Origin of the sequence: Halobellus rufus, from assembly GCF_000739575.1 — an archaeon.
GTDB classification, from domain to species: Archaea; Halobacteriota; Halobacteria; order Halobacteriales; family Haloferacaceae; genus Haloquadratum; species Haloquadratum rufum.
In genome coordinates this window covers 1-42,849 of the sequence record NZ_BBJO01000038.1, presented here as the reverse complement: position 1 = coordinate 42,849, position 42,849 = coordinate 1, and the positions used below count along the sequence as shown (strand labels likewise).

At 55.4% G+C, this 42,849-nt stretch carries 36 protein-coding genes and 6 pseudogenes; 30 read left to right on the top strand and 12 right to left on the bottom strand.

Features of this window, described 5'->3' with window-relative positions:
• Window positions 1–376: transposase (locus tag ACP99_RS14665; RefSeq protein WP_331280783.1), on the top strand; the 376-nt coding region annotated here is incomplete at its 5' end.
• Window positions 377–775: 399 nt separating this feature from the next.
• Here the strand turns inward: ACP99_RS14665 and ACP99_RS14660 are convergent.
• Both ACP99_RS14660 and ACP99_RS14655 read right to left on the bottom strand, forming a co-directional pair.
• A complete protein-coding gene (locus ACP99_RS14660) occupies window positions 776–1,135 on the bottom strand; it encodes a hypothetical protein (protein WP_049987315.1) in 360 nt (119 codons plus the stop codon).
• Window positions 1,132–1,998 carry a ParA family protein gene (locus ACP99_RS14655; RefSeq protein WP_049987314.1) on the bottom strand — a complete coding sequence of 289 codons (867 nt, stop codon included), beginning with the start codon at window positions 1,996–1,998 and terminating at the stop codon, window positions 1,132–1,134. The genes ACP99_RS14660 and ACP99_RS14655 overlap by 4 nt, the downstream gene beginning before the upstream one ends.
• Before the next feature lie 410 nt (window positions 1,999–2,408).
• Between ACP99_RS14655 and ACP99_RS14650 the strand changes: the two genes are divergently transcribed.
• From ACP99_RS14650 to ACP99_RS14620, 8 genes and pseudogenes are all read left to right on the top strand, one after another.
• Window positions 2,409–4,355 (top strand): archaea-specific SMC-related protein, encoded by a 1,947-nt coding sequence (locus tag ACP99_RS14650; RefSeq protein WP_049987313.1) that lies wholly within the window; start codon window positions 2,409–2,411, stop codon window positions 4,353–4,355.
• A 345-nt stretch (window positions 4,356–4,700) separates the two neighbouring features.
• A pseudogene (locus tag ACP99_RS14645) lies at window positions 4,701–5,394 on the top strand (IS6 family transposase).
• A gap of 56 nt (window positions 5,395–5,450) precedes the next feature.
• Window positions 5,451–6,440, top strand: coding sequence for an amidohydrolase family protein (locus tag ACP99_RS14640; protein ID WP_081927493.1), 990 nt, complete (start codon window positions 5,451–5,453; stop codon window positions 6,438–6,440).
• A gap of 142 nt (window positions 6,441–6,582) precedes the next feature.
• On the top strand, window positions 6,583–7,926 hold the full coding sequence (locus tag ACP99_RS14635; RefSeq protein WP_081927492.1) for an aminomethyltransferase family protein: 1,344 nt from the start codon (window positions 6,583–6,585) through the stop codon (window positions 7,924–7,926).
• Window positions 7,927–8,608: 682 nt separating this feature from the next.
• Window positions 8,609–9,367, top strand: coding sequence for an IclR family transcriptional regulator (locus ACP99_RS19425; protein ID WP_081927491.1), 759 nt, complete (start codon window positions 8,609–8,611; stop codon window positions 9,365–9,367).
• Between the two features lie 105 nt (window positions 9,368–9,472).
• Window positions 9,473–10,236: pseudogene (locus tag ACP99_RS14630) on the top strand (4-hydroxyphenylacetate 3-hydroxylase N-terminal domain-containing protein); the annotation flags it as partial.
• Between the two features lie 3 nt (window positions 10,237–10,239).
• The gene (locus tag ACP99_RS14625; RefSeq protein ID WP_049987309.1) at window positions 10,240–10,953 is read left to right on the top strand and encodes a 4-hydroxyphenylacetate 3-hydroxylase C-terminal domain-containing protein; all 714 of its coding nucleotides are present in this window, start codon (window positions 10,240–10,242) and stop codon (window positions 10,951–10,953) included.
• Window positions 10,954–11,037: 84 nt separating this feature from the next.
• Window positions 11,038–12,492 carry an aldehyde dehydrogenase family protein gene (locus ACP99_RS14620; protein WP_049987308.1) on the top strand — a complete coding sequence of 485 codons (1,455 nt, stop codon included), beginning with the start codon at window positions 11,038–11,040 and terminating at the stop codon, window positions 12,490–12,492.
• A 58-nt stretch (window positions 12,493–12,550) separates the two neighbouring features.
• Here ACP99_RS14620 and ACP99_RS14615 read toward each other — a convergent pair whose 3' ends face one another.
• Window positions 12,551–13,489: a VOC family protein gene (locus ACP99_RS14615; RefSeq protein ID WP_049987307.1), complete on the bottom strand. Its 939-nt coding sequence runs from the start codon at window positions 13,487–13,489 to the stop codon at window positions 12,551–12,553.
• 162 nt (window positions 13,490–13,651) lie between these two features.
• Here ACP99_RS14615 and ACP99_RS14610 point away from each other — a divergent pair, with 162 nt between their 5' ends.
• Window positions 13,652–15,010 carry an aminomethyltransferase family protein gene (locus ACP99_RS14610; RefSeq protein WP_049987306.1) on the top strand — a complete coding sequence of 453 codons (1,359 nt, stop codon included), beginning with the start codon at window positions 13,652–13,654 and terminating at the stop codon, window positions 15,008–15,010.
• A 101-nt stretch (window positions 15,011–15,111) separates the two neighbouring features.
• On the opposite strand, the gene ACP99_RS14605 is transcribed toward ACP99_RS14610, so the two are convergent.
• On the bottom strand, window positions 15,112–16,623 hold the full coding sequence (locus ACP99_RS14605) for a UbiD family decarboxylase (RefSeq protein ID WP_081927490.1): 1,512 nt from the start codon (window positions 16,621–16,623) through the stop codon (window positions 15,112–15,114).
• A gap of 129 nt (window positions 16,624–16,752) precedes the next feature.
• Between ACP99_RS14605 and ACP99_RS14600 the strand changes: the two genes are divergently transcribed.
• Window positions 16,753–17,619 carry an alpha/beta fold hydrolase gene (locus ACP99_RS14600; protein WP_049987304.1) on the top strand — a complete coding sequence of 289 codons (867 nt, stop codon included), beginning with the start codon at window positions 16,753–16,755 and terminating at the stop codon, window positions 17,617–17,619.
• Between the two features lie 42 nt (window positions 17,620–17,661).
• Here the strand turns inward: ACP99_RS14600 and ACP99_RS19420 are convergent, their stop codons facing one another.
• Window positions 17,662–18,255: a cysteine hydrolase family protein gene (locus ACP99_RS19420; RefSeq protein WP_081927489.1), complete on the bottom strand. Its 594-nt coding sequence runs from the start codon at window positions 18,253–18,255 to the stop codon at window positions 17,662–17,664.
• Between the two features lie 134 nt (window positions 18,256–18,389).
• Here ACP99_RS19420 and ACP99_RS14590 point away from each other — a divergent pair, with 134 nt between their 5' ends.
• Both ACP99_RS14590 and ACP99_RS14585 read left to right on the top strand, forming a co-directional pair.
• Window positions 18,390–20,150, top strand: a complete 1,761-nt coding sequence (locus ACP99_RS14590) for a CocE/NonD family hydrolase (protein ID WP_049987302.1) — start codon at window positions 18,390–18,392, stop codon at window positions 20,148–20,150.
• Between the two features lie 202 nt (window positions 20,151–20,352).
• Complete coding sequence (locus ACP99_RS14585; protein WP_081927488.1) at window positions 20,353–22,107, top strand: thiamine pyrophosphate-requiring protein; 1,755 nt, start codon at window positions 20,353–20,355, stop codon at window positions 22,105–22,107.
• An 85-nt stretch (window positions 22,108–22,192) separates the two neighbouring features.
• Here ACP99_RS14585 and ACP99_RS14580 read toward each other — a convergent pair whose 3' ends face one another.
• Window positions 22,193–22,573 carry a VOC family protein gene (locus ACP99_RS14580; protein WP_081927487.1) on the bottom strand — a complete coding sequence of 127 codons (381 nt, stop codon included), beginning with the start codon at window positions 22,571–22,573 and terminating at the stop codon, window positions 22,193–22,195.
• A gap of 119 nt (window positions 22,574–22,692) precedes the next feature.
• Here ACP99_RS14580 and ACP99_RS14575 point away from each other — a divergent pair, with 119 nt between their 5' ends.
• From ACP99_RS14575 to ACP99_RS19410, 4 genes are all read left to right on the top strand, one after another.
• Window positions 22,693–23,259 carry a UbiX family flavin prenyltransferase gene (locus ACP99_RS14575; protein ID WP_049987300.1) on the top strand — a complete coding sequence of 189 codons (567 nt, stop codon included), beginning with the start codon at window positions 22,693–22,695 and terminating at the stop codon, window positions 23,257–23,259.
• A gap of 212 nt (window positions 23,260–23,471) precedes the next feature.
• Window positions 23,472–24,608, top strand: a complete 1,137-nt coding sequence (locus ACP99_RS19415) for an extracellular solute-binding protein (RefSeq protein WP_081927486.1) — start codon at window positions 23,472–23,474, stop codon at window positions 24,606–24,608.
• A gap of 44 nt (window positions 24,609–24,652) precedes the next feature.
• Window positions 24,653–26,362 (top strand): ABC transporter permease, encoded by a 1,710-nt coding sequence (locus tag ACP99_RS14570; protein WP_081927485.1) that lies wholly within the window; start codon window positions 24,653–24,655, stop codon window positions 26,360–26,362.
• 126 nt (window positions 26,363–26,488) lie between these two features.
• Window positions 26,489–27,676 carry an ABC transporter ATP-binding protein gene (locus tag ACP99_RS19410; protein WP_081927484.1) on the top strand — a complete coding sequence of 396 codons (1,188 nt, stop codon included), beginning with the start codon at window positions 26,489–26,491 and terminating at the stop codon, window positions 27,674–27,676.
• A gap of 94 nt (window positions 27,677–27,770) precedes the next feature.
• Here the strand turns inward: ACP99_RS19410 and ACP99_RS19405 are convergent, their stop codons facing one another.
• A complete protein-coding gene (locus ACP99_RS19405) occupies window positions 27,771–29,060 on the bottom strand; it encodes a tyrosine-type recombinase/integrase (RefSeq protein ID WP_081927483.1) in 1,290 nt (429 codons plus the stop codon).
• A 534-nt stretch (window positions 29,061–29,594) separates the two neighbouring features.
• Here ACP99_RS19405 and ACP99_RS21000 point away from each other — a divergent pair.
• From ACP99_RS21000 to ACP99_RS14545, 5 genes and pseudogenes are all read left to right on the top strand, one after another.
• Window positions 29,595–29,825, top strand: a pseudogene (locus tag ACP99_RS21000) (RNA-guided endonuclease TnpB family protein); the annotation flags it as partial.
• A gap of 298 nt (window positions 29,826–30,123) precedes the next feature.
• Entirely contained in the window at window positions 30,124–30,810 is a 687-nt protein-coding gene (locus ACP99_RS14555) for a DUF6166 domain-containing protein (RefSeq protein ID WP_049987296.1), read from the top strand.
• Window positions 30,810–30,965 (top strand): hypothetical protein, encoded by a 156-nt coding sequence (locus ACP99_RS20605; protein ID WP_197052475.1) that lies wholly within the window; start codon window positions 30,810–30,812, stop codon window positions 30,963–30,965. The genes ACP99_RS14555 and ACP99_RS20605 overlap by 1 nt, the downstream gene beginning before the upstream one ends.
• A complete protein-coding gene (locus ACP99_RS14550) occupies window positions 30,962–31,498 on the top strand; it encodes a hypothetical protein (RefSeq protein WP_049987295.1) in 537 nt (178 codons plus the stop codon). The genes ACP99_RS20605 and ACP99_RS14550 overlap by 4 nt, the downstream gene beginning before the upstream one ends.
• 170 nt (window positions 31,499–31,668) lie before the next feature.
• Window positions 31,669–32,828 (top strand): annotated as a pseudogene (locus tag ACP99_RS14545) (hypothetical protein).
• Between the two features lie 42 nt (window positions 32,829–32,870).
• On the opposite strand, the gene ACP99_RS14540 reads toward ACP99_RS14545, so the two are convergent.
• A complete protein-coding gene (locus ACP99_RS14540) occupies window positions 32,871–33,425 on the bottom strand; it encodes a peroxiredoxin (protein WP_049987294.1) in 555 nt (184 codons plus the stop codon).
• A 101-nt stretch (window positions 33,426–33,526) separates the two neighbouring features.
• Window positions 33,527–33,871, bottom strand: coding sequence for a winged helix-turn-helix transcriptional regulator (locus ACP99_RS14535; RefSeq protein ID WP_081927482.1), 345 nt, complete (start codon window positions 33,869–33,871; stop codon window positions 33,527–33,529).
• Window positions 33,872–33,949: 78 nt separating this feature from the next.
• On the opposite strand from ACP99_RS14535, the pseudogene merA reads away from it, so the two are divergent.
• The 5 genes and pseudogenes from merA (at window position 33,950) to ACP99_RS14510 (ending at window position 38,362) form a co-directional block, all read left to right on the top strand.
• A pseudogene (merA, locus tag ACP99_RS21340) lies at window positions 33,950–35,403 on the top strand (mercury(II) reductase).
• Between the two features lie 177 nt (window positions 35,404–35,580).
• Entirely contained in the window at window positions 35,581–35,796 is a 216-nt protein-coding gene (locus ACP99_RS14525) for a hypothetical protein (RefSeq protein ID WP_049987316.1), read from the top strand.
• 124 nt (window positions 35,797–35,920) lie between these two features.
• On the top strand, window positions 35,921–36,922 hold the full coding sequence (locus tag ACP99_RS14520; RefSeq protein ID WP_049987292.1) for a DUF6610 family protein: 1,002 nt from the start codon (window positions 35,921–35,923) through the stop codon (window positions 36,920–36,922).
• A gap of 75 nt (window positions 36,923–36,997) precedes the next feature.
• A complete protein-coding gene (locus ACP99_RS14515) occupies window positions 36,998–37,345 on the top strand; it encodes a hypothetical protein (RefSeq protein ID WP_049987291.1) in 348 nt (115 codons plus the stop codon).
• A gap of 87 nt (window positions 37,346–37,432) precedes the next feature.
• Window positions 37,433–38,362 carry an ArdC-like ssDNA-binding domain-containing protein gene (locus tag ACP99_RS14510; protein WP_049987290.1) on the top strand — a complete coding sequence of 310 codons (930 nt, stop codon included), beginning with the start codon at window positions 37,433–37,435 and terminating at the stop codon, window positions 38,360–38,362.
• Between the two features lie 124 nt (window positions 38,363–38,486).
• Here ACP99_RS14510 and ACP99_RS14505 read toward each other — a convergent pair whose 3' ends face one another.
• Both ACP99_RS14505 and ACP99_RS14500 read right to left on the bottom strand, forming a co-directional pair.
• The gene (locus ACP99_RS14505) at window positions 38,487–39,182 is read right to left on the bottom strand and encodes a nucleotidyltransferase domain-containing protein (protein ID WP_049987289.1); all 696 of its coding nucleotides are present in this window, start codon (window positions 39,180–39,182) and stop codon (window positions 38,487–38,489) included.
• A complete protein-coding gene (locus ACP99_RS14500) occupies window positions 39,179–39,850 on the bottom strand; it encodes a helix-turn-helix domain-containing protein (RefSeq protein WP_049987288.1) in 672 nt (223 codons plus the stop codon). The genes ACP99_RS14505 and ACP99_RS14500 overlap by 4 nt, the downstream gene beginning before the upstream one ends.
• Before the next feature lie 228 nt (window positions 39,851–40,078).
• Here ACP99_RS14500 and ACP99_RS14495 point away from each other — a divergent pair, with 228 nt between their 5' ends.
• From ACP99_RS14495 to ACP99_RS14485, 3 genes and pseudogenes are all read left to right on the top strand, one after another.
• Window positions 40,079–40,900, top strand: a complete 822-nt coding sequence (locus ACP99_RS14495; RefSeq protein ID WP_049987287.1) for a hypothetical protein — start codon at window positions 40,079–40,081, stop codon at window positions 40,898–40,900.
• Window positions 40,901–40,991: 91 nt separating this feature from the next.
• Window positions 40,992–41,234: pseudogene (locus tag ACP99_RS14490) on the top strand (AbrB/MazE/SpoVT family DNA-binding domain-containing protein); the annotation flags it as partial.
• A gap of 66 nt (window positions 41,235–41,300) precedes the next feature.
• Window positions 41,301–41,735, top strand: a complete 435-nt coding sequence (locus ACP99_RS14485) for a PIN domain-containing protein (protein ID WP_049987286.1) — start codon at window positions 41,301–41,303, stop codon at window positions 41,733–41,735.
• A gap of 37 nt (window positions 41,736–41,772) precedes the next feature.
• Here ACP99_RS14485 and ACP99_RS14480 read toward each other — a convergent pair whose 3' ends face one another.
• A complete protein-coding gene (locus tag ACP99_RS14480; protein ID WP_049987285.1) occupies window positions 41,773–42,696 on the bottom strand; it encodes a MarR family transcriptional regulator in 924 nt (307 codons plus the stop codon).
• Window positions 42,697–42,849: the final 153 nt, after the last annotated feature.

Here is a 42,849-nt window from a genome sequence, read left to right as displayed (position 1 = left end):
TGTGCTGCCGATGGACGCGAAACTGCGCGTGAGTACGTCTCAATTCGACACGTCTACCTCGACCGTGGATTCTACCGTCCACGTCGTTGCGGAATTAGAGCAGCTGGGTGTTGACTACATCGTTCGTGCGCGACCGAGTAGCGGAATGAAAGACCGTCTCAGCGCCGGCGCTGAGACGGTTACAGACGAGTATACGATGCAACGAAAACGAAAACCAACTGCATCGATAGACGTCACAGTCTTCGCAGTTCCGCACCGCACAATCGAAGACGAGTACGTCTGGTTCGTAACAAGCTTAGATATAGATCCGGCGACAGCGAAGGCGTACGCGGCGGCGTTCCGCCGCCGCTGGGGCATCGAAACCTCGTATCGGTAGATCGGTGACTTCCTCCCGAGAACGTCGTCGCCGACGTTCTCGGTGTGATTGTTCTACTTTCTGTTCGCGGTTTCCCTGTACAATCTCTGGGTGCTCACCAACGTGTTAGCTTCAGCTGACACAGTTCCAAAGACACCGCAGACCTCAACACGAATCTTCCGTATATTCGTTCTCTCAACAGATTGCGGCTGAATACGCATTCGAGTCCGACCGGGATGACCGGTGAGTGTGTCCTGTTGTGGAGAGGCATCGCTCCCTCGATCCTTCAGAGAATCTGTCATAGCGCAATTCGACACGACGGCAAGATCTCCGATCTCAACCGCTTGCTCAGCGCGGAATAGAATCTGATTCGGCAACTACTGTGAAGCGCGGGTTTTAGCCTTGAAACTTCCATACCTGTTAATGTCGTCGCTGATCTGCGACTTCCTCTGCCACTTCTTCAGGATGGTCCATCGCGACACGGAGCACGGCTTCGTGGAGTTCACGACCGGCTTCGTTCCGGATATCGCGATCACGAAGCAACCGCTTTAGGTCGATATCGAGGAAATCCTGGAATTCCTCGTGCGTTGTTTGTCTGGGGTAAATCTGTGCCTGTACCGAATCATCAAACGGAAAAGCCGGCTCGGAGAGGTCCGGCTCCGTCTCAGAATCATCCTCTGTCGGCTGATCCCCACTATCAACGGAACCCGCAGCCGACTCGTCGCTCGAAACTTTCGTTTGTTCTTTTCCTGCCTCGTTGAGATCATCGAACCCAGTCATTGCTGGATCCCTCCTTGCTCGACAATATGGGCCAGCTCAGCATAGTTCTCGAGTTGGTCACAGTCCGGATCATAATCTCGAACAGGCAACCCAGCGTCGTGGGCACTGTCAATAGATCCACGGAACCGAATGCCTGGTAACTCACCATCGTATTCACCGGCATCGATCGCAGCCCACTCATCATCCATAATTCGAGCGTACTTCGGGATGATATCGTCGGCAATATCTAGAGAATTGAGCTGTTCGAGCAGGCCACGGTCGCGTGTATCTTGGTCAATCCGACTATTCAGCGCTGTCGGCGTGACTGCAAGGATGTTGAGCTCAAAGTATTCTCGTGCGTCTTCGACAAGTCGTTGAATCGTGTTTGAGAGCCCGGAGTCATACCCGCTTTCAGGCTTCAGTGGGATGATGATATTCTGCGTTGCATACATTGCATTGTCGTTGAGTTTGCCGCGATTCGCCGGGCAATCGACGACGATGTACTCATACTGTTCACCGAGCAGTGGGTCGACAAGGTGTTTCTTCAGGCGAGCACTACCCATCGTCGCGTTGCGGAGTTCATTCTCAACGGATTCGAGTTCCGTGTGCGCTGGGAAGAGGTCAAGTCCCTCAACGACAGTCACTGTGTATTGCGTGGGGTCATCTCCCTCCACCAGGACTTGCTTCGTATGGTTGGTCTCGCTGGTAAATTCGCCTTCAAACCCAAGTTGGCGAGTCATATGCCCGTTGTCGTCAAGATCGACAACGAGCGCACGGCCATTCCGGTGAGCTAATTCACGGGCGATATTGATCGCAGTAGTCGTCTTGCCGAATCCCCCTTTCAGTACCCCAACACTGACAGCGCGTGGTTCGTTAGTGGACATTGTTATCTAGAGTAGCTACGGTAGCTGCGGCACCTTAGGTGCCTGTTGTTGGTGAGGTGCATTAGGCATCTTAGTAGCTACCTGTTCAGTACAACCCACCAGCGGAGCATACTTCAAGGTAACTACTGTAGCTAACTTAGCCATCACAGTCAAAGTAGTTACCTTAGGTGGCTCAGTTGAAGTAGCTAGCTTAACTAAAAAAAGCTAGCTCAGAAAGTGTTTTCAAAACAGTAACACCGGCCCCGTTAAAATCGGTCAGCGTTAACATTGAGGAGAGAATCCTAACCAAATAACACGGATCCGGTGAAAATTACCCACCACCAAACCGCAAGACAAAAAGAGGATTCCAACGAGACCAATTTCCGGAATTGGTCCTAATTATTTTGTAGTCGTGAGTTAAACACAAGACAATGGCGACTTCCGAACAACTGACTGACTCCGCTCATTTCTCTGCCGAGAACATCGGCGGTATCGACGACACTGAAGTAGACATTCCGCCCGGCGTAACCGTCCTCACAGGCAAGAACGCGACCAACCGGACCTCGTTCCTCCGATCGATTATGGGTGCGATGGGAAGCCAGCGCGTCTCGCTGAAGGGCGACGCCGACACCGGTCGGATCGAACTCACGCTCGGCGGGACAACGTACGAGCGCACCCTCACCCGCGCGGGCGACAGCATCAGCTTCGAGGGCGACGCCTACCTCGACGACCCCGAGGTCGCGGATCTCTTCGCGTTCCTCTTAGAGACCAACGACGCCCGCCAAGCGGCCGCCCGCGGCGAACAGCTCCGAGACGTCATTATGCGTCCCGTCGACGTCGACGCCATCCGCTCGGAGATCCGCCGCCTCGAAGAAGAAAAAGGCGACATCAACGACGAACTCGCGCGCATCGAATCGAAGAAACGCGAACTCCCCGAACTCGAACAGCGCCGGACACAACTCCGCGAGAAGATCGAGGACAAGCGCGAGGAACTCGCAGACCTCGAAGCGGACATCGACGACAGCAGCCGCGACGTCGAGGAGGGCCGCAAAGAGCAAGCGGAACTCGAAGAGAAACTCCAAGAACTGCGCGAGACCCGCTCGGAGCTGGAATCCGTCCGCCGAAAGATCGAGCGCCAGGAGGAGAGCATCTCCTCGCTGAAGCGCGAGCAGAACGAACTCGAAGCCGACCTCGAAGAGCTTCCGGACGCTCCGATGGGCGAACACCGCGATCTCGAATCGGAGATCGAGCGCCTCCGCGGCGAACGACAGGACCTGAACTCCGAGATCAACGAGCTCCGCAGCCTCATCCAGTACAACGAGGAACGGCTCGAAGCCGAAGACTACGAGCTCCTCGAGGACGGCGGCGCGGTCACCGAGAGCAGTGGCAATTCGGTAACCGACCAACTCGTCGACTCGGACGCGGAGACCGTGGTCTGTTGGACCTGCGGCTCCTCAGTCGAGCGCGAACAGATCGAGTCGACGATCGAGCGGCTGAAGTCGATCCGTACGGAGAAAGTCGAGGAGCTGAACGAGGTCAAAAGCGCCCTCGAAGAAAAGAAACAGGAGCAACAAGCGGCGAGAAAGAAACAACAGCGGCGCTCCGAAATCGAACGGAAGCTCGAGGATATCGATGCGGAACTCGACCGCCGCGACGAGCAGATCGACGCGCTGAAAGCGAACCGCGAATCGCTCACTGCGGACGTCGAGTCGCTGGAGTCGGAAGTCGAAAGCCTCGAATCGGCGGACTTCGACGAAATCCTCTCGCTGCACAAGGAAGCGAATCAACTGGAGTTCGAGATCGACAGCCTCGAATCCGACCTCGACGAGGTCACCGCGGAGATCGAGGAGATCGAGGACGACGTCGAACGCGCCGAGGAACTCCGCGAGAAGCGCGCGGAACTGGTCGACGAACTCACGGATCAACGGACGAAGATCGATCAAATCGAGGCCGAGGCCGTCGACTCCTTTAATGACCATATGGAGTCGATCCTGGACCTCCTCGGCTACGAGAATATCGAGCGGATCTGGATCGAGCGGATCGAGGGCACCGGCGCAAGCGAGGGCCAGACGCGCTTCGAGCTCCACATCGTGCGGACGACCGAAAACGGCGCGGCCTACGAGGACACGATCGACCACCTTTCGGAAAGCGAACGAGAGGTCACGGGACTGATCTTCGCGCTGGCCGGCTACCTCGTCCACGACCTCCACGAGACGGTTCCGTTCATGCTGTTGGACTCGCTGGAAGCGATCGACTCCGACCGAATCGCCGCGTTGGTCGAGTACTTCGCCGACTACGCCGACTTCCTCGTCGTCGCGTTGCTGCCCGAAGACGCGCAGGCGCTCGACGACGACTTCGCTCGTGTGACGTCTATCTGATCGATTGACTCGATCATTTCAGGGAATGTTCGGATTAGCGATGGCTGACCTGTCAGACACGGTGAATGAATGAATGTAAAAGGGCTGTATTCTCGGCAAAACCCAATGATGCAAGGATCGCAGGACGGAATCTAAGAACCACAGCAAGCCGCAGGAGTTGATATCTCCTAGGCTATCTGGGTGCTGACCGTTGCTGTCTCATTACTCCCAGTCGGCTCTGTTGAAGTCCTATTGTATCGACACTTTCCCGCTAAAGCAGTTGTTGGGTAGAACTGCGAACCAATCGCCGACTGGTCGTGTTTAGTTAAGTATGAAGAGTGAGGCGGGAGAATTTCTTGCTGATCTATGGCAGAAATCGGCCGCCTCAGCGGATGTACAGACTTGATTGATTTGGATTTTGTGGAGCGACAGTGGACACCCGAGCGTGCGATGAAGCTCGGTATTCAACTGCAGTTAGCGGGCTTGTCGCTGTCGAATACCGTCTCTATTCTCGAAGAGTGGGGTGTCGAGCGATCTCGCAAGGCAATCCACGATTGGGTGCAGTAGGCCGATCTACAGCCTGCAGACGGCCGAAGCCCGAATTATGTTGCGCTCTATGAAACCGTGATTCGAATCAATGACGAGCAATGCTGGCTGTACGCCGTCCTCAGAACGGCGTCGCCGTTCTGATGGGCTGCGCAAGAGCTTTGCTCTTGCGAAGGCCCGCTGATCCCGACACAAACGATCTGCTACATCTCCGGCTGTTTTCGACGACAACGACCGCGTTAAACGAGATTTTTTGCGAGAACTCCGCCAGAAACACGATGTCGAATCTGTAATGTTTCTGGTCGATGGCGCTCAACACCTCCAAACCGCGCTGGCCAGAGCTTCGCTCTGATTTCAAACTGAACGGACTGGAAATCGGAATGCCATCGAGCGAATTTTCCGAGAAGTCAAACGCCGAACATCCTCGTTCTCAAACTGTTTCAGCCACGTTAAGCCGCAAACCGCCGAAAATTGGCCCCAAGCATTTGCTGCTTGGCTCAATGCTCCTAACTAAACACTACCACACCTTTCCAGCATAATTTTAAGTTGTCTCACAGAAATCTGATAGCGATGCACGAAATTATAGACGCGACCTCGCACATTATGTCGTACGAGGCGCTCGACGAACTGGAGAAAGTGTATCCGAGCTCCGAACTGGATAGCCTCCGGAACGCACCACGGATGTTCGAGATAGACGGGCGACTCGAGTACCTCGACAAGAATGGGATCGATAAACAGGTGATCAATCTCGCCGCACCGATGCTGTGGCAGGGGGCCGATCCAGACGACGTCCTAGAAGCCACCCGTGTCGCGAATAATGAAATCCGACGGATCGCCGACGAGAACCCCGATCGGTTCATCGCGACCGGCACAGTCCCGTTTCTCACCGACGAATACGTCGACGAAGCCCGCCGCTGCGTCGAAGACCTCGGTATGCACGGCATTCAAATTTTCTCGAATATTGACGGTAAAATGCTCGATGACGACGATTTCGAGGAGTTCTACGCCACCGTCGACGACCTCGACGTCCCCATTTGGATTCACCCGCAGTTGACTGATTGGCACGACTACGACCAGTCTCACACGTGGATATATAAGATGCTAGCGTGGCCGTTCGACACCAACATAGCGCTAGCACGGCTCATTTTTTCCGGCGTGCTCGACCGTCACGAGAACCTAGAGATCATCTCACACCACCTCGGTGGATCGTTTCCCTACCTCGTCGGTCGGATCCGATCGTGGTACCAGTCGCGGAGCGAAGAGCCGGAACTGTATCAGAATCCCGCGATCGCCGACCTTTCCGAGCCGCTTGACGCATACTTCGATCGAATCTACGGAGACACGGCTGTCAGCAGCCAAGGGGAGTCCTACCCGCTGGAGTGCGGTCTGGAGTTCTTCGGCGCGGAGAACGTCGTCTACAGCGCCGATTACCCGTTCGGCCCTGACAAGGGACAGTACTGGGCGACCGAAATCACCCCGTTGATCGAGGACCTAGACATCTCGGAGGCTGACAAGGAGAAAATTTTCTCCGGGAATATGAAACGTCTTCTCGACCTGTAGCGCCCCGCCGAATCGATCATCTCCTGATTGCGGTGTCTACCATCGGATTCACACCGCGTCAGCGAACTTGAGTCTTCCGAGAATTTTTTCAGCTATTTCCGCGTAGGGTATATTTAAGTATATGGGATGACCCTCTCGGTGTATGGACCCCGAAGCCATTCAGGCGTCAGGCGATCCTGTCGAAGTACTGCGCCAGAAAGGTGGCGACTACACAGATAATTTCCCAGTCGTCCCGAACGAGATAACGAACTGGTTAGACGAACAGCGGGCGGTCACAGAGTCGGTGTCCTTGGCTAATCTCTCACACCATATGACGGCTCTGCGTGTCACCGGTCCGGATGCAGAGGATTTACTGCACGACCTCAGCATCAACAGCTTTGAGAACTATGACATCGGCCGCGCCAAGCAACTCGTGATGTGTAATCAGAATGGGCACATCATCGGTGACGGCCCGATGCTTCGGCTCGACGACGAGGAGTACTACAGCGCAGGGATGCTCTCGGCAAACTGGGTTCGATACAACCTCGAAATTGGAGATTACGATGCCACTGTCGAGACCGAACCCCGAACATCGGCCCACAAGGGTGATCCCGAGAACTTCGTGTTCCAAGTCCAAGGCCCGAACGCGCGACCGGTTCTCGAACAGGTCACAGACGCGGATTTGGATTCAATCCCCTTCTATCACTTCGAGACGGTCGATCTCGCGGGCGTCGAGACCATTGCGCTCGGACACGGGATGTCGACGGAGTTCGGATTCGAGTTCATCGGCCCATTCGAGCACGCCGATCAGGTCCGCGATGCCATCGTCGAAGCAGGCAAAGAGCACGGTATCAAGCAGCTCGGGTCAAAAGCCTACCACACCCTCTCGGTAAAACTCGGCTGGGTCCCCCCCGGCGTCCCGCCAATCTACGACGTCAACGAGATGAGCAGTTACCGCGAGTGGCTCGACGCCGACAGCCGCGAAGCGACGTACTCGATCGACGGTAGCTTCGTTGCTGACGACATCTCCGCGTACTACATGGATCCGTTCGAGCTTGGCTACGGGAAGCTCATCAGCTTCGATCACGAGTTCGTCGGTCGCCAGGCGCTCGAAAAGATGGCAGATGATCCAGACCGGACACTGGTCTCGCTGGCGTGGGACGAAGATGACGTGATCGACGTCTACGCCTCGCTGTTCCGTGCCGGTGAGACGAAGAAGTTTATCGATCTTCCACGCATCGGGTGGGGACGAGCGAATTACGACGAAGTACGTATCGATGGCGAACGGGTCGGGCTGTCGCACTCGCGCTCGTACGAGTACGACGCCGGCACCGTTATTTCGCTGTGTAGTCTCGACACCGAATATGCCGAACCAGGGACCGAGGTCACGTTAATCTGGGGAGAAGACGACTCGCCGAACCCGAAGGTCGAACGGCACGAACAGTGCGAAATTACTGCCACAGTCGGTGAGGTTCCGTACTCCCCCGACCGACGCAAGAAGGAGTAACCGTAATCTGATGCTCAAGGACCTTTTACTACCATACGGGTATTGTTCGGATAAGGGGGTAGTTGCTTAGTAGTGTTTCGGTAGAAGTGTTCTGCCGAATCCACAAAACGCGACGGAATAGCGTTACTCTGGTAGAAGCAAAGCGGAGAGAGTGAATGTACCTAAGACACTCTTCCATTTCTCCGAACAATCCACGTCGTAGGCTCGGAAAGGCTGTGCCGCCGGTCCAACGGCGGTAGGTGATCTGACTGGCAACAGAGTTCCTGACTGGAAGCAGATTATCATCATTTTTTGCAGGTTCACATAGATGCGACGTCCACGAAATTGTATTGACCGCCGCAATCTACAGTTTCAAACGGGCTCTGAAGCAGTGACCCCGACGGCATTAGCAGATTCGACAAAACAACCCGTAGGATAAACTACTGTTCTGCATAGAAGAACATTGGTGGGTGTTGACCTTTCACTTCTGAAACTCCTGTATAGGCTAATAGTTTAGATAGTCGATTCAGAATTACAAACGTAGTATTGTAATTTTAGGCCAACGTTCATATTGGACCAGAGTAGTCATACTGACGATCTTGTCATCTAATTGCCGCCGAGTAGAATGAGGCTCAATAAGATTCTCAAAGGTGTTCATCAATAAAGAACAAGAACTAATACAAAGTAAGTGAAAGTCCAAGGTATGCCAAAGGAAGCTAATTACCCAATCCGGTCCGTTGAGAACTCCCTCGACATAATTCAGGTACTCCAAGAATCGAACGGGGCGCGAATACGGGACCTCGAACGCGAACTAGATATGAGTAAAAGTGCGATTCATAATCACTTGAGCACATTGAGAGCAAATGAATACGTGAACAAAGAGGGCGAAACATATCGTCTCGGTCTGAAATTCCTCGATCACGGCGGATACGTCAGAGATAATCTGAAATTGTACACAGCCGGGAAATCAGAGGTAGACCGATTAGCAGAGGAAACAGGTGCCTCGGCTAGCCTACTTACTGAGGAATACGGCAAAGGAGTAACACTATACAATTCGAGCGGCGAGAATGCTGTGAATCTTCCAATTCGGACTGGACGTCGAATCCACTTGCATAATATCGGACTCGGTAAAGCAGTCCTTGCCCATCTTCCTGAGTCCCGGATCTGGGAGATTATTGAAAGACATGGTCTCCCGAAGACGACAGAGAATACAATTACTACTCCTGAGGAACTATTTGAGGAAGTTAAGAGAATCCGTGAACAAGGTTATTCACTAGACATTGAAGAGCGTGAAATGGGATTACAGTGTATCGCTGCTCCCATCCGCCAAGAGGAAAAAGTCGTTGGGGCAATTAGTGCTTCCTTCCCTGCCGGAAAGATTGATAATGGGTTTAACGAAGAGACCAAAGAGGCTGTTCAACGTGCATCAAATCAAGTTGGTCTCGAAATAAAGTACTCCTGAAGAGCGTTCATTATTACAGAACAATCTCTAGGCCATAATTCAAAGAATGACCTGACATCAATTCACGTATAAGATTTAAATACGTTATGTGCTTTGTTATGAATTATGCCTGCGATCACAGGTGGCGAGTTCATAGAACGCCTTCGTGACGACAGAACAGTTTACTACAAAGGAGAGGTGATTGATGACGTAACGGTTCATCCTGCCACCCGGGAAATGATAGCTACGCAGGCTGAACTCTTTGATCTCCAGCACGATGAAGAGTCTAGGGAGCAGCTCACGTACGAGTCCCCCTCGACGAGCGATCGAGTTTCGATATTTTACAAAAGGCCACAGTCGAGGGAGGACCTCAAAGCGAGACGAAGGGCATCAACGATATGGCAACAGTACACTTCCGGTGTAGGGGGGAGATCAAGCGACTTCCTCGCCGCCGGCATTACTGGACTCGCAATCACCCACGATGTGTTCGACAAGGCGGATCAAGAGCGTGGCTCGACTATTACAGACTACTACGAATACTGCCGGGAAAATGATATGTGTCTCTCCCACGCCCTAATCGACCCACAAATCGATCGATCCGAGACCTCATCGTTCAGAACAGACGATGGGGATTCCGAACGGCCAGGATCCATCAGAATGGTCGAAGATCGCAGCGACGGGATGGTCGTCAGCGGTGCACGTATGTTAGCGACTCTCGGCCCACAAGCGGATGAATTGCTTGTATTCCCTTCGGCTTCTACGGGGAGGATGAGAGCGAACAGGCCGTCGCATTTGCCATCCCCGTCGAGGCTGACGGCCTACGACTAATCTGTCGTCCGTCGTTATCCCACAATGATCAGCGAAACCATCCGCTTACAAGTCGATTTGACGAGATGGACGTGTTTGTAGTCTTCGACAACGTATTCGTTCCAGAAGATCGCATCTTCGTCAAGGGGAATGTGGAAGCGGCGAACGTATGGCGCCAGACTGCCCAGCCGAGTTTTGCGATGCACCAGACGCTCACGAAGGACATCGCCAAGTCGGAGTTCGTCTTCGGCGTCGCACTGCTCCTTGCGGAGAGCACCGGCATCAACGAGCACTTCCACGTGCAATCGAAGCTTGGAGAAATCGGAGAGATTGTTCAACTGCTCCGTAACTCCGTAGAGAGTATGGAACGCCACGCCGAAGAATACAAAAATACGGGCTATCTTATTCCGGATTACACAGCTGGATCAAGTGCTGTCAGCCACTTCGCAGACCTCTACCAGCGGGCGATGGAGATACTTATGGATCTCGGAGGAAGCGGCTTGGTTGGCGTGCCTGCCTATGAAGATCTTGAGGCAGACGACCCCCTCGGTGGCGACGTCAAAACGTACTTCCGCGGAAAAGAGATGAATGCACGTGAGCGGATCGGTGTCCAGAAACTTGCACGCGATCTCACTATCTCTGGATTCGGTCGCCGAGAAGAACTCTACGAACGATTTCACGTCGGGGGCCCAATGCGAGTTAAGTCAAACCTGTATAAAGGATTCCCCGACAAAGACGGCCTAAAGGAGCGAGCCCGAGAACACGGATTAAGAACTATCGACAAATTGGAGTCAGATTAAAGTCCTCAGACCGGTCGTTCGGCGTCATTTACCGTGTATGTCTGGAGAAGGATTCATTATCGTAAAGACGAATTACCCTACACAATGTTTACCGTTGACGCGGAGTGGCCGGGACCATATATTGACGGGGAATGGCGAACGGATGGCCGCAAGACAGTAACAGTTGAGAATCCAGCGACACGTGAACAAGTCACAGAGGTCACCTTCGCAACGGCAGGGGACGTTGACGATGCCTATGAGGCAATCGAACGAGCGCAGTCATCGTGGGCTGACTCGCCGACTCAGCGCGTTCAGGTGTTTGAGAACGCAATGGACCTCTTGGCAGAACACCGGGATAACATCGTCGAGCTTCTCGCGGTCGAGTCTGGTAGTGCAGCGAGCAAAGGCCACCAAGAAGTTACCAAATCGATCGATCTCCTCGATACAGCGACGCAGTTGCCGTTCAGGACGACCAATACGGTTGCGGCCTCTCGGGTTCCGGGTAAGCGAAATGAGGTGCACCGGGATCCAGTCGGGTCAGTAGGAGTTATCACGCCATGGAACGTCCCGTTGAAGCTGGCAGTACAGTCGATTGCACCAGCGCTCGCACTTGGAAACGGTGTCGTATTGAAGCCTGCTCCTGACACACCCATTTCTGGTGGACTCGTACTCGCACGGCTCTTTGAGGAGGCCGGGGTGCCAGATGGTATCTTCAACGTCGTGCCGGGGTACGGGGAGGATATTGGAGCGCGCGTAGTCGAACATCCATCCCCCAAAGCCGTCTCTTTCACCGGGTCGACAACCGTTGGACAACAGGTCGGACACGCCGCGGTTGACGGATTCAAATCAGCGATGTTGGAACTAGGTGGCAACAATCCACATATTGTGACTGAGGACGCGGATCTCGACCGGGCAATTGACGGGGGACTGTTCGCTACATTCTCTCATCAGGGGCAAGCGTGTATTTCGATCAACCGTCACCTCGTCCACGAGTCGGTGTACGACGAGTATGTGGACCGGTTCGCAGCCCGAGCGGCTGATTTGCCTATCGGCGATCCTCGCGACGTGGACACGGTCATCGGGCCAATCATCAACGAGACGCAGCGAGACAAGATTGTCGGTTACATTCAAGAGACCGTCGAGCAAGGAGCGACGGTAGAACTCGGAGGAGAGTACGACGATCTGTTCGTGGAACCAACTGTGATTTCTGGCGTAACAAACGATATGGCGGCGGCTTGCAACGAACACTTCGGTCCTATCGCCCCAGTTATCCCCTTTTCAACAGACGAGGAGGCGGTCAAAATCGCTAACGATACAGAGTATGGGCTCACAGCATCAGTCCACGCCGGTACAGAAGACCGCGCACGTCGAATCGTCGCCAAACTCGAAACGGGGATGGCCCACATCAATGATCAAACGGTAAATAGTGAACCAGATATGCCATTTGGCGGCGTGGGAGCTTCCGGCATCGGTCGTCATAACGGAGAGTGGATAATCGAGAAATTCACAACCACACGGTGGGTTTCTGTGCAGGAAGAATCACGAGACTATCCATTGTAGTCCGTCCGTTAGTGTTAGACCATTAGAAATTGTATACGCCGTAGACGATTCAGTAGAGCTACTTAGACGGCGTCGATTCCTGGCCAGGGGTGTTGCCGAACCAAGTCAGACCGACCTCTGCCTCATCTGCGTCCCACTCTATCGGTTCCCAGTCGGGATTGAAAATCTGGTAGCCACCGTTGAACAGTTCGATTCGGTGGCCGCTTCCGGGGTCTCGAATATACAGAAAGTTTGCCTGGGTGATTCCATGCTTACCCGGTCCTCCTTCGATTTCTACGCCGTGTTCTCGAACCACGTCAGCCGCGTTCATCAGATCACCAAGACTATCGAGGTAATACGATAGGTGATGGAGAGTTGCATCCTCATCGCCCTTTTCCCCGCCATATGCCAGAGTGTGGACAAGCGAATTCGTACTCAACCAACCACCACGTACGTTACCCTCCTCGTCTAGGACGTACTCATTCATTTGGAAGCCGAGGACGTCCTGAAGCCAATTATGCACCTCTTCGATATTACTACCGTGGAGGTTGACGTGATCGACCCGACGCGGAATAGATGCAGTGGCATCGGCCAAACTGTGAACGCGGTTTTTGAGTCGAGAACGTTTCTCGCTCGGGGGGACCGGCTTGTCGACCTCGTAGTATAACTCGAAGCGGTGGCCGTTGGGTGTCCGGAATCTGACTGTGTCGCCATGACCGACCATCTCATCGTCGTCAATGTATTCAACGTTGGTGCCACTGTCTTCGAGTCGATCGGCGAAGGCTTGTACGTGCGCGGGGTCCCTGACCTGCCAGCCGATGTGATCGAGTTCGGCCCGTTCGCCTGCTGTCAAAGATAGCGTGTGGTGTTCCCAGTCGCGTTGAGCCCGTAGGTAGACGGTATTGTCGACACGTTCGGTTTCCTTGAGTCCGATTACGTCCCGGAAAAACCAGGTTGATTCTTCTAAATCAGGGGTAACAAGCGCTACGTGACCGAGCTTCGCAATATTCGGCGTCATACAAATAGGAGCAGGAAATACGCTCGCATAAAGGTTAGGAGTAGCCAGAAACTGTTGAATCGTGGTTCCCCAACGCAGGCGACGGCACCACCACAAGAGAGAGACTGTCACGCATACGATCGAAAACTTAAAGCAGGATCCTGCTCCAGAGAGTGCTGTACTATGAGTAGCCGAAGCCTCCAGCAGGCTCTACAAGAGACGGATAACGTAGTGAAACGGTTCCGCAAGGAGAGCGGTATCGTCGCATTCCCGAATCTGGCAAGCGAATACACAAACTGGATCAACGAGCAACGGGCGTGGCGTGAGACGTGCTGCCTAGCAGATCTCACCCACCACCAGATGGACCAAGTCATTGAGGGTCCAGATGCGATTGAACTATTCTCCAAGCTCTGCGTGAACAGTTTCGAGGATTTCGAGGTCGGCGATGCGAAGCAGGCCGTGATGTGCAATCCGGACGGAAAGCTCATCGGGGATGGCATCCTCCAGTACATCGACAATGAAAAATTCGTGCTGAGCGGTTCACCGTCGCCAGCGAATTGGTTGGCATATCACGCTGAAACGGGCGATTACGACGTCGATCAGAAGATCTATCCAATGTCGGTGATGACCGACGACGATCCCCACTACTACACATATCAGGTCCAAGGTCCTAATGCCCTAGACGTGATGGAGGACGTCACTGACGAGCCACTACCCGACATTCCTTTTTTCAAGTGGGATACTCTTTCCATCAACGGCCACGAGGTCCGCGCCCTGCGGCACGGGATGGCTGGAGAGGTTGGCTTCGAGATGCAAGGGCCGTTCGAGCACGGAGAAGAGATCAAGAACGCCCTTATGGACGCGGGTGAGAACCACGGCATTCGACACCTCGGAACCCGAGCGTACAAATCCACTCCCGTCATCGTCGGCTGGGTCGACGTCTACGCGAAGGCACTCTACGAACATCCGGAACTCGAGGACTACCGCGAATGGCTGCCCGTGGACGGCTTCGAGGGGACGCTCTCGATCTTCGGAAGTTTCAATTCGGACGACATCACCGATTACTACCTGAGCCCTGTCGAGGCCGGCCTCAAGAACGTCATCAACTTCGACCATGACTTTATCGGCCGCGAGGCACTTGAAGAAGAGGTAGCAAATCCGGATCGAACTCTCGTCACGCTGGTCTGGAACAGCCTTGACGCCTCCGACATCTATGATTCCCTCTTTCAAGAAGGAGAGACCCTCAAGTTCGCCGACTTACCGCGCGCGAGAATGCGCGCGCACTACGACAGGGTACTCAACAAGGACGGCGACCTGATCGGCCTTTCGCGCCATCCCGCGTACACGTACAACGAGCGTCAGATGCTCTCACTGTGTACAGTCGACGTTGAGTACGCTGAACCCGGTACGGAAGTCGCACTGGTCTGGGGCGAGGAGGGCGATCAGAGCAGTCCAGCGATCGAACCCCACCGACAGACGAAGATTCGAGCGACAGTCCAGCCCGCGCCATACGTCACCGACCGTCGGAAATCGGACTGGTAATCCGACGCGCCAGCACGCGGTTTTTTCGCTGAAGGATGATGAATCGGTTGTAACTTTCGGCTGTAAAGGGAACCGTGACGAAAACTTGCAGATCGCTCTTGCTACTGGTCGACAGACCGTGAGACTCCACCTTCGTCAGACTCCTCCTCGTAGAAAGTTGGAAGGTCCGGGAGATCAATATCGAAGTCGAACTCGTCCCACCGATCCGCAACGCGTTCATATGTTTCTCGTCGGAGTGCCAACCGTTCCGGAAACTCCCCCTCATCGTAGTGCTTGTAGTTCTTCGTGGCGTCGAGCCAGAGTTTCGCTCCGTACATCCGTTCGTCTTCGGGCAGAGAGGGATCCAGCGGATATCCCCACGTGTCCTCAATGACTTCGATGTCTTCTCTCGGGTGGAAGCGTGTCGAAATCGCCCACAGTACCTGATTTAGATCAGTTGGGTCGACGTCCTCGTCGACGACCACGATCAGCTTCTGGAAGTACGCCGATACCGGTGCACCCGAGATAACTGACGCGACTTGGTTGACGTGGCCGGGATACTGTTGCTCTATGGAAACGAAGGTCATCCCACCGCCGCCGGCGGCCGCGGGCGGATTGTAGACTCCCTCGATACCCGGGACGCCGAGGTCGCGCTCCAAAGAATTCCAGATTCTTGAACCCCGCATCGCCGTGGCTTTGACCCCGTTATCGCCCCCCGGATAGTCAGCTTCAACGGCCACTGTCAGAATCGGATCATCGCGATAGTGGACTGCGTCAAAGGTCGCCAACGGCGACTGCTCAACCCGCTCACCGTAGTAGCCAGTGAACTCACCGAAGGGACCCTCCGATTCGTAGTCGTCGGGAAGGAACCGACCCTCGGCAACAATCTCGGCGTTAGCCGGAATCGGCAGATCGGTCGTTTCACCCTCAACGAGTTCTATCGGATTCCCCCGAACTCCTCCGGCGTACTCGAATTCGTTGTCGGCCTCCCCGTACTTCGATCCAGAGACCAAGAGAAGTTCGGGGAGCGTCCCATACACAATGGCAACTTCAAGCGGTTCGCCGCGTTCCCACTGTGTCTCGACGTGCGCCCGCATATCTTTCCCCTTGACGGCGTTAACCGTCGCGGTGTTCTCCGATTGAAGCATCCCGCGGTACGTCCCGACGTTTACGGTACCTGTTTCCGGATTCTTCGAGATGACTGCGCACGCGGTGCCAATGTATTGGCCCCCATCCTTTGGCCACGTGATGGGCGACGGGAACTTACTGAGGTCGACATCAGCGCCGTACTCGGAATTCTCGAAAACGGGGCCGTTGTCCACGAACACAGGATCAATTTGCGTCCCAAATTTGTCCCGGCCGAGGGAGATAAGTTCCTTGATCCCAAGGCTCGGATCCTCGTTCATTGCGAGAGCGAGGCGAGTGGTATCGGATCCGAAGAGATTCCAAAGTGATCTGAAGCCCGTCTCGTGGCCGGTAATATTCTCAAACAGCAATGCGGGGGCACCGAGTTCTTGGTTCACGCAGTAGGAGATGGCACCCATTTCCTCCTCCCAGTGGACCTCCTCCTGAATTCGTTCGAGGGATCCGTGCGCTTCCACCTTGTCCATCCATTCGCGAAGATCTCGACCCATACTACGGCATAGACGGGTGATAGCATCAAACTTGGGGACAGCTTTTGCGTTCGGATTCGACCATAAGTACTGGTGAGCCGAATAATCCGTCAGATAAAGTTATTAGAGTTCGGCAAAATCCCCTAATATATGACGCCAGCCATTGGTGAGCCTGCGCAGTCCGAATTCAGAGAGGGATTCGCTGAAGCAGACGGTATCGAAACGCATTATTGGAAATACGGCGATCCAAAAGATCAACCGCTCGTGCTCGTCCACGGTGGCGGGTCCGGTGCAGATTCGTGGGGGAACTGGAAGTACGCGATGCCGCTTCTCGCCGCTGCCGGATTCCACGTTTATGCGATGGATATGGTCGGATTCGGAAAATCAGCGACTCCTGATCCAGATACATTCGATTACACTAACCAGACCCGGATCGATCAAATCGTCGGATTTCTCGAAGAGATGGATGTCGACGGCGATGCGAGTCTCATCGGAAACTCGATGGGAGGTGCTGCCTCGATGGGCGTCGCTATGCAGCGGCCTGACATCGTCGACAAACTCGTCCTTGTCGGTGGCGCGGGACTTCTCACGCCCGAGGAGCGACCCCAGAGCTGCCGCGACGCGATCGACACGCTGTCTTCCTTCGACGGCTCTCGAAAACGAATGCACAACGTGATCGACGTTCTGTCGGTTACGGACTGGTACGACCGCGAGGCTATGGTGGACCACCGCTTGGAGAACTACGAACGCGAGGGGATCCAGAAAGCCTTCGGCGCGACGATGAAGAACAGCGGTACAATGTACTACGACAACGAGGAAATCGCCAGCATCGATACGCAGACTTTGATTATCAACGGTCGTGAGGACCGCGTCATTCCCCCCGAAGGAGGATGGGGTCTCTTTGAACTCATCGACGATTCGAGTCTTCACATCCTTCCGGAGTGCGGCCACTGGATTATGGTTGATCAGGTGGAGTGGGCAACGAACATCATCTCAGAGTTTTTCAAAAACAGCTAAACTCGGACAGACAGGGTCAGATACTGGTAGCGTTGCGTAACTTTACTCCCCGCATCCCGAGATGAGGCCAACTTCACTACTTGAATGCACAGCATCGGCCACTGCTTCGAGCGTGTGGAGACCGTGTTCGTGGCTCTCGGTCGATGAAGCCGCTATACAGTCTTCAAGCACCGTGACCTCGTACCCGCGACTTTTCAGACCGAAAGCGGTAGCCGTGACACAGATATTGGTGACGACTCCACATACGAGCACGTGTGAACCATCGGCTGTCGATAGTAACGCGTCAAGGTCGGTCTCGTGAAACGGATCGTATCCCAATTTCGTGACGACAAAGTCATCGTCCTGAATGTCAAGTTCGTCAATGAACTCGGCGGCTTCCGTTCCCGGGAGGCACAGCGGCGGTGCATCCGAGGAAGACGGATCAGTCGATCGACGTGTCCTACCCGGCGAGTGGTGGGTTCGAACGAATACAGGCGCGTGGTCAGCTTCACGGTAGCGATTCAAGATTGTGCTGGTTCGCGCCCGCACCTCGTGCATACGTTCGATTGCCAGATCACTTTCAAGTACTGGATTGAGAGCCGGATCACAGAATCCCCGTTGGAAGTCCACGAGGAGAAGGATTGGATCGGCAAGCATCAGTTTCACCGTCAACGGGCAGAAGTATAGGTTTCCCGGTGTAACTCGCCAAGTCAAGCCGCATAAGTGATCACCATCCGTCGGCTAGAGATTGACCCTCAAACTTATGTCAAGTCCCTCGGTAATTTATTTGTATGATTTCGAAGGGCGGTGACTGTGAGTGGCGTGAGCAGATTAGCCAACCAGAGTACCAAATCGCCGAGGAACGAGACGTCTACGTAGATGTTCGAGACGGTGTCGAAATCGCAGTAAACGTGTTTCGGCCGGACGCTGAAGGAACATTTCCTGCTCTCTTCGCGATGGCGGGCTACGGAAAGGAAACTCAGGATTTAGATTATCCTCCCCAGCCCCTCGGAGAGAGTGCAATGTGGGACGGCACTATCGAGGCTGGTGATCCCCGAGAGATTGTTCCCCGCGGATACGTTCACGTGGTCGCAGATGTTCGAGGCACCGGAGATTCCGGCGGTGAGTACACTGGGATGATGGCCTCAAAGGAGGGGAAAGACGGACACGACGTCATCGAGTGGATCGCCGAACAGCCGTGGTGCGACGGAAACGTCGGTATGAGCGGCTATTCATACTTCTCGTTCACGACATTGAAGACGGCGATAGAGCAACCTGAGCACCTCAAGGCGATTTACGTCTCACATGCCCTCGCCGACTTCTACCGAGAGTCAGTATATCCGGGCGGGGTTCTCAATATGTTTTATTACGGGCTCTGGGATGGACGGAACGGATCTAGCGGCATCGCCGCGAATAATCCGGCGTCGGTGATGCTACAAGAACTCTCCGAACAGGAACTCGAGCGGCGAAAAGAAGAGTTGCTGGAGGACCCGGCAATCCGAAATCGTCCGAACCTCTATCACACTCTAAAGTATCCTTTTATGAACCCCCCATTCTTTGACTTCCTACTCAATCCGTACGACGGGGAGTTCTGGGAGGAGCGGTCTATTTACCCTTTCTTTGATCAGATCGATGTTCCGGTGCACGTCATCGGAAAATCACCGCACAGTCTGACTGGATATTGGGGTTTGTACCAGGGTATAGAAGCTCCAAAAAAGCTGACAGTAAAACCGCCGGGGCCTGAAGAGCGACCGTGGCGCGAGGACGGCGAGATGTTCATCCGGTGGTGGGATCACTGGCTGAAGGGCAACGATACGGGCGTGATGGGCGAGGCACCGATCGACCTCTTCGTCGCAGGCGCCAACGAATGGCGTAAGTACGACGAGTGGCCACTACCCGACATTCAGTGGGAAGAACTCTACCTCCGGCGGCGCGGAAAACTCCTGTTCAGACCCGAGATGCACCAGAAGGAACCGGATGCGTTCGTACAGGAACCCCTACACGTCACGAGTGAACGGAAATCCGTCAAGTACGTAAGCCCTGCTGTACCAGGCGATCTGGAGGTGATTGGTCCAGTAGCGCTGAACTTCTACGCCTCGATCGATCAGGACGACACAACTTGGGTCATTTCGCTCTCCGACGTTTCCCCCAGTGGTGAAGAGACTCGGCTCGCGAAGGCCTACTTCAGAGCGTCGCACCGGGCGCTTGACCACGATCGGTCAGAGAAGGGCCGACCGTATCATCCCCACACGCTCGAGGCGGCCGAACCAGTCGAACCTGGTGAGGTCACCGAATACAACGTCGGGCTTGACCCCATCACTCACGTATTTAACCCGGGCCATCGAGTCAAGTTGACAATAGAGAATATGGAGTCACCTCTCGACGAAGAGATGCACGTACATTACCATCCTCACGTCACGAGCGGGAGGACTACGGTGCACAGAATTTATCGAAATGACAATTATCAATCACATCTCGAAATTCCGACGCATAACACCGACGAGTCCGTGATCGCTATGCTAGGAGATGATAACTTGATGCGCGGACACTGACGGATTAATCGCCTGGCGAATCAGTTCGAGGATCCGATTGAATGATTTTCGTCCGTCAAACTCTTTCGGTGAGGTTTCCAGGGGACCGTACAACGTCACACCAGTGACTAGGCGGTACTCTACGATACATCTCAGACCTCCATCTGAGAATCCGCCGGAGGAACAATTATATCTTCCCGTACGTGAGATGTGTAGCAGAAGGATGAGCCCAAAGTACCCCAATGAGGAGCCTGACCGCTCCGTCCCAGGGACTGCCACGAGGGACGACTCCACTACCGTGGCAGCAGAGCGGCTTCTCACGTCGCTGCGTGCGCACGGTGTGAGCCACATTTTTGCCAACTTCGGAACCGATCACGGACCACTACTGGAAGCAGCGGCGAGGCTCCAAGCGGCCGGTCGCGGAGACGAACTTCCGGAATTCGTCCTATGTCCGCACGAGTTCGCCGCGATGAGCGCCGCGCACGGATACGCCGTGGCCACCGGACGTCCACAGGCGGTATTCGTCCATGTAGACGTCGGCACCCAAAACTTGGGAGCAGCGATGCACAACGCGCACAAGGGACGTGCACCAGTGCTCCTGTTCGCAGGATTGGCTCCCGTCACAGACACTGGATACGTCGGTTCTAGGGATAACGTCGTCCAGTACTTCCAAGACGTCTTCGATCAACCTGGCATCGTGAGAGAGTACTGCCGCTGGACGGGCGAGTACAAACCCCCCGCGGATCCAGACGCAACAGTCGTCAGAGGGCTCGAACGGGCGATCGATGTGCCGCGAGGACCCGCCTACGTCACGGCGACGCGCGAAGCCCTTGAGACGCCGGTGGCCGTTGATGAAGGAGCCGAGCGGTCGGTCCGGAACCTCGAACGCCTACCGGCGGACGACGCAACTGTCGACGACCTAACCACGTTAGTCGAGGCAGCGGAACGGCCGGTCGTACTGACCAGTGGCTACACAGTTGAGTCGGAGGCGGCGGTGGAAGACCTCGTGGCGTTCGCAGAGGCGGCGGGCGCCGGCGTCGTCGAGCAGTCACCGACGCGACTCTGTTTTCCCCGCACCCACGAACTCCACGCGGGTTTTCGCCCGGAGATTGCTTTCGAGTTCGCCGATCTGGTGCTGGCGGTCGACGCAGATATTCCGTGGACGCCCTACAAAGGTGAACCACTAGATAGCGCGACTGTCGTCCAGATCGATCCGGTGCCGACGAAGCCAAGCTATCCACACTGGGATTTCCAGTTCGATGAGACGGTAACGGCAGATCCGATGGGGACGTTAGCCGCAGTCGCGGACCGCCTTGATTCGGAGGACGCGGGAAGTGCGGAGACGTGGCGAGAGGCTCATCGGACCCGTCGCGAGAACGCTGCGAAGACGCTTTCCGAACACCGGGACGCCGATCACCTCACACCCGCAATCCTTTCAGCTGCCGTCGACGAATTTGCCAGTGAGAATACAACGGTGGTTGCAGACGCAACAACGAGCACAGGATCAGTTCTCCAACATATTGAGCTAACTACACCGGGCAGTTTTTTGGCGTGCACGGGATCCGGGTTAGGGTGGGGAGCGAGCGCCGCTGTCGGTGTTAAACTCGCACATCCCGAGAAGCGTGTTATATCTCTTGTCGGGGACGGTTCATACGTGTTTTCGAATCCAGCAGCGTGCGCGTGGTTGGCTGACTCTCACGATGCCCCTACGCTAACAATCATATACAACAACGGAGGGTGGAACGCGGTATCGCTGGCCACACTTCATCAGCACCCTGAGGGTGTTGTAAGCGAGAAGGGAGTTCCAGGAAGTACATTCGAGCCTCGTCTTAACCTCTCCGCTCCGGCCAACGTCGTCGACGCTTACACGGCGACAGTCACCTCACGGGAAAACCTGAAGCCGAAACTTCAGACGGCCGTTGATGCGGTCGATTCAGGTACACCAGCCGTCCTTGACGTACACTTGGAGCAAGTGTAAGAAAACTAAGATTTGGTGGTTCAAATCGATCCGAGTAACAAGGTGGACCCTACTACAACCCCGAATGGGGGATTCTTTGAACTCGTTAGAGAGGTTGTGAGACCTCTACAACGTACCCATCAGGATCTTCCACAAGGAACAGTCTCCGCCCCCAGTTTGCCTTTTTAAGTTCACATAGAATCTTCTCTTCAGCGTTCGACACCGCCTCGTATTTTCTTTGAATATTATCTACCTCAACGACGAATATCGCACCATCCCCTCGATTGTCACCTGGAGAGTCCAATCCAAACGAAGAGAGCTGTTCCTCGGTGAAATCCTCTTCAAGGACTAATTGAGGGTGTGTTTCTCCAAACTTCGCTCGTCTATCTGCTTGTTCCAGCAATGAGAGGCCGATAGTGTCCTGATAAAATCGGATCGAGGCTTCGATATCAGTCACCATCAGATACGTTTGGTGAATCCGAGCCATAGGAGCAGATAGGTAGGATTTTACTTAATTTCTGCGCGAACAGCGTGATGATGACCAAAGATGGTGTATACGCAATTATGAAACGATAATGGTTTCTAGGTACATTTCTATTAATAGATATGGCACGACGTGTCGTGGTGGCGATGACTGGATCAACAGGCCAAATTTACGGGGTAAGGGTTTTAGAGATTCTCCAAGAGACGGAGTACGAATCTCACCTGATTATTTCTGATGCGGCGAAAATTAACTTGAAACAAGAGTTTGGTCCGGAAGTAAGCGATGTAGAAGAATTGGCTGATGAGGTCTACAATAGTAAGAACGTGGGAGCGGCAGTTGCTAGTGGATCATTCCAGACTGCGGGGATGATAATTGCTCCTTGTTCGATGAAGACGCTCTCGAATATAGCTCATGGAAACAGTGGGTCTTTGATCACCCGCGCAGCCGACGTGATGCTTAAGGAACGACGGCCGCTGGTGATTATGCCGCGGGAAAAACCGTTTAATCGAATCCACCTCCAGAATATGCTCAAAGTGACCGATGCAGGGGGGATTATTATGCCACCATTCCCCTCGTTCTATCAGAACACAGATGACCTCGATGTAATGATCTCACGGACAGTATCACGGACGCTTCGATTACTGAACATTGAAGTCGAGGTCGATGAGTGGACGGGGCTCTCAGGCTGAGTTTCTGTTAGCCTTCAACGGTGACCGTTAGTTTCCAACATACGACACTTTTGGTGAATTAGTACTGTCCGGGTTCCTCTGAAATGTTGTTGCAGATTCTAAAATGGCCGGAGGAAGAGTCCTTCTCTTAGTGAAGCACTCGAAATGCTAAGTTATAACGGACCACAATGATTAAGTTCTACGTCATAGAACGTGAACGATAGGGTACGCCTATGACTAATAAAAGCAGGCATCTTCCCACCCGGCGAGACAGTCTTAAGATCCTCGGCGTGAGCATAGCTGGTCTTGCAGGCTGTACTAGCGGTAATGGGGGAAGTAATGGTGACAGTAGTGCTGACTCCAGTTCCGACGGTAGCGAACCCACAACCTCTCAGGGGACGACGGCTGGTAGTAGTGGATCCGATCTCGAAGATGAGATGACGATCTACACGACGACAGATTACAGTCCCGTCATCGAGGCTTTCGAGAACGAGTACGACGTCACTGTTAATGCGTCCGTGTACTCTGGTCCGCAAACCACAACCCGGTTCCGAACCGAGGAGGAAGCAGGGAATCATAACGCATCAGCGGTTATCGGATCTGCTGACGGACTTGCTTGGCCCAGCGTCCGTCAATACCTTACCGAAGTAGATCTACCCGAAGAAAACAGGAATATCTCACTAAACGACGCGAGAGAAGAGCAGCTCAGTCAACAGGATGCAGTGGGTAAATCTTGGCCAATCCTCTCAATTCTTCGGGGCACGCCGTACAGCACGACAAACGTCGACACGCCACCGATCGAATGGGGAGAATTTACCAATTCCGAGTGGGAAAACCGGTTAATTAATCCGCCGTACAATATGAGGCGGATTTACCTAACTCTCCAACTCCAAGGTTGGGATGACCAACGGGTAGAGGACTATATGATTGCTCTGGATGAGAATATGTCGAGTTACCCGACCCCAGCCCCAGCAAACGTTCAGCAAATAATTGGAGGTCAATCGGATGTCGGTGTGCAGATTCTAACCCACTTCCTTGGTGGACCAATGAACGACGGAGCTCCCGTAGATGTCGCGTATCCGTCTTTCACCTCTGAGCATTACAATGCTGTCGGTGTTTCAGCGAATGCACCCTCACCGAATGCAGCAAAGGCATTCGCTAAGTTCGCAACTACTGAAGCAGGCCAACGGCCTATTCAAGAGGGTATGGGTCTTAATCCGGTGGCTCCGAATTTAGATCACGGGAACTCCGCAATACAAGAACGTATTGACGAGTACGATCCAACAATTATTCCACTTATTCCCACAGAACAGCAGGTGAATGACTCTACAGAATATCTTAATGAAATCCTCTCAATAGAGGTTGGATAGAGCTCGTTTATACGGGAAACACTTTGTAAGATACTCAAGCCCAAATGCTTAGTTCCATATTTACCAGATTACGTAAACAGAGTTTTGATAGTTGGCAGAAAAATCTCAACAATCGAACTGGATTATTTTGGATTGCAGTCGGCTTAGTAGTCCTTTACCTCTATCTACTCGGCATTCCCCTCCTTGCCGTCATTGTCGGGAGTTTCGTCTCCCAAGGAACCTCGTTACTTGGACCTGTACAGCTACAAAATTGGGTTGAGACCTACCAAACTACTCAGCCAGTTTTCGTAACTACGTTAATTTATTCGTTTGGTACAGCGACATTAACCACAGCACTGGCCTGTGGACTCGCTTGGTCGATTGCCCGGACAAATATGCCCTTAGGGAGAGTCTTCTACCTCCTGAGTTTCATAGGATTTCTGTTTCCTCCGGTTGCTTGGGAGATCGTCTGGGTTCGCCTCTTAGGTAACAACGGTGTTTATGCCCAGCTCCTTGGGTTAGAGAGTCTTGGCGTTGGTTCAATACCAGGAATGATTCTTGTTTCGTCAATCCGATTCTTCCCACTTGGGATGGTACTCTTAGTCCCCTTGTTCTCTAGTATGGATAAGACGCTCGAAGAAGCCTCCGAAATATCTGGAGCGGGGACGTTGCGCACCCTTAAAGAGATCACCCTCAAAATGTTACGACCAGGGATTTTTGCGGTGTACTTGCTTGTGTTCATCATCTCACTTGGTTCGTTCCGAGTGCCGCTACTCATAGGCGCACCGAACGGAATCGAAGTTCTCTCACTTACCATCTATCAGAACGTCTCTTCGGATCCTCTCCAATACGGACAGGCGATGACTCAGTCTGTAATATTAGTCGGTATCGCCATTCCCGGTCTTTATATGTACAAGCGATCTCTTGGAAAGACCAAAAAGTTCGCGACGATATCCGGCCGCGGATATACCCGGAATCCCATTGATATCGGGAATTGGCGATATATGCTCTGCGGGCTACTTGCACTGTTCTTCGCCTTCGCAATCATCGTGCCGACTATTATGATAATTTACACATCACTCTTGCCATACTATATCCCTCCCCTCAATTTCCCAGGGATAGACCTCTTTACGCTCGAGGCCTACACTACCGTTATTTCGAATCCCCGCATCCAAAATAGTCTTGGAAATAGCTTAATCGTCGCCGTTGCTGCCACCACATTGTTGGTTATCGGCTCAGTCCTCAATGCGTGGATCGTTCAAAAGACAGATATCAGCTTCCGGCACAAACTCGATTACCTCTCCTTCGCCTCAATCGGTATCCCACCAATACCCCTCGCCGTGGGAATCCTATTTATTTACTTACTCTACATCCCAGGTGGCGACCTTATTTACAACTCGCTGTTAATACTCGTCATCGCGATGTATACTCGATTTATCGCGGGGACAATTCGGGTCATCGAGCCCGGCGTGATCCAGCTCTCATCCGAACTGCTCGAAGCAGGTGAAATCTCTGGTGACTCAGTGATTTCCCGCCTTCGGTACATCGTTCTTCCACTCATCAAGGAGAATATGCAGGCTGCGTGGGGAATGCGCTTTGCAGTTATATTTCTAGAACTTCCAGTGGTTATGCTTCTCGGCTCCCGGAAAACCGAAATGGTTGCACCGGTACTGGTCACGTTACAGAACCAAGCGCAGTTCAGCCAAGTAGCCGCATTTGGAGTTCTTATTATGATTAGTCTCGGGGCGATCATCGTCACAGTCCATCGGCTATAACTTTAGCCAAATTCCTCCGATATATTCTGTTTCACCTATGAGCGAATAAGGTTGTACGACAGTGAAGACGTTCTCTCCCGAAGATATACGTACTTGAAGAAATATTACTACTCTGGGCGAACCACTATGGGATCAGATATCACGCTTCAAGTTGAAAATTTGACAAAATCGTATGGCGACGAAGTAGCTGTCAATAATCTTTCAATGAGTATCGAGGACGGGAATTTAAAATCTCTCCTCGGCCCCTCCGGATGTGGAAAAACCACCACGCTTCGTTGTATCGCAGGCCTCGAAACGCCAGATAGTGGCCAGATATACATCAACGACGAACTCGTCGCAGCGCCCGAAGAGGGCGTGAATATCCCGGCAAAAAATCGCGGCATTGGGATGGTGTTTCAATCCTACGCAGTCTGGCCCCATATGACGGTCGAGCAAAACGTCAGGTACCCTCTGAAAGTGAAAGGCATCGGAACGAAATCTGAACGAGCAGAGAAAGTCGAAAGCATCCTCGAACGAGTAGGACTCGAAGCACACACGGACAATTTAGCCACTAATTTATCAGGAGGTCAACAGCAACGAGTATCGCTCGCTCGCGCACTCGTCGTCGAACCGGACATTCTCCTATTTGACGAACCGCTATCGAACCTAGACGCAAAATTACGGCGAGATATGCGTACCGAAATAAAAGGCCTGCACGAAGAGTTCAACACGACAATCCTCTACGTCACGCATGCCCAAGACGAAGCGATGTTCCTCTCAGATAAGATCGCGCTGATGAACGACGGATCAATCGTTGAAGAGGGTGATCCAATCCATCTCCATACGGAACCCAGGACCTTCTTTGGAATGAACTTTATGGGCCAGTGTAACACCTACAATGGAACCGTGAGGGGTCTGAGAAATGGAATCGCAACAATTGAAAGTGAACTCGGAGAAAACCAAGTTCCAATCAATAATCAAGACGTTAACGACGACGACAGTATCTATCTCTGCTTTCGACCGAAATCGTGTCGAATACTTACTGACGAAGATGAAATCGGCGATACTGAGCCTGTTTTCGACGGAAGAGTACGAATGCGCTCGGCCACCCGAGATTTCGTTGAGTATCGTATCAGCGTTGGGGATTCCAATCTACTTATTCGGACTCTAGACCCTGTTCCAGCCACGGAAGGGGACAGCATCCAGTTCACCGTCGATAAGAGCGATTTCAAGATATTTTTGAGAGAGACCGACGGATCAGCATCAGCAGCCAACACGACTCGAGCAGCGACGGCAGATACCAAAGAATCGGAGAAACCGTCAGTAGCGCAGTGATCATAGAAGTTGTTAATAAGCGAGCGCCGTCTTCTGCTGAATCAAAAGAACACTCCAGAGTCAAAAACCTGCTAGCTTGGTGAGAAAAACACAGTTACGGCAAATTATGATTAACCCGTTGGTCCGTATTTGAGAGTGCTTCAGTCGCCATATCGGCCCGTTCAGCGGCCTCAATGTGCTGGTAAGCTTGTCGAACCTGTTCCTCAGAGTTATCGAGATAGCGGGCTGCAGCAGCGTAGCCGAACTCTCGGACCAGTACCTCACCCATTCCACGACGGCCGCCGTGAGGAGCGAGGTAGTCGTGACGATCGTCATTAACATCGATGTCAGCGGCGTCAGTGAGTCGCTGAAGAACCCGTCGGGCCCCGTCAGTCGTCAATGCTGGTGGGGCCGCAAGTTCCTGTTCGGCCGACACAAGGAGATCGGGCCAAGTTGATCGAACACTTTCAATCGTGTCCTGATCAAGACCACGTTGAGCAAGCCCAGATTGGACGTGCGAAGATAGCGTCGGCCGGTGGAGGGTCGTGAATACTGGCCACTCTTCGGGCGGATCTAATAGTTGCTTGTACCGACGAAGGGGCCCAAGAACGGGTTCCGGAAGTGAGGCTTCTTTCCACTGTTGGTTTTTCCGGTAGACCGTTGCACTGCGGTCCTTGAGTGAGATGTCGCGCCAGCGTAACCCGTCCCGTCCTGGTCGGTCGTCATTCGGATCACGAAGGAACTCTGCCGCCCGCAAGCCCGTGTACGCTAACAGATACGCGAGCGCGCGGTCGCGACACAATTTGATTGCCTCGAAGCGAGCTCGGATTTTCTCGTTCCACAGCTCACTCTCTGGGTCCTCGGCTTCATCGTATGGAACCTCGATATCACCGAAAGTATCGATCGCAGCGCTGGCTTCTGCGTCGACGAATCGCGTAAGGAGGTCTCGATCTGTCGAGTCCCACGCCTGTTGGTCACCTGGACGACGGTTATCACTGTCTGGAAGGGGGTCTTCGGCATCTGACTCCCGGGCGTAGTGCCGTGAGATGTACCCTTGTCCGTGCGCCCACCCACACCACGAAGCCACGTACGCGTAGTAGGTGTTGATTGTCGAGTGGGAGTAGCCCGATCCGCGAAGGTATCGAGCGTAGTCGCCGAACACGGTTGCGTCGAGATCAGCGAAGGTTACGGGTTCCGCCTCTACGATCCCGTTCCACGACGTCGCTGGATCTGCGTTGGCTGGATCGGCTGTCTTCCCGAGTGCCCAGCTGTGGAAGCGGTCGAGTTCTCGCTCTGTGTTGCGACGGTAGTTGCCGCTCTCACCCGTGTCGCCTTTGCCCTTGTCTGTGAGGAACTTTTGGAAGGTCTCGTGGATTGGTGTCTCGGGACTTCGTCGGCCGCTCATAGTTGAGAGAAGGGTTCGCGCATAGTTTCTGATTTGGCTCGGTTGGGTGTACGGGTAGGTTCTACAAAAAGTTACTCGTGATTACTCAACTAAGCACGAGTAATTGAGGTATCGAGATATCCACTAGAGAAGACCTACATTCGGGCTATAAGCGTCTAAGAAGGACTATGTCGGCGCTTCTCGAAGTTATAAATTTTATAATGCTATATAAAAACTAAGAAGTGGCGCAGCAGATGATTTTTGGATATATTCGTTATCCCCACCAAAGTAACACATAAGTATGATTTTTAAGCCTATAAATATTAGATTGGAAGAGGTATTTAGGATTGTTTTGTAGATTTGTCTATATACATTATCATAAAATAATCCGCCCCCCACTGATGGCACTCACAAACCAGCTCAATAGACACCAAAGTGGTGTTGGTAGAGAGCGCAGTCCCCACACGCATATCTTCGGGATGTCTCAGCGGCTTTGTTGAAACTCTCTTGCAGTCTGGCGATTTCCTGAAAAGCCAGTTTATGACCGGAACCGTGTGCTCGAACGACGGCTGTTGGGTCGGTGAGTATCAAGCCGACGTGAACGGGGCGATAAACATTGCAGACCGCTACCGTAGTGGAGAGAGTCACCGCCGAAGCGACCGGACTTCCCGACAGAAGGCCGGTGACGATGACTCGGCTACGGATGGGGCCTCTTTGACCGGGCCACAAGACAGCCACGCCGATGCTGAAAACCAGCAGACGACGCGTGGAACGTATGCGTCTTGAAAACAACAGGCCGCTTCGCTCGGCCTGAAATCCCGTGGTGGGATTCCTCCGCGTGAACGCGGAGGAGGAGGTCAAACGGACGAGGATCAGCAAACCCTCGCTGGCGACGATGCAGCCGCTCGCTGTCTCTTCGAAGAATAGACTTGCCTCTATCGATTGGTTGTCTGATGAATTGTTATAGTCTGAACTATAATAGTCTGAATTCTAACTTTGAAGCGACGCTGAGGGGCTAATAGCCGGTGGTGGTTTTTCGACCCCCAGCAGGGGTGCGGGGAATCCGAACGCCCGCATTCAACCGATGGAGACGAATTCGACTACCGACCCACGAACAGTCGTACAGGATGCGAGTGAGCGATGGCAGGCGAGTACAGACCGCGTTGAGTACGTCGGGATGCGTGTCGACGGAACGCCAGTTGTCCTGAAACTCACCGCACACGAACGCCTCACCCCCAATCGAAGTCACAATCTCGTGCGGCATAGCCCGGCAGAATTCGACTGGGGCTACGTTGGGAGCGGACCGGCACAGCTCGCCTGTGCGCTCCTCCTCGATTACACCGACAACGAAACTGTCGCCCAGCAACACTACATCCAGTTCCGCAACGACGTGGTCAGTCAGCTGGTGTGTGATGGCCCGGCCGACTGCTGGCACCTCACCGGGGAGGATATCGAGGCGGTACTCGCCGAATTCGAAGAGTACCGAGCACTCACGCCAGATGGTGGGACGCCGTCATCGTCACTGCCGGCGAATTGGAGTGCGGTGAGCCGGACAGATCGGACAGTCTTCCAACGTCGGGATATCGACCACTACGTCGTCCTCGCCGAAGGGAGCAAGGAGTGGTTGATCATACTTTGCGCGCAGGGCGACCGGGCGTATCCCGCCCCGCTTGACCATCGAACACTTCCGGTCGAGAACGATCCTGCTTCAGCCGTGCAGGCACTCGTCGCTGAGAGTAACGACCTCGTCGAACCAGAGGAGGCCAACTGATGGAGAACATCCGACTCTCGCGGGCCACGTACCAGCTCATCGAACGCGCCATCACAGCGCTGGAGTGCATCGGCCGAGAACTCGAGCGATACAACGACCGGCACGAGCGAACAGCTGGGAAAGACACAGACGAGACGAATCCCAGCGAATCATGACTGACGAAGCGACGCTTGACTACTTCGAGGGCGAGACATCATCCGGAGAGTCCAGCTCGCTCACACTGGAAGAGCGACTCCTCACCCCGATCTCTCCGTCCATCGGTCTGCGGGTGATTGCCGGGCGCGGCGATCCGCTCTATCTCCAAAATCGGGGAACAGAACGGTATCTTTTCCGCGACGATCACGACCGGTGGTTCATTCTTCAACCCTCGGCGAAGGACTCAGAAGAGGCGTTCGTCCGCTGGGTGTATCTCCCAGCAGACCGGCCCGAACGGCTGGCGCAGTCGGCGCTTCGTCGACGGACAGTGATCGGCTATGATTATGTTCAGCGGTCGGCTGCACCAGATCCAGTCAGGTCGACGGTGACGGCGATGTTCGTCACGGAACGCTGGCCCGAGACGGCCTACGAATGTGGGTCGTGCGAGGCGCTGTTCGACACGGCACAAGAGCACGCCCTCCACTGCTGGGACGCACATCCGTGGGTGCCGAATCCTGAACAGGTGCGCCGTCGACGCCACGCCGACGAGTGAATTCAAGGACCGAAGCCAGGTATCGGGACCGTCCAGATGATTAACCAACATTGCTGGATTTTTGGTAGAATGTTGGTTAAGAGTGGTTGTTTTTGCGCCCGTGAGAGGGGCGCAGGGCGCGTGATGAGAGCGCCGGTGCGGATGACGAATTCGATTTCGAGGTGACTGCAATGAAAGACCCAGAATCCAGAACCGTGTTCGCTGGCGTCGACGGACGAACCGATACAGAACTACCCGACTGGTACCGCCGGAAGAAAACGGTCGACGAACCGAAATCCTTCGCCGAGACGATTCGTGACCTCCCGCAGGCCGTCGAGACGACAGTCGCATACCGGAATCCCTACTCCGACGAGTGGGTCGAAACGGAGCGCTTCAACGCCTTAGTCGAGCCGACGAGAGCGCGCGACCACGCGACAGACGATGAGCCCGACGCAGACCCACTATTTCACGTCCCTACGGACAGTTACGCGATCATTAATCCGGTCGACGTGTACAGGCCCTTGGAAGAGGTTCTTCGCGAGAAGACCATCGACGGGACGCCGCTCGGCGATGTGATGTTCGGCGAGATCCGGCGCTACCGGGGCGGGGGCGAAGTCCATATGGACGTGATGTTCGACGGTCTCGAAGTCCGGCTGCCGGGGCGATCGGACCCGATCACGATGGGCGTGACCTCCGGCTACGACTTCTTCGGTGAGCACGCCGTCTACGTAGAGGGATTCGCTCAGGACGGGTACTGCTCGAATTCGATGCGCTCGCTCACCGACAAGGAAGTCATCAAGCACGTCGGGGACGTTCGGGACTTTCGGACCTGGTGGGAGGAGATTCTCGCCCAGGTCGAACTCGTCGCCGACGATCTCTTCGAGTTCATCCGAGATGCGCAGGAGATTGATCTCGAGTTCTCCGAGCTCCCGTTTACCGTCACCGAGTTTTACAGCCTGCTGGGATTCCCGGACTATCTCGCAGAGCGTGCTGCCGAGGATGCCGAGGCGAACGCTGCGTCGCCGTTCGAGATCGATATGTGGACGCTGCACTCCGGCGCGACGTACGCGCTCACTCACTTCTTCCAGGGCAAGGAGGGTGCGTCGCTGGACGGCTACGTCCGCACGGCCAACGACATCCTGTTCAACCCCGAGGTACCATCGAGCGCGTCGAGCGAGCCTACGAGGAGCAGCTCGAGGCGGACGGCGACGACGGGTCGCAGGCGTCGCTCGCCGGCGAGCGTGCGCTCGCGAGCATCGAGCGCGTCAGCGACGATCTACAGGAGAAGGTCGACCAGTTCGAGGAGCGTGAAGATGCGCTGCGTGAGCGGTTCCAAGAGGCGATGGGCTGATTGTCGGAGCGGCGTTCACTGAAACTGTCCTCAAACAGCCGTTTACGTGAGCGGTTCCGGTTCCTCGTTATATTCGACGACTAATTCGACATCATCAGGACCGAATTCATCGCGTTCCGCTTCCAGCGTATCAAGAGCGTCTTTAACCGGGAAGAAATCCGGCTTCTCGAGTGCATCTTCTGTGGCCCAAGCGTATCGAATCGTTTGCTCCGAATCGATGAGGAACACAGCACGCTGTGGAACGCGCTCGTGGTTCTCCCATTCGTCATAACAGACATCATACGACTCGGCAACCCGCCCGGAGCTATCACTAAGTAACGGAAAATTGAGGCCGTATTCCTCGGCGAATGCTCGGTGGGCGTAGACGCTGTCCCCAGAAATTGCCCAGACATCGAGCGCCGGCGTCAGCTGAAACCACTCTGCATCGCGGATCGCACACAGTTCGTTGGTACAAACAGGACTGAAATCAAATGGGTAAAAAACTAGCAACGCAGCCCGATCATCCGCAGTTGTCTCATCCAAGCTGTACTCGGTTTGTTCTCCGTCACGGAGACCTGGAAGAGTGAATGACGGTGCAGAGGCTCCCTCGTTTATCATGCGTCACAGTAGCATATGAAGAAAGGATAGTCTTGGGGCTAACACCCCCACCTGAATGGAGTAGCCTCAAATGTGGGATGAAATTCACTGGAATCCGTACGTCAGGAGTTCGCCGTCGCCCACTCAAGAAGGGGTTCTAATCTCGAACGAATCTCATCCCCCTCGTCAGTTAGCGCGTATTCGACGCGTGGCGGAATTTCGTTGTACTGCGTCCGTGAGACGAGTCCTGCCTCCTCAAACTCGTCGAGGCGTTTCGAGATTGTCGACGTGCTCGCCGTCGGGAGATGCGCCTCGATCTCCGCGAACCGCAGTGAATCGTGTGCGCCGATGATGCTGACGAGTTGCATCGCGTATTTCCGGCTCAACGTGTCGATGACACCCGTGAGCGGACAGTAGCACGTGCCGTCGACATCGCACGCTGGCGCCGATGAGGTAGTATCTGCCATAGCTTCGTGGCCTCCAACCTACTCTATAGCTTCGGACTCTGGAGTATAAGAACTTCCTGTCGTAAAGTATCGGTATAGATGACTCACACCTCCGACTATGATCTCGTGATTCTCGGTGGTGGCGCCGCAGCCTTCGCCGCGATCACCGAAGCGAGCCGGCGGGATCTCTCGACGGCGATGGTGAACACCGGCTTGCCCATCGGCGGGACCTGCGTGAACGTCGGCTGTGTCCCGAGTAAACATCTACTTGCCGTCGCCGAGAGCGGCGCTGCAGCGTTGGAGAATCCCTTCGACGCCGTTCGATACCCCGAGGAACCGACTGTCGACTGGGCCGACGCCCTTGACGGTACCGAGGAACTCGTCGAGCGGTTCCGGCAGGAGAACTACGTCGATGTTGCCGAGCATTTCGAGACCGACATCTACGAGGCTACGGCCAGCTGGTCGACGACACGACCATCGAGGTCATCGACGGCGCCGACGAGGGGGCGCACATCACTGGGGAGAAGGCACTCGTTGCGACCGGAAGTTCGCCCTGGGCGCCACCGATCGACGGGCTCAACGAAGTCGAGTACTACACGAGCGAGACCATCCTCGAGGAGCGCGACCTTCCCGAGAGTATTCTGATAGTCGGCGGCGGGTACATCGCGCTGGAGTGGGGCCAGATCCTCCACCGTGTCGGCGTCGACGTGAAGGTTCTCCAGCGCTCCGGTCACGTGCTCTCAGGAATGGAAGGCCAGCTCGGCCGGGAGATGCAACGAGCCTTCCGCGAGGAGGGAATCAACATCGTGACCAGTAACGACTTCCAGCAGGTTCAGGATGTGGCTACCGACAGTGGTGCTGACCCTGGTCAGAAGGGCGTCGCTGTGGAGACTGTCATCGAGGACGAGGAGCGAGCGTTCACCGCAGAGGCGTTATTCGTCGCGACCGGCGTCCAGCCCAACAGCGAGGACATCGGCTTGGAAGCAGTCGGCGTCGAGACCGAATCCGATGGCGCGATCCGTGTCGACGAGCATTTCCAGACGACGAGTCCCGACATCTACGCAGCGGGTGACGTGATCGGCGAGCCCGAACTGGAGACGGTCGCCGCCAAGGAGGGCAATCACGCCGTCAAGAACGCCTTCGGGGACGAGGGCGTCAGCATCGACTTCGACGCGGTGCCAGCAGTCGTGTTCACCAGCCCGGAAGTCGCCGCGGTCGGGACGACCGAACTGGAGTACAAGGACGAGCACGGTACCTGTTCGTGCCGAACCGTCCAGATGGCGGATGTTCCGCGAGCAAAAGCCGTCGAAAACACGGATGGCCTCGTCCAGGTCGTCAAACACCACGAGACTGACGAAATCGTCGGCGTCCATATGGTTGGCCCCCGTGCCGCCGACATGATCATGGAAGCGACGCTGGCGGTGAGGTTCGGCCTCACCGTCGACGACATCATCGACACGATCCACCCGTTCCCCACATTCAGCGAGGCGTTCAAACACGCCTGTCAGGCGTTTCGGCGGGATACGTCGACGATGAGCTGCTGTATCGAATGAAACGGGCTCATAGCCCCTGGTAGCGATATAAAGTGGTTCGAAGTTGCGTAGGAGGAGGAGATTCTGGTCTGGGATTCCATCTGAGTATCATCGCTCGGCAGCCACCTTTTTGGAAAACCAGCCGTCGCTGTATAGAGTATCGTTTTTGTTGGCCCTCAAGGGGTGGAGGGCACCGATATGGAGAGAGCAAACGACGCCGAAAATGACGAATTCCCGCCAGAAAAGCGGCTTGAAGCATCGAACACGCGCCTGATCAAAGCAGGAATCGCGACGATTCCGGATATGGAAACCCTCCAGCAGTGTGTCGCTTACGAGAACGCCCACCAGAATCGGACGCAGATTCTTCGCCGGCTCAAGTGGAAGGCAGAAGAGCTGCGTGAGAACGAAGAGTAAGCTCTATTCTTAACCAACACACTTCGCGTGGATTCCCTCTATTGTTGGTTAATCCGCTGTGCCTCGGTTTTTCCGGCCCCTGAAAGGGTGCGGGGCAGTCAGCAGCGGCCTCGCGAGCCTAATCATGTCCCTCGAGCTGAGCTCCAAAGCCAACACGGCGAGTGAAATCGCTGCCGCCAGACAAACAGAGTTCGTGGCGTTCCTCCACCGAGCTCCCTTCGCCGGCGATGCTCTCGCCCTCGGATTTCTCCCCGGGTTTCGGGAAGACTGCGGGTATCAGACGGATCAGTACCTGAATCTCGAGATTCCCGTTGGGATGCTCGACAACGATTTCCGGAATCCCGATCTGGAGCGGTTCGTCGACCGCTTCTTCGAGTACGAACCAGAAGTCGGGGTCATCGGGGACGTCGACGAAATCGACGACATCGACGCCCACGTCGCTGCCGCTCGTGAGATTCAAGCGAGCTACCCAGAGGCCGATCTCATCATCGTCCCAAAGTCCCGAGCGGTGATCGACGCGATTCCCGAGGACCTCATCCTCGGGTATTCACGGGGATACGCCGACCGCCTGGCCCACGAATTCTCCGACCCAGCGGATTGGAGAGGGCGACGCGTCCACATCCTCGGCGGAAGTCCGCCCAAGCAGCTCAATGCCATTCGACAGCTGACCAGACCGACACTCACCGATGTGCCACCGGCAGACATCGTCGGGGTCGACTGGAATGGGCTCCATCGCGGCGCACAGTTCGGTGAGTTCTGGACGGCCGACGGCTGGGACGACAGCGGTCGCGACGCCGACCATGTCACCGTCCGAAAGACGGTGCGTCACAGCCTCGTCCGCGTCCGCGAGTTCTGGCAGCAACACGGGGTCTGGCCTGAGTCGACACCGGAAGACGAGGGGCTGACCGTCGAGTACGAGGGCCCGAGTCCTGCCGATCTCGAGGACGCCGCCTGTACCGAGTGCGGGACGAACGTCTGGCAAACTCGCCGCGGCCCGTACGTCGCCGAATACGACACCGGCGCAATCTGTGGATACTGCAGCTACGAGTGCTACTTCAGCCACCGTCATCGGAACAACCTGGAGGAGATCGCTGGCGAACAGAGTGTCTACATCCCTCCAGCGTGACGCAGCGTGCTGTTTTTCGAGCCCGGGTAGAGGGCGGAGGCTCGGTCGTGAGCCTTCGTCCAGAGGTGACTTTCCGTGAGCCAGCAACAACCTGTAGACGACGTTTCAGTCGATGAGATTCCGATCGAGATCTCGAACACCCATTCCGGGGAGATAGAACCAGCCGACGTGCCCGGAGAAATCGAGTCGATAACCCGTGGTTTAGCAAGCGAACAGCCGCCGACGAACCCACTGGTCGTGCTGAAAGCGGCCCGGTGGTGGTACATTCACGGCAAGGGCGGTACGGATCCCGCCTTCCGGTGGGCCATCGAGTGGGCGCGCCACCTTGCGACCGACACGCCTAGCGACGTCGAGCGGTTCGACGAGTTCCTCAAGTACCTCGTTACGGTCGGCTTCGCTGACGAGACCCACGAACTCCGATAACCGAGAGGGTAGTTTTTCTTCGCCCCCTGAGGGGTGCGGCGCGTTCTGAACTGCTGCAGTCGCGGTGAACTCGATTCGGTGAACACAATGGCTACGACCAGTAATCCGTCGGTTTCCTTCGAGGAGACCGACACGCGAGACGACGAGATGCACAGTACCATCGAACAGTGGATCGACGAGCTCGTCGCAGACGTCGACGAGGCAAAAGCCAGCCAACAGTTTCAAGAGTGGCTCGATGTCCAGTCCCGATTCCACGACTACTCCCATCGCAACACCCTCTTGATCAAGCTCCAGTGTCCCGAGGCAACCCGCGTGGCGGGCTACAATACGTGGCGGTCGGAGTTCGACCGGCACGTCCAAGAGGGCGAACAGGCGATCTGGATTTGGGCACCCATTATTACAAAGCAGTGCCCTGAGTGCGAGAACTCGCCGAGCTACCACGAGCAAAGCGACTGTGACTACGACGAGACACCGCCCGAGGAGTGGTCCAAAGGACTGGTTGGATTCAAACCAACGGCAGTCTTCGATGTGTCTCAAACCGAGGGCGAACCGCTCCCCGAGCTGGAAACCGAGGCAGCTGGAGACGCCGACGGCCTGGTGCCAGCACTCCTCGATGCAGCAACTACGCTCGATATAGACGTCCGTGTCGTCGACGCTGCTGAGTGGGAGCATGGCGACGCAAAAGGCGTCTGCAAACACCGGAATCTCCACGAATGCCAACCCGTCGTCGAAGCGAAAGCCCGAGCGAACCAGGCCGACCTCGCGGTGACGCTGATTCACGAGTACGCCCACGCACTGCTCCATTTCGATGGCGACGACGAACCCGAACGCGCGAAACGCGAGGTCGAAGCCGAAGCCGTTGCGTACATCGTCGGGCGGTATTTCGACCTGGATACGAGTGGTTCAGCGTTCTATCTTGCCGCGTGGCAGGACGACGATGCGGAGAGCATTCAGGAGCGACTCGGCCGGATCAGTTCGACCGCGCAGGAGATCATCGGGACGGTCGCCGAGAGCTGAACACGCCTTCCCCGGCTGTTAACCAACGCCTTGGGGTATCTTGTCCACTCTGTTGGTTAATTCGTTCGGCGTCCGCTCCTGCGTGTTTCGATCGGTCCCAAGACATACCCACCGGCAGTCGATGTTATAGTTCAGAATCGATTCGGCGCTGCTGGTCACGAAGGAACTCAACGACTGCATCGATATCCTGTTCGGGAACCGTTTGCTGTTCGAAGACCCCTTTGAACGCGTCCGCAAAATCCTCCGACGTGAGTCGGTCGAGGACAGTCTCGATGCGACCAGCGAGCTTCTCGGACTCCCCGCGATGCAGATGAGTCGCGATCCGGTCGAAATCCGCGCCAGCAGCAAGCACCACCAGATCCCGGGAGTCTGCCTTGCGACCACTGTGAAGTTTCACCGCGAACAGCAGTTCCCGTTCCGGAATCCTGGCTGTTATTGGTCGACCGGTTCGCAGTTCCTCCGTGACTGAGTGCTGTGCTAGATAGCGATATGACCACTCGGCTTCCGTCTGGCGACAGCCCAGCGCGTCGACCATCGCGTCGAACCGAACCGGATTCCCGATGTCTTTCGTAAACCGGATAGTTCGGCCCTCGTAGAGTTCGTTTCGCTCGACATCGGCCGTTTTCTCGTAGCCGCGGCCGGTGAGAAGCGCGGTGTAGTCGTCGACCGCCTGCGCCGGAATGACGACGTCGACGTCAGTAGTGAACCGTTGATTGAACGCCGCGATCGCCCATCCACCGACGAGCACGTACGGCAGGTCAGCGTCAATGACTGCCGCCAGGGTGTCCAACAATTCGTCTTCGCGTTCACCGAGGCTCATGCATTGAGACGCGGATCCTCGTGGGACGCGTCGATATCGCGGTCGTACTCGTCGGCGATCATCTCCAACGCTGGCTCGTAGTTCACCCGGTACTCCAACATGTGCTCGATTGTCTCGTCCAACGGAATGACCGGATTGCCGTCGACCCACTCGCGAGTGATCTCCCCACTCGTCGGGAACAACACGTACGAGACGGCCGCGTCGGAGTCGGTCGCGTCCGGCCGCTCTTCGATCCGGCTCGGAATCCCGAACTCATCAAAGAACGCTGTCCACCGTTCGACGTCCTGGTCGGCGACCTGGATGAAGATCGGATAATCGTCGTGGCCGCGAGCGATCTGATAGCCGCCGTGGGTCCAGACGTAGACGCCGTCGATTTTCGTGTACGCAAAGGGCATCCCGGCGAAGTGTGGAATGACGTAGCCGTCGTCGATCGAAGGGGGAACAGCGCGAGAGATGGCCGCGACGAGGTCGTAGTAGCGATCCCTGACAGCGTAATTCTCGATGTAGATGCCGTCCTCACGCCGGATGAAGCCTGCGTCCTCCAACCGCTCGATCCAGTCGTAGACCCACGAGTAGGAGCCGTCGATCTTCTGGGCGATCCGACGAATCGAGTCGCCCGGCCGGGCCGCGACCATGATCTTCGCCGCGGTCTCGTCGACGTACTCCATCATCGTTAGTTATCGGTATCGCATCTAACTGTATTAGTCTTGTCCCCCGTATTCCCTATAAAATTATCTCTATACAAATATACCATTCTTGGCTCCGGTAATCCGATCCGGCTCAGAATTTGAGCGGAGATGAATTAACCAACAGAGGATACGATGGATCGCTATTTGTTGGTTAAGTTTTTCAGCGCCCGCCAAGGGGCGGAGGCGCACTCCCGTCTTCACCGACCCATGATTGACCGATATCTAACGACCGTTCTCGACGAGGCAGAGCGAGTCGCAGAGCACCACGAGCAGGTCGCCCAATCTTCGGACCATCCGGAACACGAGTATCTCCGGTACGCCGTCCTTCGGCTGCTCGAAGGAGAGGCTGACGACACATCGGTGGAAGTACCGCAGGTTGACGGCGTGACTGTCGGCTACGGAGAGGACGACGCGATGTGCAACAGTTGGGACGACGACGTCGAGTGGTGGGAGACGGTTCCGCCGCAGGAGGAGTGTACTCGCTTCCGGGTGTTCTACCCCGACGAGTACGACGCTGTTCCGCGAGTCATCGTCGACGTGATGGCAGCACTCGGGGCGTGGCGTGTCTGGATCGGGAGCGCAGCCGCCTGTGGCTCCTACGACCATCGCGAGCGCCGTGAGATCCACTACCTGTGGCCGGAAGGCCATCCGGTGGAGGAAGTGCTCCACGAGCGGCTCAGTGGCCCTGCGGAAGCCGTCGCTCCGGACGGGGGTCGAACGGGCGACGTTCGCGACCGACTGGTCGTCGACGAGAACACACAGTCGCAGGACGATCTCGAGCCCCGCACGGCGCGTGCCGTCGCTGAAGCGATGGACGTCTCGCTCCTCTCGAAAGGTGGCCGCTACGAAGTACAGTCCGCGTCCGGAAACCGGTACGAAGTTGACGTCGTCGACGAGTCGTGTTCCTGTCCCGACTGGCAGCAGCGCTCACCCGAAGGCGGCTGTAAGCATCTGCGTCGCGTCGATCACGAGATCAAACAGGGTCGTGTTCCACGTCCGGATGGTCGGCTCCCAACGACCTCAGGGTAAATCGCCATCTTTCTCGTCGGAATCGCTCTTATGCGACTGAGTAGTGTGGCGGCACACTAGACTTTTCACGGCCGGTCACCTACCGTGAGGTATGAGTAGCGACAGAATCGACGCCGAAAGCAAGGTGTCTGGAAACCAGGCAAACATCCCCGCCCGGATTCGGCGGGAACTCGATATTGACGATGGTGACCAGCTCCGGTGGCAGCTCGAAGACGACGGGAGCATTCGGGTCCACGTCATCCAACAGCAAACGGGCACGTTCGCCGACTTCGACGGCTACGCTGGTGAAGAGCCGACCGATGTAACGAGCGATCACGACGACTGGGGCGTCGACGAGAGCCGACGGCTCTCGTCTGCCAACCAGAACGCTTCGCGTTCTGGTGACGTCGACGTCGAGTAAATGCCCCGTGCACTCATCGATACGACGGTCCTCTTTGCCGCCACATATCGGCGGGATGGATCTCACGATGCCGCACTCCCAGTGCTCCACGGCATCGACGATGGAACGCTCCCGGAGGCAGTCGTCCTCGACTACGTGCTCGCGGAAACGCTCAACGGCCTCACGACCCACGCCGGCCACGACGCAGCCGTCGATCTCCTCGATCGCATCGAAGAAAACGCCCGCTTCCACATCGACTCCCTCACCACCGATGCCCTCGCGACCGGGAAGGCCCTCTTTCGCCAACACGAACCCCTCTCCTTCGTCGATGCCTGCATTGTCGCGTATATGCAAACCGAAGGGCTCGGCTACCTGTATGCGTTTGACGACGATTTTGACGCCGTCGAGGATGTCTATCGGCTCGATACAGCAACGAATCCCTACGATCCGAACTGACGCTGGCAGACGACACGGCTGGTGGCGATGTTCACGCTCAGGCTAGTCGTACCTCGTAGTCAGCCGCCAGCTCCTGGAACTCGTCCCACTCCGGGAGCCGGTCGTCGTCGACCTCGCCGTGCGTCTCGAGGTAGCGGAGCAAGGCGTCGATTTCGTCTTCGAGACCATACTTCGCCGCCTGCTCTCGGAGGTCCGCCTCGTCGACGTCGACGTGGCTGAGCAGGAGGAGACAGTACGAGCGGTGGCGGCTGCCGTCGTCGATCAATAGCGTGTGACAGCAAAGTTCCGCCGGCGAGACTGCGTCGAGATCCTCGGAGTAGAAGTAGTAGCGATGGCCGGTGAGCAGGAACTGGAGGTCGAAGGCCGCGAACCGAGCGAGGCCGGTTTCGTGGAACGCCTCCGCGTCGATCTCCGTCTCGGCCTGCGCGAGGAATTCGTCGTAGTCCGCCCAGAGAATCGTGCCCTTCAGGGCGACGGCTTCGAGGTGCTGGCGATGCAGATGGTGTGCAAGTTCACGTGCGAACGCGTGGAGGCGGCCGAAGTCGGCGTTGAACTCGTAGTGGCCGTCGACGGTCCCGACGAGCCCGCGGTCACGAAACCGCTTGAGGACGCGGTTGACCGTGTTGCGGTAGTTGTCGCTCCGGTCGGCGATCTCGGAGACGGTCAGCGGCTGGTCAAGGTAGTACAGCACTTCGAGTGCCTTCCCGGTTAGCAGCTCGGGGAAGTCGATGTGGGAGTGCTGGCGAACGAGGTCCTGGTAGAGTTCGACGGCACGAGCATTCGATGGGACGACTCGTTTTCGGCGGCCGTCACGTTCCGTATAGACGAGCCCCTTCTCGACGAGGTCGCCGACGGCACGGGAGAGGTAGCTCTCGCTGTGGTCAAGCTTCGTCGCGAGCTCGGAGATCGTGTCGCCGCGGTCGACCGTGGCGAGGACCTCAAGCTCGATGCGCCGGAGCACGGCGTAACATAGTACGAAACTTATTTATAAAGAAGTTTCGAGTAGTGTTACAGACAGCCATTATGAGAACCGTCTCCATCGTATTAACCAACAAAACTATGGAGTCGCGGGTAGTGTTGGTTAACACGAGAGCAGCCGATGTCCTACGAACCC

Coding starts and splice junctions, on each gene's coding strand:
- ACP99_RS14640 (WP_081927493.1), top strand. CDS start 5,451: ATGCACGAAATTATAGACGCGACCTCGCACATTATGTCGTACGAGGCG.
- ACP99_RS14525 (WP_049987316.1), top strand. CDS start 35,581: ATGGAGAGAGCAAACGACGCCGAAAATGACGAATTCCCGCCAGAAAAG.
- ACP99_RS19415 (WP_081927486.1), top strand. CDS start 23,472: ATGACTAATAAAAGCAGGCATCTTCCCACCCGGCGAGACAGTCTTAAG.
- ACP99_RS14585 (WP_081927488.1), top strand. CDS start 20,353: ATGAGCCCAAAGTACCCCAATGAGGAGCCTGACCGCTCCGTCCCAGGG.
- ACP99_RS14540 (WP_049987294.1), bottom strand. CDS start 33,425: ATGATAAACGAGGGAGCCTCTGCACCGTCATTCACTCTTCCAGGTCTC.
- ACP99_RS14605 (WP_081927490.1), bottom strand. CDS start 16,623: ATGGGTCGAGATCTTCGCGAATGGATGGACAAGGTGGAAGCGCACGGA.
- ACP99_RS14650 (WP_049987313.1), top strand. CDS start 2,409: ATGGCGACTTCCGAACAACTGACTGACTCCGCTCATTTCTCTGCCGAG.
- ACP99_RS14615 (WP_049987307.1), bottom strand. CDS start 13,489: ATGACGCCGAATATTGCGAAGCTCGGTCACGTAGCGCTTGTTACCCCT.
- ACP99_RS14660 (WP_049987315.1), bottom strand. CDS start 1,135: ATGACTGGGTTCGATGATCTCAACGAGGCAGGAAAAGAACAAACGAAA.
- ACP99_RS14635 (WP_081927492.1), top strand. CDS start 6,583: ATGGACCCCGAAGCCATTCAGGCGTCAGGCGATCCTGTCGAAGTACTG.
- ACP99_RS14505 (WP_049987289.1), bottom strand. CDS start 39,182: ATGAGCCTCGGTGAACGCGAAGACGAATTGTTGGACACCCTGGCGGCA.
- ACP99_RS14535 (WP_081927482.1), bottom strand. CDS start 33,871: ATGGCAGATACTACCTCATCGGCGCCAGCGTGCGATGTCGACGGCACG.
- ACP99_RS14620 (WP_049987308.1), top strand. CDS start 11,038: ATGTTTACCGTTGACGCGGAGTGGCCGGGACCATATATTGACGGGGAA.
- ACP99_RS20605 (WP_197052475.1), top strand. CDS start 30,810: ATGGAGAACATCCGACTCTCGCGGGCCACGTACCAGCTCATCGAACGC.
- ACP99_RS14495 (WP_049987287.1), top strand. CDS start 40,079: ATGATTGACCGATATCTAACGACCGTTCTCGACGAGGCAGAGCGAGTC.
- ACP99_RS19425 (WP_081927491.1), top strand. CDS start 8,609: ATGCCAAAGGAAGCTAATTACCCAATCCGGTCCGTTGAGAACTCCCTC.
- ACP99_RS19405 (WP_081927483.1), bottom strand. CDS start 29,060: ATGAGCGGCCGACGAAGTCCCGAGACACCAATCCACGAGACCTTCCAA.
- ACP99_RS14590 (WP_049987302.1), top strand. CDS start 18,390: ATGATTTCGAAGGGCGGTGACTGTGAGTGGCGTGAGCAGATTAGCCAA.
- ACP99_RS14625 (WP_049987309.1), top strand. CDS start 10,240: ATGGACGTGTTTGTAGTCTTCGACAACGTATTCGTTCCAGAAGATCGC.
- ACP99_RS14610 (WP_049987306.1), top strand. CDS start 13,652: ATGAGTAGCCGAAGCCTCCAGCAGGCTCTACAAGAGACGGATAACGTA.
- ACP99_RS14655 (WP_049987314.1), bottom strand. CDS start 1,998: ATGTCCACTAACGAACCACGCGCTGTCAGTGTTGGGGTACTGAAAGGG.
- ACP99_RS14580 (WP_081927487.1), bottom strand. CDS start 22,573: ATGGCTCGGATTCACCAAACGTATCTGATGGTGACTGATATCGAAGCC.
- ACP99_RS14570 (WP_081927485.1), top strand. CDS start 24,653: ATGCTTAGTTCCATATTTACCAGATTACGTAAACAGAGTTTTGATAGT.
- ACP99_RS19410 (WP_081927484.1), top strand. CDS start 26,489: ATGGGATCAGATATCACGCTTCAAGTTGAAAATTTGACAAAATCGTAT.
- ACP99_RS14500 (WP_049987288.1), bottom strand. CDS start 39,850: ATGGAGTACGTCGACGAGACCGCGGCGAAGATCATGGTCGCGGCCCGG.
- ACP99_RS14575 (WP_049987300.1), top strand. CDS start 22,693: ATGGCACGACGTGTCGTGGTGGCGATGACTGGATCAACAGGCCAAATT.
- ACP99_RS19420 (WP_081927489.1), bottom strand. CDS start 18,255: ATGCTTGCCGATCCAATCCTTCTCCTCGTGGACTTCCAACGGGGATTC.
- ACP99_RS14520 (WP_049987292.1), top strand. CDS start 35,921: ATGTCCCTCGAGCTGAGCTCCAAAGCCAACACGGCGAGTGAAATCGCT.
- ACP99_RS14510 (WP_049987290.1), top strand. CDS start 37,433: ATGGCTACGACCAGTAATCCGTCGGTTTCCTTCGAGGAGACCGACACG.
- ACP99_RS14555 (WP_049987296.1), top strand. CDS start 30,124: ATGGAGACGAATTCGACTACCGACCCACGAACAGTCGTACAGGATGCG.
- ACP99_RS14600 (WP_049987304.1), top strand. CDS start 16,753: ATGACGCCAGCCATTGGTGAGCCTGCGCAGTCCGAATTCAGAGAGGGA.
- ACP99_RS14550 (WP_049987295.1), top strand. CDS start 30,962: ATGACTGACGAAGCGACGCTTGACTACTTCGAGGGCGAGACATCATCC.
- ACP99_RS14485 (WP_049987286.1), top strand. CDS start 41,301: ATGCCCCGTGCACTCATCGATACGACGGTCCTCTTTGCCGCCACATAT.